Source organism: Streptomyces sp. NPDC033178 (assembly GCF_055577685.1).
In genome coordinates this window covers 1-57,671 of the sequence record NZ_JBVIPT010000012.1, presented here as the reverse complement: position 1 = coordinate 57,671, position 57,671 = coordinate 1, and the positions used below count along the sequence as shown (strand labels likewise).

Sequence of the window (57,671 nt, the reverse complement as noted above, 5' to 3'; positions counted from 1 at the left end):
AGCGCGCCCGACGGCTCCGGCCTGCTCCCCTCGGTGCCGGTGACCGCGGGTCTGCGGGAGGTCGGGGCACTGGGCCTGGCCGGGCCGCGCGGCCGCCTCTCGGGGCTCGCCCGCGCGGTGGTCGCCCAGCTCGCCGCGCTGCACTCGCCCGACGCCCTGGAAATCACCCTGATCAGCACGGACCGCTCCCGTTCGGTGGAGGAGCGCACCGCCGAGTGGTCCTGGCTCGGCTGGCTCCCCCATCTCCGTCCCACCCACGGCCAGGACTGCCGCCTCCTCCTCGCCTACGACCGCGAACAGGCGACGGCGCGCACGGAGGAGCTGGTCCGCCGGCTTGAGGACCACTTGGCGGAGGCGGGCCGGGCCTCCGTCTCCACCGGCGGAGGAGGGTTGCGCCTCGGCGACGGTTCACCGGACGACAGCGGGGCCTTCTCGGCCGTACGACGGTCAGGTGGCGACGAGCGACGGGAGCCCGGCGGCGAGCGGGGCCATGGAGGCCACGACGGTGGCGCGAGCGGCCGTCCCGGATCCACCTTTCCCTCTGCCTCTTCCTCCACCTCTTCCTCCTCCGACGGTCCGGCCCGGTCGAGGCACCCGTCCGACGACGATCCGGCCCGCGCCGGTGAGCGCACCGGTTCCGCCGGCCCGGCGTCGCCCCGCGCCCACCCCACCGCACGCGACAGCAACATCACCCACCTCGGACTCCCCCGCAGCGGTACGCAGACCAGTGACGCGGCCTCGCGAGGGCGGGCCAGGCGGCCCTCCTGGGCGCGGTCCGACGATCCGGCGGAGACCGAGTGGCCGGGCCCCCACACCGTCGTCGTGGTGGACGGGGACCCCGGGTCGGCCGGTGTGCGGGAGGCCGTGTCACGGCTCGCGGCCGAGGGGCCCCAGGCCGGGATCCATGTCATCTGTCTCGTAGAGACGCCGGCCGCGTCGCCCGCCTCACCGGTGACGGACACGTACGAGGCGGCCTGTGCGGCCTCGCCCGCCTTCCGGGAGTGCGGTGCCGTCGCGCTGCTCAGCGGGGACGTGGCGACGGCGCTGCGACTGCTGCGCGTGGCGCACGGCAAGCAGGCGGGCGGTTCCGCATCCCCCGCGCGGGGCGGGCCCGTTGGCCACGGCACGGTCGCCGCCGTGGACGCCGTGTCCATGGCCTGGGCCGAGCGGTTCGCCCGGGCGCTGGCGCCGCTCCGCGCGGACGGCGTGGCGGGCGAGCGGCACACCCGTGTGTCCGCGCCGCTGCCCCAAGCCGCCCGGCTGCTCGACGAGTTGGGCCTGGCGAGGGCCACTCCCGCGTCGCTGATGGCGCGCTGGGCGGACGCGGCCGACGACCCGGAGGCGCTCGGCGGCCGGGCCACGGCCGTGCTGGGCGCCGGTCCCCGCGGGCCCGTCTGCGCGGACCTCGCGGTCGAGGGACCGCATCTGCTGGTCGAGGGGCCTTCAGGCAGCGGGCGTACGGAACTGCTGCGTTCGGTGGCCGCCTCGCTCGCCGCCGCGGAGCGGCCCGACCGGCTCGGCATCGTGCTCATCGACGGCCGGGACGGCACGGGCAGCGGTGGCGCGGCCGCGCGCGGGGACGGGCTCCAGGTGTGTACGGACCTGCCTCACGTCACGACGCATCTGGGTGCCCACGATCCCGTACGGATGCGGGAGTTCGCCCAGTCCCTGGCCGCCGAGCTGAAGCGGCGGGCCGAGCTGCTCGGCCGGCTCGACTTCGCCGAGTGGCACGCCCTGCAGGACCGACAGGACAGGCAGGCCCGACAGGATCGGCAGGACCGGCAGGGGGCGTCGGGCCGTGTCGTCGCCCAGCGGTCCGCAGGTTCGACGGGTTCGGCTGGCTCGGCTGGCTCGGCTGGTTCGGGGGCGGTCAGGCAGGCGGGCGGTACGGCGGGCGGGTCTGCCGGTGCCGGGGACCTCGATACTCCCTCCAGTTCCACGCTCCGGCTGCGTCCCGTCGCGAGCCGGCCCCGTTCGGACACGGGGCCTCCACTCCCCCGGCTCGTCGTGGTCGTCGACGACCTCGACGCCCTGCTCTCCCCCGCGCTGGGCTCCCCCGGGCGCCCGGCCGCCGGTTCGGTCGTGCGGGCGCTGGAAGCCGTGGCGCGGGACGGGGAGCGGCTCGGGGTGCATCTCGTGGCGGCGACCGGGGGCGGGGAGCGGACGGACGAGACGGAGCTGGCTCGGCGGGCGACGCTTCGGGTTGTGCTCGAAGCGGCGGTGGCCGGGCCGGAGGAGCCGGCGCCCGGGCGGGGGCGGCTCGGCGGACCGGCCGGTCGGTCAACGCCGTTCCAGGGGGGCCGGGTCACGGGTCGTATTCCTCGTACGGCGACTCTGCGTCCCACGGTCGTGCCCCTGGAGTGGGCTCGCATGGGCGATCCTCCCGCGCGCCGGCCCGTCCGTGAGCTGGGCAACGGGCCCACGGACCTGGCCCTCCTGGCCAGCGCCCTGGAGCGGGCGGCCCGCTCGGTCTCGGCGACGGAGGTGCCGTCGCTTCTTTAGCGCCGGGTTCGTCCGGCGTTTTCCTCGCCCCCGCCGCCCCTACCCATTCCCGTCCCTTTCGGGGGCCAGCCCCCGAACCCCCGCTCCTCAAACGCCGGAGGGGCTGATTTTCAGCCCGTCCGGCGTTTGAGGAGCGCGGCAGCGCGATGCGGGGGTCTGGGGGCGGAGCCCCCAGGGATGGGACGGGTAGGGGCGGCGGGGGCGAAAAAAGCCCGACGCTCCCAGGGCACGCCCCCAAGTCCCCACGTCACGACGCGGTTACGATCACGGCCTTGACAGCGCAGGCGCTCTTGCCGCCCCCAAGCGCACGGGCGTAGACCAAGAGCGCACGGGACAGCGCTCGGACGTTCGACGAAGAACGGGGCAAGTCATGCGCAGCAACACTCTCCGTACACACAGGTCGCACAACAAGTCGCACAAGATGAGCAGGACCGCGCGAACCGCGGCCGCCGTCGTCGCGGGGGCGATGGCGCTCACGCTCACGGCGTGCGGCGGTGACGACGACAAGAGCGACGAAGGGGGCGGGGGAAGCGAGACCGGCAGCGCCGCAAGCGTCGAGCTCCCCAAGCTCGACGGCCAGAAGCTGGAGGTCGCGGCCGTCTGGACCGGCCCTGAGCAGGACAACTTCACCAAGGTCCTGGACGAGTTCGAGAAGCGGACGGGCGCGGAGGTCAGCTTCGTACCGACCGGCAACAACACCTCCACCTTCCTGGGCACGAAGATCCAGGGCGGCAAGCCGCCGAACGTGGCGTTCCTGCCGCAGGTCGGTGTGCTGCACCAGTTCGCCGACAAGGGCTGGGTCAAGCCCCTCGGCGCCGAGGCACAGGCGCAGATCGACAAGAACTTCTCGGCCGGCTGGAAGGACCTGGGCGCCTACGAGGGCAAGCAGTACGGCGTCTACGCGAAGGCCGCCAACAAGTCCCTGGTCTGGTACAACACGGCCGCGTTCGAGGCGGCCGGGATCACCGCGGAACCGAAGACCTGGGACGAGTTCGTCCAGACCGCGCAGACGCTGTCGGACGCCGGTTCGCCCGCGGTCTCCATCGGCGGCCAGGACGGCTGGACCCTCACCGACTGGTTCGAGAACATCTATCTCTCGCAGGCGGGCCCGGAGAAGTACGACCAGCTGGCGAAGCACGAGATCAAGTGGACGGACCCCTCCGTCAAGGAGGCCCTGACCACGCTGGCCCAGCTGTGGGGCAAGGACGACCTGATCGCGGGTGGCAGGGCCGGCGCGCTGCGCACCGAGTTCCCCAAGTCGGTGACGAACACCTTCTCGGGCGACACCCCGGCCGCCATGGTCTACGAGGGCGACTTCGTCGCGGCGAACATCAACGCCGACACGAAGGCCAAAATCGGCACGGACGCCAAGGTCTTCCCGTTCCCGGCGGTCGGCGACGAGTCGCCGGTGGTCAGCGGTGGTGACGTGGCCGTGATCCTGAAGGACGACAAGGCCTCGCAGGCCCTGATCACCTTCCTCGCGTCGACCGACGCGGCCGAGATCTGGGCGGCGCAGGGCGGCTTCATCTCCCCCAACAAGGAGATGGACCTGAAGAGTTACAAGGACGCCGTGGCCGGAGACATCGCCAAGGCGCTGCTCGACGCGGGCGACGACTTCCGCTTCGACATGTCCGACCAGGCCCCGGCCGCCTTCGGTGGCACCCAGGGCGCGGGCGAGTGGAAGGCGCTGCAGGACTTCCTGAAGACCCCCACGGACGTCGAGGGCACCCAGCAGGCGCTCGAAACGGCCGCCGCCAAGGCGTACAAGGGCTGACGGCAGCCCATGTCGTCGCAGGTGGCGACGGCGGGGGGCCCGGCAGGTCCGGTGCCCCCCGCCGGAAAACGCAAGAGCGTGATCGGCACCCGGCCGTGGGTGGCAGGACTGTTCCTGCTGCCCGCGATCGTGCTGCTCGGCGCGCTCGTGGTCTACCCGATCGGGTACTCGGTCTGGCGCAGTCTCTACGACGCCGACGGCTCCGGCTTCGTGGGCCTCGGCAACTACGGCGACCTGTTCAGCGACGACGCCACCTTCACCGCGGTCAAGAACACCGCGATCTGGGTGGCGGTCGCCCCGGCACTGGTCACCGGGCTGGGCCTGATCTTCGCCGTGCTGACCGAACGGGTGCGCTGGTCAACGGCGTTCAAGCTGGTCATCTTCATGCCGATGGCCATCTCCATGCTCGCCGCGGGCATCATCTTCCGGCTCGTGTACGAGGCGGACCCGGATCAGGGCGTGGCCAACGCCGTGGTGGTGGGGGTGCACGACACCTTCGCCGAGTCGTCGGTCTATCCGAAGGCACGCCCGTCGACCGAGAGCGACCTCAAGGCGTCCGGCGGAGGTTCCTTCACGTCCACGGGCACGGTGAGCGCGGGCTCCCCGGCCCTGATCCCGCTGGTCGGCATCGCCCCGAACAAGGTGCCCGGCAGCCCCGGGGACGCCAAGCCCGCCGAGGCCTCGGGCGACGGGGTGTCCGGCACGGTCTGGCTGGACTTCAAACTGGGCGGCGGCGGCGAGAAGGGCGCCATCGACACGGGTGAGAAGGCCCTGCCCGGCATCAAGGTCGAGGCGGTCAAGGACGGCAAGGTCGTGGCCTCCGCGAAGGCGGGCGCCGACGGTACGTTCACACTGCCGGCGGCGGCCGACGGTGCCCAACTCCGGCTGCCGGCCTCGAACTTCGCGGCGCCCTACAACGGCGTCGACTGGCTCGGCCCGTCCCTGGTCACCCCGGCCATCATCGGTGCGTACGCATGGATGTGGGCCGGTTTCGCGATGGTGCTCATCGCGGCGGGGCTCGCCGGGGTGGACCGCAACCTCCTGGAGGCGGCCCGGGTCGACGGGGCCAACGAGTGGCAGGTGTTCCGCCGGGTCACGGTTCCCCTGCTCGCACCGGTCCTCGTCGTCGTGCTGATCACTCTGATGATCAACGTGATGAAGATCTTCGACCTGGTCTTCATCATCGCTCCGCAGCCCACCCAGGACGAGGCCAACGTCCTCGCCCTGCAACTGGTCAACGCTTCCTTCGGCGGCGGCAACAACCAGGGGCTCGGCAGCGCGATCGGCATCGTCCTGCTGCTGCTGGTGATGCCCGTGATGATCGTCAACATCCGCCGACTGCGAAGGGAGCGCCGACGGTGACCGCACCCTCCGTACCCCTGAAGGAACCACTGGTGGCCGTCGACGCGGTCGGTCCGCCCCCGCGTTCGCTGGCCTCCAGGCTCGCGAGCGGCGCGGCGGGCGGCGTGATGCGCGTGTTCCTCATCCTGGTCGCGCTGCTCTGGGTGACACCGACGGTCGGGCTGCTCGCCTCGTCGTTCCGCGACCCGACCGACATCGCCGCCTCCGGCTGGTGGGACGTCTTCAGCAAGCCGTCCCAGCTCACCACCGAGAGCTACTCGACCCTGCTCGGCAAGGAGCAGATCACCGACGCCCTGCTCAACACGGTGTGGATCACCGTGCCGGCCACCGCCCTGGTCGTCGTCATCGGCGCGATGGCCGGATACGCCTTCGCCTGGATGGATTTCAAGGGCCGCGACTGGTGGTTCGTGGCCGTGGTGGCCCTGCTGGTGGTGCCCATCCAGATCGCCCTGATCCCGCTGGCCGACCTCTTCGGCGACCTCGGGATCTTCGGCAGCATCATCGGTGTCGTCCTGTTCCACGTGGGCTTCGGCCTGCCGTTCGCGATCTTCCTGCTGCGCAACTTCTTCGCGGAGATCCCCCGTGAACTCCTGGAAGCGGCACGGCTCGACGGCGCGGGCGAGATCCGGCTGTTCACCACCGTGGTCCTGCCGCTCGGCGGGCCCGCGATCGCGTCGCTCGGCATCTTCCAGTTCCTGTGGGTGTGGAACGACATGCTGGTGGCGCTGATCTTCTCGGACTCCGGCTCGCGGCCGCTGACCGTCGCGCTGACCGAGCAGACCCGTCAGTTCTCCGGCAACATCGAGACGTTGGCGCCCGGCGCGTTCATCTCGATGGTGATCCCGCTGGCCGTGTTCTTCGCGTTCCAGCGGCAGTTCGTGTCCGGTGTGATGGCGGGCGCGGTGAAGTAGCGTCCGGGACATCCGGGTCGGGCACCCGGAGTACACATCGCGAGGGGCGGGCCGTCATCGGTCCGCCCCTTCGCGTTCACCCGGGGTCCCCCACATGCCGCATCCGGCGTAACCCGGTAACCCCTTCGGCCGTTTCTGGGCAGTATGCCCGCGCCGACACAAGGATGTCCCTTGCCCCGGTTCAGTGTCATTGTCCCCGCGTACCAGGTGCAGGCATATCTGCACGAGTGCATGGCATCCGTCCTCGAACAGTCCTTCACCGACCTCGAGTTGATCGCGGTGGACGACTGCTCACCCGATGCCTGCGGCGCGATCATCGACGAGTTCGCGGCCGCCGACCCCCGTGTGCGGGCCGTCCACCTCAAGGAGAACGTGGGCCTCGGCCGGGCCCGCAACGCCGGTATGCGGTACGCGACCGGCGACTACCTGATCTTCCTGGACGGCGACGACACCCTCACCCCGGACGCCCTGCGGGCCATCGCCGACCGCGTCAAGGAGACCGGCGACCCGGACGTCCTGGTCTACGACTACGCGCGCACCTTCTGGTCGGGCGAGACGGTCCGCAACGTACAGGCGCGCCAGCTCACCGAGGACGCCCCTGCGCCGTTCACGCTCGACGACCGTCCGGGGCTGCTGAAGGTCCTCATGGTCGTGTGGAACAAGGCGTACCGCCGGGAGTTCATCGCGGGGGAGGGTTTCGCCTTCCCGCCCGGCTACTACGAGGACACCCCCTGGACGTCCCCGGTCCTGATGGCCGCCGAGACGATCGCGACGCTCGACCGCGTCTGCGTCCACTACCGCCAGCGCCGCCGGGGCAACATCCTCGGCACGGTCAGCAGCAAGCACTTCGACATCTTCGACCAGTACGACCGGGTCTTCGCGCATCTCGACGCGCACCCCGAACTGGCGCACTGGCGGCCGGTCCTGTTCCGCCGCATGGTCGACCATCTGTCGGCCGTGTTCCTCAAGCGCGACCGGGTACCGCACGGCTCCCGCGCCCTGTTCCTGCGCAAGGCCCGTGCCCACTACGTCCGTTACCGCGTACGGGCCGCCGACGTCCCGTCCGAGAACCTGCTGCGGCGCGCGCTGGTGCGCCTGGGCAGTCACCGCACCTACCGCGCGCTGTGGGCGGCGGTGCGGCTCCAGCGAGGCGTCACACGACTCGCCGGGGCACTGGCCCGGACCCTCCGCACGGCCGCGCTCCGGCTGCACTACAAGGTCCAGCTCCGGCTTCCCGTCCGGGCCGACCAAGCCGTGTTCACCAGCCACGGCGGACGCGGTCACGGCTGCAACCCGGGGGCGCTGGAGTCCGCGTTCCGGACGTACGCGCCGGACGTGCGCACCGCATGGATCGCGCGCCCCGAGTTCCACCACACGATCCCGACGGCGACCCGCAGGCTGACGCCGGGCACCGCCGCGTACTGGACGGCCCTCGCCCGCTCCAAGTACCTCGTGAACAACGCCGACTTCGACCGTCGGCTGGTCAAGCGCCCCGGCCAGATCCTCGTCCAGACCCAGCACGGCACACCGCTCAAGCACATGGGCCTGGACCTCCAGGAACGCCCGGCGGCGGCCCGCGGCACGGACTTCACCGACCTGCTGCGCGATGCCGACCAGTGGGACTACTGCCTGTCCGCCAACCGCCACTCCACCCTCGTCTGGGAGCGCGTCTTCCCGTCCGGCTACACGACTCTGGAGTACGGCCAGCCGCGCAACGACGTGTTCCAGCAGGCCAGTTCGGCCGACGTGGCCCGGCTGCGCGAGAACCTCGGCATCCCCGAGGGCGCGGTCGCCGTCCTGTACGCGCCCACGCACCGCGACTACCGGCGCACCCAGCGCACCGCGCTCGACCTGGAGCGGGTGCTGCGCCAACTCGGCCCGCGCTTCGTCCTGCTGGCCCGCGCGCACCACGCGTACGGGGCCCCGCTCGTGCGGAGCGCCGGCCGGCTCATCGACGTGTCGGACCACCCGAGCGTCGAGTCCCTGTGCCTCGCGTCGGACGCGCTGATCACCGACTACTCCTCCCTGATGTTCGACTACGCGGGCCTCGACCGGCCGATCGTGATCCACGCGGACGACTGGGAGGCGTACGAGGCGGCCCGCGGCACGTACTTCGACCTGCGCGCGTTCCCGCCGGGTGCGGTGGCGCGCAGCGAAGACGAGCTGATTGACATCTTCGCGACCGGGCACTGGCGCGGCTCCCGCTCCACGCAGCTCCGGTCGGCGTTCCGGGACCGCTTCTGCCCGTACGACGACGGTCACGCGGCCGAGCGGGTCGTTCGCCACGTCGTGCTGGGCGAGACGTCGGGGTTGCCGGCGGTGGTGCCGCTCGCGGCGCGCAATCCCGCCCGGTCGGCGGCGGACCAGTCCGTCACGACGCCACTGGCCACCGTCCCCACACCGGCGGGCCAGGCCCCTTGTCTTTAGGGCGCGGGCCCGGTTGTCGAGTGCGGGCCGGTGGGGGCTGGTCGCGCAGTTCCCACCCGCACCCGACACACCACCCGAACCCCACCCACCCCCCGTCACAGAAAGAGCCCCGCACCACATGCCCCGCTTCAGCGTCATCGTCACCGCACAAGGCCTCGCGGGGCGCCTCCCCACCGCCCTCGACTCGGTCGTGACCCAGTCCTTCACGGACTTCGAGCTGATCACGGCCTGCGACACCCCCGACTCCCCGGCGGGGGCAGTGGCAGACGAGTACGCCGCCAGAGACTCCCGCATCGTCGGAACCCCCGGTTCGCGCGACGCAGGCATGCACGCGGCCACAGGCGCGTACCTCCTGTTCCTCACCGCGACCGACGTGCTGACGCCGGGAGCCCTCGCAGCGATGGACGCCCGGCTCCGGGAAACCGGCGAGGTCGACGTCCTGTACGTCGCCCACGAGCGCGTGCCGTGGTGGGTGGGCGAACCGGTGGCGGAGGGGGGCGACGACGGCGACCCCACGGACGTACGGCACCCGGTCTGGGCCACGGCCTACCGAAGGGCGTTCCTGGCTGATCACCAACTCACCTTCCCCGAGGGTCACTTCGCGGACATCGGCTGGTCCGGTCTGGTGACCCTCGCGGCCGGGAAGTCCGCCGCGCTGGACAGGGTCTGCGTACGACGTCATGAGCGGCGCCCCAGCAGCGGCGGCGGCGCGACGCCCGACGCGCAGCGTCAACTCCTCGACCAGGTGGAGCTGGTACTGAGGCGGGCAGCCGAACAGGACCTGGCCCAGGACACCTCGCACGCCCTCTTCGAGCACCTCTTCGCCGAGGTCCTCGACACGGCGGCCACGTCCTGCCGCAGGGCCTTCTTCCGCCGCGCGGGCAGGCTCCACCGCCGCCACCGCCCGGCGGGCCACCGCACCAAGGGGCTGCGCAACCGGCTGCTCGCCCGCGGCGCGTACACCACGTTCCGCGCACTCCTCGGTGCCGAGCGACGGACGGAGCAGGCCCGCGCGTTCGCGACCCGCGCCGCCCGCAGATGGCGCCGCGGCCGCCCCCGCGGCCCGTACCGGAGGTACCTGCGCAGGCCCCTCGACGAGAACCTCGCCGTCTACGCCGCCTACTGGGGCCGCGGCTACGCCTGCAACCCGGCCGCCATCCACCGCAAGGCACGCGAACTCGCCCCGCACATCAGGTCGGTGTTCCTGGTGCGGGAGCAGGACGCGGCGAACATGCCCGAGGACGTGGAGAGCGTGGTGATCGGGAGCAGGCGGTACTGGGAGGTGATGGCGCGGGCCAAGTACACCTTCAACAACGTCAACTTCGAGACGGCCGTGGTCAAACGCCCCGGGTCCGTGCACGTCCAGACGCACCACGGGACGCCGCTGAAGCGGATGGGCGTCGACCAGATCGAGTACCGGGCCGTCGCGGCGGCCACCGGCAGCTACGGCCGGCTGATGGAGCGCGCGGACCGCTGGGACTACTCCCTCTCCTCCAACGCGCACTCCACGGAGGTCTGGTCGGGCGCCTACCCCAGCGCCTTCACACATCTGGAGTACGGCTATCCGCGCAACGACCGCTTCTACACGGCGGACCCGGCCGAGGTCACCGCGATCCGCGAGCGGCTCGGCATCCCGAAGGACCGGGTGGCGCTGCTGTACGCGCCGACGTACCGCGACTATCCGCGCGATGTGTCGGCCCAGTTCGACCTGGCCCGTTTCTGTGCGGAGCTGGGACCGGAGTTCGTGGTGCTGCTGCGGGCGCACTACTTCCTCGAAGGCGACGCGGACCTCCAACAGGCGGTGTCCTCCGGGAAGTTGATCGACGTCACGGCCTCGCGGAACACCGAGGACATCTGTCTGGCCTCAGACGCCCTGATCACGGACTACTCGTCGATCATGTTCGACTACGCCAACCTGGACCGGCCGATCGTCACCTATGCCGACGACTGGGACGTCTACCGGGACACACGGGGCGTCTACTTCGACCTGCTGGCCGAGCCGCCCGGCCATGTCGCCCGTACGCAGGACGAGTTGATCCAGGTCTTCACGACGGGCGAGTGGGCGGACGAGCGGTCCGCCGGGCTGCGGTACCGGTTCCGGGAGCGCTTCTGCCGGTACGACGACGGTCGCGCCGCCGAACGGGTCGTACGGCGGGTGCTGCTGGGGCAGCCCGAGGAGGAGCTGCCGCCGGTGGTGCCGCTGCACGAGCGCCTGCCCGTTCCCGCGGCGGCGAGACCGGCGGTCGTCGTCGGCCCACGGACCCACGCACCGGCCCGCTGATGCCGCCGTCACGTCCCCCGAAATCCCCGCCGGTTCCCGGACCTGGAGGTGCCATGCCCCGCTTCAGCATCGTCGTGCCCGTCCACAACGTGCAGGGCTATCTGCGCGTATGCCTGGAGTCGGTCCTCGACCAGTCGTATGGCGACTTCGAGCTGATCGTCGTCAACGACTGCTCCCCGGACGGGAGTTCGGCGATCATCGACGAGTTCGCGGCCCGCGACGAGCGGGTCGTGCCGGTGCATCTGCCGGTCAACGGCGGGATCGGCCCGGCCCGCAACCACGGCGCGAAGCTGGCGCAGGGCGAGTACCTGCTGTTCCTCGACAGCGACGACAGCTACACGCCGGGCACCCTGCGGGCGATCGCCGAGCGCATCGACGCGACCTCGCGGCCCGACATCGTCCTGTTCGACTACGCGCGCACGCACTGGCACGGCGCGGTGAAGCGCAACCGGGACGCGGCGGTGTTCGAGGCGCCGGGTCCCGAGGTGTTCACGGTCGCCGAACGCCCCGATCTGCTCGACCTGTTCACGGTCGTCTGGAACAAGGCGTACCGCCTCGACTTCTTCCGCGAGGGCGGTTTCACCTTTCCCACCGGCTTCTACGAGGACGCGGTGGTCGTCTACCAGACGCTGTGGACGGCCCGCACGATCACGCTCGTGGACCGGATCTGCGTGTACTACCGGCAGCGCCGCCAGGGCAACGCGATGCGCACGCCGAGCCGGGAGCACTTCGAGGTGTTCGCGCAGTACGAGCGGCTGTTCCGATTCATCGCGGAGCGGCCCGGGTTGGAGCGGTGGCGCGGCTTCCTCTACGACCACATGGCGGACCACTACCTCTTCATCCTCCGCCAGCAGGACCGCGTACCGCCGTCGGCCCGACCCGAGTTCCACCGGCGGGCGGCGCGGGACCTGCGGGCGTACCGGCCGAGCGGGCACCGGCTCGGTGAGCAGATCCCGCGGGTGTCCTTCACACTGCTCGCCCGGACCCCGTACGCCCTCTACGGACTGCACCGCGCGGCCGCCGTGCTGCGCGCAGGCCTGCGCAGGCGCCACCGGGTCTGGCGACGGCGGCTGCGCCGGGTGCTGCTCGCGACGCACCGCCGACTGGTCCTGCGGCGGGCCCTCGACCCCAACCTGGCCGTGTACTCCGCCTTCTCGCACCGGGGCGTCCTCGGCGATCCGGCCGCGATCCACCGCAAGGCGCGGGAGATCGCCCCGCACATCCGGGGCGTGTGGGTGGTCGGGAAGGAGTACGTGGACACGCTGCCGCCGGACATCGAGCACGTCCTGCCGGGCAGCCGCGCTTACCGGAAGGTGACGGCGAGGGCCAAGTACCTGGTCAACAACGTCAATTGGGCCAACGACCTGGTGAAGCGCGAGGGTGCCGTGCACATCCACACCCACCAGGGAACCCCGCTGAAGTCGATGGGCGCCGACCTGCTGAAGTACCCGGGCGCGCGACGCGGTTTCAGTGTCCCGAAGATGCTGCGGCGGGCCGACCGCTGGGACTACAGCCTGGTCGCGAACGCGCACTCGGAGCTGGTCTGGGACCGCGCGTACCCCTGCGACTTCGTGTCCCTGCGCTCGGGCAGCCCGCGCAACGACTGCCTGGTCCGCCCGGAGCCGGGCCGCCGTGAGTCCGTACGGCGACGGCTGGACATCGACAACGACAGGACCCTGATCCTGTACGCGCCGACCAACCGCGACCACCGTCAGGGCGGTTACGCGCCCACCTGCGACCTGGAACGCCTGGTGGCGGGGCTGCCGGGCAACCACGTGCTGGCGGTCCGCCTCCACCCGTCACTGGCCCAGCGCCACGAACGCGGCCTGGAGCTGAGGGACCTGGCGCGGCGGGGTGTGCTCCTGGACGTCACCGACGAGCCGAGCGTCGAGGACCTGATGCTCGCCTCGGACGCGCTGGTCACCGACTACTCGTCCCTGATGTTCGACTACGCCCACCTCGACCGGCCGATCGTCCTGCACGCCTACGACCGGGACACCTACCTCGCCGGACGCGGCACGTACTTCGACGTGACCGAACGTCCGCCGGGCCATGTGACGTACGACGAAGGCGAGTTGGCGCGGCTGTTCGCGTCGGGCGCGTGGCGGGACGAGGAGTCGGCGCGACTGCGGGAGGCCTTCCGGGAGCGGTTCGGCGGTTACGACGACGGGCGGGCGTCGGAGCGGGTCGTACGGCTGGTGATGCTGGGCCAGGACCTGGCCGCCGTGTCGCCCACGGTCCCCGCACCCGGCGTCCCGAGCGGGCAGTTGGCCCGCTCGTGAGCGCTCGCCCCGCCGCGTGGGTGCTGTTCCTCGCCGCCCTCTTCGGCTGTCTCCAACTCGCCAACGTCACCGGACGGGACACGCCCGACAGCCGCAACTACCTGTCGTACGCGCTGAGTCTGGGCGGTGCGGACAAGGAGGAGGCGGTGGGGCGCACGATCGCGTACGTGTGCGCGAGCCGGGGCGAGACCGCGTCGCGGAACCACAGTGTGGACGTACGGCGCTTCCGCGCCCCCGATCCGGGGCCGGGGATCCGGGACGAGTGCCGGGGCTACTACGACTGGAGCGTCGGCCGGCGGCTGGAGGCCGGGCAGACGTCCGGGTGGACGGCGCCGTTCATGAGCGAACGGTTCATGCGGATCTTCGAGGTGCGGCCCGGGTATCCGCTGCTGCTCGTGCCGTTCGTGACGGTCCTCGGGGTGACGTGGGGGCTGTGGGCGGCGGGGGTGGTCGTCACGGTGGTCGGGGGCGCGCTGGTGTTCCTCGTCCTGCGGACGGTGGGCGTTCCGGTGGGGTTGGCGCTGACCGGGCAGGCCCTCTACTACGTCCTGCCGACCGGTGCGACCGCGATGCGGCCCATGACCGAGGGCACGATGATGGCGCTGACGCTGGCGGTGCTGTGGGGGTGTGCGCTGGTGCTGCGGGGGCGGGCGGGGGCCGTCGGTCTGGTCGGCGTCTCGTTGGCGCTGCTGTTCACCGTGAAGCACTCGCAGGCGCTGTTCCTGTCGGTGTGTCTGGCCGGGGGGCTCGGGGTGATCGGCCTGTACCGGAGGCGGGCGGGGCGACCGGTGGGTGACGCCGTGAAGACGCTGCTGAAGGTGACGCTGGGGGCGGCCGTGGGCGTCATGCTCCTGACCCGGCTGCTCCCGTACCCCTCGGAGTCCGACAGCCTCCAGGACCTCCTCACCGACCACTTCAACCGGCCGGACCGGGAGCGGGCGTGGTGGGAGTTCTTCCACCTGGAGCTCAACTTCTGGACGGAGTGGCTGCGGCGGCAGCTGGTCGATCCGCTGTTCCTGGCGCTGGTGGTCGCCGGCGGGTGGGGGGCGCTTCGGCGGTGGCCCGCCTTCGGGGTGCTCCTCGCCGCCGCGGCCGGCACCGGCGTGCTGAGCATCGCCGCCCATCCCGACATTCGCATCGACCGGTTGATGGTGATGGTGTGGCTGGTGCCGGTGGTGGGGGTGCCGTTGCTGCTGGCGGAGCTTTATCGCCCCCGCCGCCCCTTCCCGTCCCTACTCGGGGGCCAGCCCCCGAACCCCCGCTCCTCAAACGCCGGAGGGGCTAAAGAATTCGCGGCCCGGGCTGAAGACTTCAAGGGCCGGGCCGAACCTCTCTAGCCCAGTCCAGGCACACTCAGCCTGTCCGGCGTTTGAGGACGAGCGCGGCAGCGCGATGCGGGGGTCTGGGGGCGGCAGCCCCCAGGGACGGGACGGGTAGGGGCGGCGGGGGCGAGGAAAGCTGCTACTCGACGACGAGCTCGACCGGGATGTTGCCCCGGGTCGCGTTGGAGTACGGGCACACCTGGTGGGCCTGCTCGATCAGCTTGCGGCCGGTCTCGGCGTCCACGGACTCCGGCAGCTCCACACGCAGCGTGACAGCAAGGGCGAAACCCTCCCCCTGCTTGCCGATCCCGACCTCGGCAGTCACCGCCGCGTCACTGACATCGACCTTCGCCGCCCGCCCGACCAGCCCGAGCGCACTGGCGAAACAGGCCGAGTAACCGGCCGCGAACAGCTGCTCCGGGTTCGTGCCCTGACCGTTGCCGCCCATCTCCACCGGTATACCGAGCTCCAGGTCGAGCTTGCCGTCGGAGCTGTAGGCCCGGCCGTCACGGCCGTGGGTGGCGGTGGCGACAGCGGTGTAGAGCGCGTCCATGAAAACCATCCCTCTCAGGGTCAACGTCGTATCGGCGGGCCTTGGCCGGCCCCCCTCACGGCCACAAGTAGAGCACACAATTAAGTTGTGCACAACTAAATGACGCACTTGGAGGTATCCTGGAACCATGACCACGACGCCCGCACCCGACCCCTCCGTACAGCACCCCGCACGGGACGAGGACTTCCTCCGCCTCGACCAGCAGATCTGCTTCTCCCTGAACGCGGCCTCCCGTGCCTTCGGCGGCGTGTACCGGGTCGTACTGAAGGACCTGGGGCTCACCTACCCCCAGTACCTGGTCATGCTCGTCCTGTGGGAGCACGGCGAGCTGCCCGTGAAGAAGGTCGGCGAGCACCTGCGGCTCGACTCCGGCACGCTGTCGCCGCTGCTGAAGCGGCTGGAGGCGGCCGGCCTCGTACGACGTGAGCGCAGTGCGCGCGACGAGCGGTCCGTGGTGGTCGGGCTGACGGACGAGGGCACGGCCATGCGCGAGCAGGCACTGCGCGTACCGCGCCGGATCGCCGCCGCGACGACCTTCGAACTGGACGAGATCCTCGAACTGCGCGCACGTCTGGACAAGCTCACGAACGCACTGGACGCGGCGGCCCTGGAGGAGACCCCGGGCTGCGGCGCGTAACCACCGCCCACGCGCCACCCGCCACCGGGCACCGGGCACCGGGCACACATCACCAGCCGCGCCCCCGCCCCTCACATCGTCGGAGCCCTCCGCACGTACAGCCGCAGAATCGACCCCTTCCGTACGAACTCCGCCCGCGGCACGAACTCCTCGCCCACGACGGTGAGTTTGACCCGCTCGGTCGGATCGCTCGGATACCAGGCCGACTTCAGCGCGTACGGCTCGGCGACCACCCATACGCGGTCCAGGCCGGCGAGTCTGCGGCGCAGTTCGTCCGGGCCGGTCTCGCGCCCGTAGAGCGTGCCGGAGACGGGTGCGGGCTCCTCAAGCGCGATGTCCCGCGTGCCCTGGAACCCCTTCGGGTACGCCAGCGCGGAGCGCCTGCCGAGCGACGGCAGGAAGAGCACGGAGTCGCCGGGGCTCATCCGCTGGGCGGCCGCGGCCGAGACGACGGCGAGGTTGTCGGGGCGGCGGGCGGGGTCCCGGTCCTCCCGGAGCACGGGGAGCTGCGAGACGAAGGCGAGGCCGATGGCCAGCACGCCGGCCAACGTGGCGGCGTACGGCACGCGAAAGCCTCGTACGAGACCGGGATCGGAGTCGGAATCGGCAGCGGAATCGGCACCGGGAGCGACACCGGGACCGCCCCCCAAGCCTCGCATCAGGCCGTCGCCCTCGCGCCGCGCAAGCCCCGCCCTGCGTGCCGCCAGGACCAGCCGTTCCGCCCCCGCCGCCGCCAGCAACGGCGCCCCGGCCAGCGCGTACAGCACATAGCGGTCGTCGTAGAGCGGCCAGTGGCGGGAGACCGCGATGAGGGCCGCGGGCGGGAGGAGCAGCAGCGGCAGGGCGACCGTGGGGAGGGAGAGTTCGCCGCGGCGGGCGGGCGGGGTGAGCGGGATGCGCAGGGCGAGGGCGATCAGCAGCAGATACGGGCCGAGGACCAGTTGGGTCGGGCCCGTGAAGGAGCGCAGCAGGCGCTCGACGGTGCCGCCGCCCGGGGGCCGGAGCCAGGCGACCTGGTCCGCCTGGCCGCTGGAGATCAGGGCGAGCGGAAGCAGGACGAGGAGTACGGCACCCGCGGCGCAGGCCCAGTCGCGCCACACACGGCGGGACATGCGGGCGAGGGCCAGGGTGGCGGCGTGCGCGAGCAGGATCAGTACGGCGAACTCGTGCAGCAGGACGGTGACGGCGACGACCCCTCCGTACGCGCACCAGCCGACCACGCGCGCGTGCCGGGCGAGACGGCCCACGGGCGCGTCCTCCTGATCCCCGCTCCCGTCTCCGCCCCCGCTCCCGGTCCCGTCCGCGTCGGCCGTCGCCGCCCGTGCCAGCAGCAGCGTCGACGCCGCCACCCCGGCGGCGACCAGTGCGTACGAACGGCCCTCCTGGGCGAAGTGCCCTGCCATCGGGGTCACGGCGTACAGCAGGCCCGCCCACAGGCCCACCCTCGGGCGGGCGAGGCGGGCGCCCAGGGCCGCGACCAGGCCCGCGGTCGCGGCGGCCGCGCAGAGCGAGGGGAGGCGCAGGGCGACCTCTCCGGGGTGGAGGGCGAGGACGGGGTGCATGAGGAGGTAGTAGAGGCCGTGCACCGCGTCCACGGAGTGCAGCAGCTGCCAGATCTGCGGGAGCGAGCGCCGGGCCACCTGGAAGGTGACCGCCTCGTCCCGCCACATCCCGCCACGATCGATCCCCCAGAGACCGATCCCGAACATGACGAGTACGGGTACGAGCACGGCGACGGCAACCTGCGGACGCTTGACGACCATGCACCAGATTTTGTGCTATTAGTCAGCCTTCCTGCGTGATTGACCCGTCATCAGACGTTATATGCCTTCTTGCGGCTTACGATCCGTCGGGTGAAGCCCTGGATGAAGCCCCGTCTCCTCCTCGTCGCCGTCGGCTGGCTCACCACCCGCGCCCTGATGCTCTGGCTGCTCGCCCGGGACGGGCACGCCCCGCTGGGCATCGGCGGTGTCGCGCGCGAGGTGCACGAGCTGTACGCCCGCTGGTACGGCGTGCTCGCCCACGGCACGTTCCCCTCGGGCGACCGGCTGTGGCAGTACCCGCCGGGCGCGGGCCCGGTCCTGTTGTCCCCCGGGCTGCTGCCGGGGCTGACGTACTTCCAGGCGTTCGTGCTCCTGGCGCTCGCCGCCGACGCCCTGGTCGCCGTCGCCCTCACGCGCGCGGGCACCCGGACGGGCCGCAGCCTGCGCGGCGCGGCCCTGTGGATCGGGGGTCTCCCCCTCCTCCTGCACCTCCCGCTCGCCCGCTACGACGTGCAGGTCACCGCCCTTGCCGTCATCGCCCTGTTGACGTTTTCGCGCTCCACGCGCGCGTGCGGCGCGTTCGCGGCACTGGGCGCTCTCGTGAAGGTGTGGCCCGCACTGATCCTGATCGGCACTCCCAGGGGGCGTACGACGAGGGAGGTGTGGACCTCGGCGGCCGTCACCGCGGGCGTACTGCTCCTCGCGCTCGCCGCGCTCTTCCGCGACCCCTTCGACTTCCTGCGGCAGCAGGGCGGCCGGGGCGTACAGATCGAGTCGCTCGGCGGAACGGCCCTCTCCTTCGCCCGGCACGCCGGCTGGCCGGGACAGGTGCGCTACCGGTACGGGGCGATGGAGTTCACGGGGCCGTACGTCTCCACGATCGCCGCGGCGTCGCTGGCACTCACCGTCGTCGCCTTCGGGGCCCTGCTGCTGTGGCGCCTGCGGGCCCGGCACTGGACGCCGGCGACCCCGTACGACGCCGCGCTCTGTGCCGTGCTCCTGTTCACCGTGACGAGCCGGGTGATCAGCCCCCAGTACCTGGTGTGGCTGCTCGGCCTGGCCGCGGTGTGTCTGACCTCGCGGCACACCTCACAGCGTCCGGTGGCCGTGCTGATCACGCTGGCCGCGGCGGCCAGCGCCCTCGCGTACCCGGTTCTGTACCGGGACGTCATGGACTGCACGTGGACCGGCACCCTGCTGATGTTCGTCCGCAACGGACTGCTCGTCGGGGCCGCGGCGCTCTCCTTCCGCCGTCTGTGGACCGCCGGAACGCGGCCGGCCGGAGTCAGGTCCGCGGGAATTCGATCAGCCGAGACGGAACCCTCACACAATTCCCGTCATCTTCCCCACGAGACAGTAAGTACCTCTTAACGGAAAATTACCTACACCAGTCACCATTTCGCCCTGTGGAAGCCATGCGACCCATCCAAGCCATACCTCCCCACCGGTCACAGGTGTGCGTCGTGGTCATCGGGTACGACGACGCCGCCCATGTGACGGACGCGGTGCGCTCGGCCCTCGCACAGGGGCCCGCCGTCCGCGAGGTGATCGCCGTGGACGACTGCTCGGCCGACGGCAGCGCGGACCTCCTGGACCGCCTCGCCCTCGACGAACCGCGCCTGAAGGTGCTCCGCCGCGAGGTCAACAGCGGCGGTTGCGGCAGCCCCCGCAACGACGGCGTCGACGCCGCCACGGCCCCGTACGTGATGTTCCTGGACAGCGACGACGTCCTGCCGCCCGGCGCGGTGGACGCGCTCCTCGACGCGGCGGCCGGGCGCGGGGCGGAGGTCGCCGCCGGTCTGTGTGTGCGCCGCGAGCTGCCGTCCGGCCGCGAGGTCCCCTGGCAGCCCGAGCTGTACGCGAAGGGCGCCCTGGTGAAGCACCCGTCCCGCCGCACGCACCTGGTCCACGACACCCTCTGCGTCAACAAGCTCTACCGCACCGACTTCCTGCGCGAGCACGGCATCCGCTTCCCCGAAGGACGCTTCCCCTACGAGGACTTCGTCTTCACCGCGCGCGTGCTCGCCGCCGGTCCGCGCATCGCGCTGATCCCGGACACGGTGTACGTCTGGCACGTGCGCCGCGGCGCCGAGCGGCTGTCGATCTCGCTCGACCGGGCGGGCGTCGGCAACTGGCGGTCCAGGATCACCGCCCACGCCCTCTCGTACGACATCCTCCTCGCCGCCGGTGAGAAGCGGCTGGCGCGGGCGACGCGCGCCCGGTTCCTCGACCACTCGCTGCGGATGTACGCGCGCGAACTCGACCAGCGCGGTCCCGGGTACCGGAGCGAGTGGTGGGCCCTCACGCGGGCGTACCTCGCGACGTTCGACGCGGCCGACCTCGCGCTCGCACCGGCGCCCGGCCGGGTCGTCGCGCAGGTCGTGACGGCCTCCGAGGAGCCCCGCGACCTGACCCGGGTCAAGGAGGTCGCGGCGCGCCCGGCCCGGCTGCGGCCGCCGTACGCACGGCTCGCGGACGGCACGCCGGTCTGGTCCGCCGACCTGACCCAAGTGACCCTGGAACACCTCCTGTTCCGGCCCGTACGCCTCCTCCCCGTGGCCGTCGACGCGGAACTGCGGCCACGCGCGCGCGGCACCCGACTGCGGCTGCGCCTGCACGAGCTGTACGGGCGGATGGCGGACGCGTCGCCGGCGACCGTGGACGCCGAGTTCGTGAACCGGCACGACGGGGCGGTCGGGCTCACGATGACGGCCCGGTTCCTGCCGGACGACCCCGATCCCGTCGACGACGGCCCGGGCAACGACGGGGGCACCGACTCCTGGACGGCCGAGGCGGCCGTCGACCTCGCGGCGCTCGGCTCCGGCACCTGGGACCTGCGCCTTCACCTGCGCTTCCACGACGGCACGAGCCGCGAGACGACCGCGCACGCCGTCGCGGGTCCGGGCCTGCTGCGCCGGTCCGTCGTGCCCAACGGCCGGCACGGGCTGCTGCTCGTCCAGCCGTACGCGACCCACGCGGGCTCGCTCGCGCTGCGACTGGCGCCCGGTTGGCGTGGAATGACCACCGTGGTGCGCCGCAGAATGAGGCGTTTGCTTCACTGACAGTCGGCTCGACCGACCGACAGACCAACCGACACACGAGGGGACGGCCGATACATGACCTGGCTGATCACCGGCGGCGCCGGCTACATCGGGGCGCACGTCGTCCGTGCGATGACCGAGGCGGGCGAACGGGCCGTGGTGTACGACGACCTGTCCACCGGGATCGCCGAGCGCCTGCCCGACGGGGTGCCGCTGGTCGTCGGCTCGACCCTGGACGGGGAGCGGGTGGCCCGCGCGCTCAAGGACCACGGCGTCACGGGTGTCGTCCATCTGGCGGCGAAGAAGCAGGTCGGCGAGTCCGTGGACCTGCCGCTGCACTACTACCGCGAGAACGTCGAGGGGCTGCGGGTGCTGCTGCAGGCGGTCACGGCCGCCGCGGTGCCGTCCTTCGTGTTCTCGTCCTCCGCAGCGGTGTACGGCATGCCGGACGTCAACCTCGTGACCGAGGAGACACCCTGTGTGCCGATGAGCCCGTACGGCGAGACGAAGCTGGCGGGCGAGTGGCTGGTCCGCGCCACCGGCCGCGCCCACGGTCTGTCGACGGCTTCCCTGCGCTACTTCAACGTGGCGGGCGCCGCGGCGCCGGAGCTGGCCGACACGGGCGTCTTCAACCTGATCCCCATGGTCTTCGAGAAGCTCACGGAGGGCGTGCCCCCGCGTGTCTTCGGCGACGACTACCCGACCCCCGACGGCACGTGCGTCCGCGACTACATCCACGTCGCCGACCTCGCGGAGGCCCATGTGGCGGCCGCCCGCCGGCTGGCCGCCGCGCCCGGCACGGACCTGACCCTCAACATCGGCCGCGGTGAGGGCGTCTCTGTCCGCGAGATGATCGACCGGATCAACGAGGTCACCGGCCACACGCTCGCCCCGACTGTCACCCCGCGCCGCCCCGGCGACCCGCCCCGCGTCGTCGCCTCCGCCGACCGCATCGCCGCGGAACTGGCCTGGAAGGCCAAGTACGACGTCCACGACATGATCACGTCGGCCTGGGAGGGGTGGGTGCGGCTCCATCCCGAGGCCCGGCGGGGTTAGGCGCCAGGGGCCTGGGAACCGGGGCCGCCCCGGTTCGGAAGACCGGTTCAGAAAGTCCAGAAACGTGCTCGCCGCGGGCCGGACATCGTCCGGGGCCGCGGCGAGTGCCTGACGGGTGTACTGACGGGATCCGTCAGAGCTTGTCCATGCGGGTGTAGGGGCTGACGATACGGGCCTGGCGGGAGCCGAAGTCGACGAGCATCGCGATGCCCTCCTCGACGCCGACGATCCTGCCCAGGCCGAACTGGTCGTGCGTAACACGGTCACCCAGGGCGAAGTGCTTGGCGACCGGGACAACCGGAGCTTTGAAGGGACTGGTGGACAGGTGGCGCCGGGGCGCGGATGGCTTCGTCATCGTCAGTCCAGTATGCGCCCCCGAGGGCCTCGAAAGTGAGGCCCGGATGACAACGATCCGGACGCTACGGGGTTGACGCCCCTTGCCGGGGCACCCCACAAGGCGGGCCGAGCTGCGACGATACACGGCTCCCTGGCATGAACGGGACCAGTCTCGGCCGACTTCCACTACCCGCACGTGAACCCGGACTTCGTGACCCGGCGGCGCCTTTTCGACACCCTTCGACGCCTTACAGCTGCCTTTACACCGTCCTTACAACGCCTTGAGCGCCACCGCCGTGGCCCGGGCCAGGCTCTCCAGGTACCCCTTGGGCAGCTTGGGGCTGCGGATCACCACCGAGCGCCAGTACAGCGGTCCGGAGATCAGGTCGAGGGCCAGCTCGTCGTCGATGCCCGTACGGACCTCGCCGCGCCGCTCCGCCGCGGCGACGATGCCGCTGGCGACGCCCTCCTGCCCCTCCCGCAGGGCCTTCTGCATGGCCTCGGCGATGTCCGGGTTGCGGGCGGCCTCGGCCTGGAGGTCGGGGATGATCTGCGAGGCGACAGGGTGACGCAGGGCCCGTGACGTGACCTCGTACAGGAGGCGCAGGTCGCCCTCCAGGGAGCCCGTGTCGGGAGCGGGCAGCCCCTGCACCGCGACGGCCGACACCAGGTCGAGCACCAGGTGCAGCTTGGAACGCCACCGGCGGTACACCGCGGTCTTGCCCACGCCCGCGCGGCGCGCGATCCCCTCGATGGACATCCGCGCGTATCCGACGGCCGCGAGCTCCTCGAAGACGGCCGCCCTGATGGCCTCCGTCACGTCCTCCCGGAGCACCGCCGCCCCGGCGGGAGTCCGGCGGCGCGGCTGCTGCGGGCCCTCTGGGGCCCCGTCGGCGTTCGTCGTCATGCCGAACAGCATAGGGGCGTCACGACGAAACGGTTGCGTTCCGACGTGAGATCGGCCTACGCTCACGTGACGACGATACGGTTCCGTCCCGACGTAAAGAGGGTCCCAGGTACGGGTAAAGACGGGCCCGTAGCGACGTAAAGGAAGCGTTCGCACACCCCGTTCGCACCCTCCTCCCATGCACCTCCTCCCACGAGCCCCGCGCTCCGAGCGAAAGCAGCGGATGTGAGTCAGGTCCTCCACACACCGCCCCCGGCATCCGACCCGGTGCCGGCATCGGCCGCCCCGCCCGACGACGCCGCGGTGCTGGCCGCCCGTTACGGCCTCACGGTCAGCGGCGCCCGCCCGCCGCTGACCGCGTACGTCCGCCAGTTGTGGGCGCGCCGGCACTTCATCACGGCGTTCGCCACGGCCAAGCTCACCGCCCAGTACAGCCAGGCGAAGCTCGGCCAGGTCTGGCAGGTGGCCACGCCCCTGCTGAACGCGGCGGTCTACTACTTCATCTTCGGCGAGCTCATGGGCACGAGCCGCGGCGTCCCGGACTACATCCCGTTCCTGGTCACCGGCGTCTTCGTGTGGACGTTCACCCAGAGCTCGATCATGGCGGGCACCCGGGCGATCTCCGGCAGCCTGGGTCTGGTCCGCGCCCTGCACTTCCCGCGGGCCGCGCTTCCGGTGTCGTACGCGCTGCAACAGCTCCAGCAGCTGCTGTTCTCGATGGCCGCGCTGTTCGTGATCCTGCTCTGCGTCGGTGTGCCCGTCAGTGCGTCCTGGCTCCTGGCCGTTCCCGCCCTGGCACTGCAGTTCGTGTTCAACGCGGGCGTGGCGATGATCATGGCCCGGATGGGCGCGAAGACGCCGGACATCGCACAGCTGATGCCGTTCGTGCTGCGCACCTGGATGTACGTGTCCGGTGTCATGTGGAGCATCGACAAGGTGCTCACCGCCCACCAGGACATGCCGCACATCGTGCTGGTCGCGCTGGAGTGCAACCCGGCCGCGGTCTACATCGACCTCATGCGGTTCGCGCTCATCGACACCTTCCACGCAAGCCAGCTGCCCCACCACGTGTGGGCGCTCGCGGTCGGCTGGGCGCTGCTCGCCGGCGTCGGCGGCTTCATCTACTTCTGGAAGGCAGAGGAGACGTACGGCCGTGGCTGATCCCGACAACACACCCGCCCCCACCATCCTCGTCGCGGACCGTGTCCCCACCGTCGCGACCGAACCCGTCCCCACGGTCGTCGTCGACCGCGTCGACATCGTCTACCGCGTCAACGGCACGGGGGCGGGCCGCGGCAGCGCCACCGCCGCCCTCAACCGCATCCTGCGCCGGAAGAAGACCGAACAGGCCTCGGGTGTGCGGAAGGTGCACGCCGTGAAGGCGGTCTCCTTCACGGCGTACCGGGGGGAGGCGATCGGGCTCATCGGCACGAACGGGTCCGGAAAGTCCACGCTGCTCAAGGCCGTCGCCGGACTGCTTCCGGTGGAGCACGGGCGGATCTTCACGGACGGGCAGCCCTCACTGCTCGGTGTGAACGCCGCCCTGATGAACGACCTGACCGGCGAGCGCAACGTCCATCTCGGCGGCCTGGCGATGGGAATGTCCCGGGAACAGGTGCGCGAGCGGTACCAGGAGATCGTCGACTTCTCCGGCATCAACGAGAAGGGCGACTTCATCACGCTGCCCATGCGGACGTACTCGTCCGGGATGGCCGCACGGCTCCGTTTCTCCATCGCCGCGGCCAAGGACCATGACGTACTGATGATCGACGAGGCCCTGGCCACCGGGGACCGCTCCTTCCAGAAGCGGTCCGAGGACCGAATCCGGGAGCTGCGCAAGCACGCCGGGACGGTGTTCCTGGTGAGCCACAACAACAAGTCGATCCGGGACACCTGCGACCGGGTGCTGTGGCTCGAACGCGGCGAGCTCCGTCTGGACGGGCCGACGGAGGAAGTGCTGAAGGAGTACGAGAGGTTCACCGCTCCAGGAACGCGAACAGGTCCTCCCATCTCCTCACTATCTCGTCCGTCGTATAGCGCTGGATGTTGATCCTCGCCGCCTCGCCCATCCTGTCCCGCAGCTCCTTGTCGGACATCAACGTGTCGAGGCGGCGGGCCAGTTCACCGGTGTTGCCCAGGGTGGCGAGCAGGCCGTCCTCGCCGTCGTGGACGATCTCGTGGACGCCGGGGGCGCAGTCGAAGGCGGCGCAGGGCACGGCGGTCGCCATGGCCTCCATGAGGGCGAGCGGGAAGCCCTCGCCGCGGGAGGACTGGACGAAGACGGAACCGCCGCGCAGGGCCCCCGGCACATCGCTCGTACGGCCCATCCAGTCCACGGAGCTGTCGAGTCCGAGAGCCGTGCATTGCTTCTTCAGGATCTCCTCGTCCTCTCCCGAGCCGTAGATGCGCAGCCGCCAGTCGGGGTGGCGCGGCGCGACCTCCGCCCAGGTGTCGAGGAGCATGTCGATGCCCTTCTGGTCGTGCAGCCGGCCGATGCTGACGACCGCCTGCTCGGTGCGCGGCGAGGGCACCTCGGGCATGAAGGGCAGCGGATTCGGCAGATACGAGGCGTTGTTCATGCCCTGCCCGATCCACAGGTCGGCGTCCTCGCGGGTCAGCGCCAGCATCCGGTCGACGTCCTTGTAGTACTTCCGCACCCGCTGGAAGCGCGAGGACGCCTTCGAGTACTCGAAGGACTCGTGGCTCATGCCGATCACGGTCAGCCCGCGGGTGTCGGCCTGCGCCACCCACTCCATGGCCCACACCTGCGTGACGATCACGACAGCGCCGGGCCGCGCCGCCCGGAACAGCGCGGTCAGCCTGACGGCCTGCTCGCGCATGCTCGCCTCACGCGCCCGGCCGGGACGCGGCGGCTGTCCGGCGTACAACGTCGTCATCGGGTAGGGCACTTCGCCGAGTTCCTGCACGACGCCGGGCGGGGTGATGCCGACGACGTGGACGCGATGCCCGCGCCCGGTGAGGAGCCGGGCCATCTGGTGCGACCAACTGGTCACTCCGCCCAGCTCGTCGACACTGTTGGAGACGAAGAAGACGTCCCGCTGCGGATCGGTGCTCACGAGGGTCATCCACGCCTCCACTGCGCGAAGAACTGGTCGACGATGCTCTGGGCGGCGTTCCCCTTGTCGTACTCGCCGAATTCCGCCACGAACCCCTCCCGCGCCTCCGCGTACTTCACGGCCTGCTCGTCCAGGGAGGCGAGGGCGGTGTGCAGCTCCTCCTCGGTGCGCACGACCGGCCCCGGCGCCCGCTCCAGCAGGTCGAAGTAGGTGCCGCGCCCCTCGTGCACGTACTCCTCGTAGTCGTAGGCGAAGAAGAACATCGGCCGGCCGAGGAGCGCGTAGTCGAACATCACGGACGAGTAGTCGGTGATCAGCCCGTCGGCGAGCGCGAGCAGCGGGGTCACGTCGTGGTGTGCCGATACGTCGATGACGCGCCCGCGCACGGACGGCGGGAGCACGACGTGGTTGAGGTAGTGCGAGCGCACGAGCAGTACGTACCGGTCGCCGAACGTGTCGGCGAACCGCTCCACGTCGAAGGGCAGCTCGAACCGCCGCTGCCTGCCCCCGTGCTGACGGAAGGTGGGCGCGTAGAGCAGTACGGCCTTGTCGTCGGGAATCCCCAACTCGGCGGCGAGCGAGACCCGTTCGCGAAGGCCGACTTCCTCTTCCCTTTTCCTGGCCCGCACGAGGTCGTCGTTGCGGGGGTAGCCGACCCGCAACAGCGTCTTCTCCTTCAGCCGGAACGCCCGGGCGAGGGTGCGTACGTCGTGCTCGGAGCGGATCAGGAACCGGTCGAAGCGGTCGAGGGTGCGCTGCTGTTCGGCCTGCTCGGGCCGGGACCTGAGCTTCCACTCGGGCTCGTCGAAGCCCATCCGCTTGAGCGCCGAGCCGTGCCAGGTCTGGAGGTAGGTGGTCTCCGGCCGCTTGGTGAGCTTCAGCGGATAGCTCTGGTTGTCGACCCAGAACTCGGCCTGCGCGAGCGCCTTCAGATAGGGCAGCGACCAGCGGCGCACGAGAGTGGCGTCGGCCGGAAACCCGGAAGGAGTGCTGCCCGTGTACGACCACACGGCCTCGAAGTCGAGCCCCTGGCGCCGCATCTCCTCGTAGATCGCCTTCGGGCTGTCGCTGTACTGCTGGCCCAGGTGGCTCTCGAAGACGACGAGCCCCTTCTTCACGGGCAGCCGGCTGAACACCTCGTGGTAGAGGCGGATCTTGGTGTCACCCGAGGTGAGCTTCCTGCGCACCGCCTTCGCCTTCCGGTACCCGGACTTGGCGAACCGGCCGGGCGCGCCCCGCACACCCCGCTCGACGAGCGCGTCCACCTTCTCGCGGGTCACGATCCGGAAGGAGAGATGGCCGCGCGAGGAGATCTCGGGCGTGACGTGGTCGGCGACCAGCCGGGTGAGCCGGGGCCGGACGGGCAACCGCCCGTCGGCCAGGCCGGGTTCGGAGGCGGTGAGGCGGGTGGTGGTGCGGGCGCCGTCGACGTCGAGATGCAGCCGTACGTCCCACACCGCGTCCACGATGCCCAGCGGCCGCAGCCTGCGCGCGAGGTCGGCCGACGCCTCCCAGGCGATGGCCTCGCCCTCGTGCCGCAGGGTGGCGACGGGGAAGCGGAAGACCTGAAAGCGCACGCCTTTGCGACGGGCGGCGAACTCCAGCTCGCCGCTAAGCCGGGCGCCGGACGGAACGACGCCAAGGGGATTGGTGATGAGCCCGGCGAGCCGAACGGTACCCGCGGCCTCCTCGTACCCGGTCAGAACGTTGCGCAGGAACATCTTCTCGACGGGCTTGGCGTGATAGCCGAGTTCGGTGACGTCGAGGACGTGCCGGGCGAAGTCGCCGTCGAGTGGGTCGTCGAGGTGTTCCGCACACCAGTAGATCCGGCCGTCGCGCTCCACCATCGGCGCGGAGATCTTGTCGCGGTTGGTGAGCGTGTCCACGGCCGGCAGGAGGTTGTCCCAGTCGCTCTTCTGCAGCAGATAGGCGCAGATGGCGTGGATGGGCTCCACCTCGTCGAAGGCGGCGCGGTCGATGGACTCCAGGTAGTCGCGGGCGATCGCGGCGAACTCCTCCCGGTAGGAGGCGTCCCGGAACGGCAGGTCACGCAGATGAAGCACCAGGTCGTGCTTGAGGAACTTGACGTCCTTGTGGAACTTCAGCTCCAGCAGACCCTTGTCCGCGAGGAGTTGATCGACCCGCCGATGGATCTCCATCCGGTGCGCGAAGTTGGCGATCTCGGCACGCCGGTTGCTGATCGACTTGGTCGCGGCCTTGTCGACGACGTTCCAGTCGTAGACGCGGTTCGGGATGAGGGTGATCCGGCGGGCGGCGGCGTAGGCCTGAGCGGAGAAGAGCAGGTCTTCGTAGTGAATGCCAACGGGGAATTCGAGCCCCTGCTCAACGAGGAACTCTCTCCTGTAACACTTGTTCGTCGAGAGGGTGTCGAAGACCAGCAGGTCGGGCAGCTCGGAGATGGACTCCAGGGTGCGGGTGCGGGCGTACAGCCAGGGGTACCACTTGACCTCCTTGCCGTTGCGCGAGTCCACGTGCACCCGCACGCACATCCCGGAGACCAGGTCGGCGCCGGTCGTCTCGGCCGCCTCCAGCATGTTCCGGCAGGCGTTGCGCTCCAGTACGTCGTCACTGTCGAGGAAGAGGACGTACGTGCCGCGTGCCTGGGCGATGCCGTGGTTGCGGGGAGCCCCGCACCCTCCGCTGTTCCGGTCGAGCCGGAAGGCCCTCACCCGGCCGGGGTGCTCGGCGGCCAGTCCCCTTGCCACGTCGTACGACCCGTCCGTGCTCCGGTCGTCCACGATCACGACCTCGACGTTCCGCAGGGTCTGCTCCAGCACGGAGCGCACGGCTGTGACCAGCCGTGTCTCGTCGTTGTAGACGATCACGACCACGGACACGTCCGGCGCGCGAAGCGATTCCTCGTTCATCCTATTTATCCTAAGTGTCCCTCGCTGGACCCTGTACGGGGTGTAGGCCGCTTGGGGGCCACTTAGGTAGATGTTGATCGAGAGGCCCGGGTTGCTCCGGGGACCTTTTCGCCCCCGCCGCCCCTACCCTCCCCCACTCTCGGCTTCGCTCGAGCGGGGGGACCCCCATCGTCCCTTTTCGGGGGCCAGCCCCCGACCCCCCGCTCCTCAAACGCCGGAGGGCTGAAGATTCGGACGCCGGAGGGGCTGAATACTTCGCAGCCCGGGCCGACACATCCAGCCCGTCCGGCGTTTGAGGACGAGGCCGTTCAGGCCGATCCCCACCCACCCCGGCCAACCCACCCACCCACGTTCACCCCCGCCCACCTCTCAGCCCGTCCGGCGCTTGAGGACGAGCGCGGCAGCGCGATGCGGGGGTCTGGGGGCGGAGCCCCCAGGGATGGGAATGGGTAGGGGCGGCGGGGGCGAAAAAAGGAGGGGCGCCCCCAACCCGCAGGGCGCCCCTTCCCGGTCACGAGGAACTACGTCCGCGTGCGCAGCATCGTCCGCATCGTCCTCATCGCGACCGACAGATTCGCGAGATCGAACGCCTCGGACCCCTGGATCTCCTCCAGAGTCGTCCGCGCCCGGGAAAGAATCGCCGCGTTCTTCCCCTCCCACGCCTTGAACCGCTGCTCAGGCGTGGACCCCCCGTCACCGACGGCAAGAACATCCGCGGTCAGCGCGGCGTGCGCCGCGTACAGGTCCTCCCGGATGGACGCCCGAGCCATGGACTGCCACCGATCCGCGCGAGGCAGCTCGATGATGCGGTCCATGAGCTGAGTGACCCGCAGACGGTCGGCAAGGTCGTAGTAGACCTCCGCGACGTCCATCGGGTCCTTGCCGACCCGGTCCCCGACCGCCACGATGTCGAGCGACGGGAAGGCGGACGAGAACCCGGCCACCCGCTGGGCGAGCTCGTCGGGCACCCCGGCCCCGGACAGCTCGTCGTAGATCTGCTGGTACCACTCCAGATCCGCACCCCGCAGCAGCTTGGGCAGCTCGGCCCAGACCCGCGTGACCCCCTCCCGGAAGAAGTCGATCGTCTCGGCGAGCTCCAACGGCTGCGGCCGGTTGTTGAGCAACCACCGCGTCCCGCGCTCGACGAGCCGCCGCGAGTGCAGCCGGATCCGGGTCTGGACACCCGCGTCGACCGTGTTGTCGAGCGCCTCGACGGCGTCCCACACCTCGCTGGAGTTGAAGATCGCGCGGGCCGCGGTCTGCGCCCGGACGATCTCCTCAAGCGAGGCCCCGGTCTCCTCGCGGAGCCGGTGCAGGAAACTCGTACCGCCGGTGTTGACCGTGTCGTTGACCAGCACGGTCGTGACGATCTCGCGCGACAGCGGGTGGTTGTCGATCTGCTCGATGAACTGCTCGCGCAGCGCGGTCGGGAAGTACGCGTGCAGCAGGCCCCGCAGATACAGGTCGTCGGGCAGCGACGTGTGCAGCAGCTCGTCGGAGACCGTGATCTTCGTGTACGCGAGGAGGACGGCCGTCTCCGGCGAGGTCAGGCCCTGCCCGGTGCCGAGCCGCTCCCGGATCTGCCGGTCGGTCGGCAGGAACTCCAGCGCCCGGTCCAGATGGCCCTCGCGGACCAGGTGGCGCATGAAGCGCTGCTGGGCGTGGAGCATGTCCTTGGACTGGGCGAGCGCGTTGGCCAGGGCCGTGTTCTGCGCGTAGTTGTTGCGCAGGACGAGGTCGCCGACCTCGTCCGTCATTTCGGCGAGCAGCTTGTTGCGCTGCTTGACGGTCATGTCGCCGTCCGCGACCACCGCGTTGAGCAGGATCTTGATGTTCACCTCGTGGTCGGAGGTGTCCACGCCCGCGCTGTTGTCGATGGCGTCGGTGTTGACCTTGCCGCCGGCCTGCGCGAACTCGATGCGGCCGAGCTGGGTGAGGCCGAGGTTGCCGCCCTCGCCGACGACCTTGACCCTGAGGTCGGCGCCGTCCACGCGGATCGCGTCGTTGGCCTTGTCACCGACGTCCGCGTGCGACTCGGTCGACGCCTTCACGTACGTACCGATGCCGCCGTTCCACAACAGGTCCACCTGTGCCTTGAGGATCGCCCGCATCAGGTCGGCGGGGGTCATCTTGGCGACGTTGCCCTCGATGCCGAGGGCCTCGCGGATGTGGCTGTTGAGCTGGATGGCCTTGGCCGTACGGGGGAAGATGCCGCCGCCCTGCGACAGCAGCTCCTTGTCGTAGTCGGCCCACGAGGAGCGCGGCAGCTCGAACAGCCTGCGCCGCTCCGCGTACGACGTCTCCGCGTCCGGGTGCGGGTCGATGAAGATGTGCCGGTGGTCGAAGGCGGCGACCAGGCGGATGTGCTCGCTGAGCAGCATGCCGTTGCCGAACACGTCACCGGACATGTCACCCACGCCGACGACCGTGAAGTCCTCGGTCTGCGTGTTGACGGCCAGCTCCCGGAAGTGCCGCTTGACGGACTCCCAGGCACCGCGGGCGGTGATGCCCATCTTCTTGTGGTCGTAGCCGGCCGATCCGCCGGAGGCGAAGGCGTCCCCGAGCCAGAAGTTGTAGCTCTCCGCGACGCCGTTGGCGATGTCGGAGAACGTCGCCGTGCCCTTGTCCGCGGCGACGACGAGGTAGGTGTCGTCCTCGTCGTGCCGTACGACGTCGGCGGGCGGTACGACCTCGCCGGCCACCATGTTGTCGGTGATGTCGAGCAGCGCCGAGATGAAGGTCTTGTAGCTGCGGATGCCCTCGGCCAGCCAGGCGTCGCGGTCCACGGCCGGGTCGGGCAGCTGCTTGGCGACGAAGCCGCCCTTGGCGCCGACGGGCACGATGACGGTGTTCTTGACCATCTGCGCCTTGACCAGGCCGAGGATCTCGGTCCGGAAGTCCTCACGCCGGTCGGACCAGCGCAGCCCGCCTCGCGCGACCTTGCCGAACCTAAGGTGGACGCCCTCGACGCGCGGCGAGTACACCCAGATCTCGTACGCCGGACGCGGCGCCGGCAGGTCCGGGATGGCCTGCGGGTCGAACTTCATGGAGACGTACGTGTGCGGCTCGCCGCCGCCCGCCTCCTGGAAGAAGTTCGTACGCAGGGTCGCCTTGATGACCGTGAGGAACGAGCGGAGGATCCGGTCCTCGTCCAGGCTGGCGACCTGGTCGAGGGCGGCGTCCAGCTCCTCCAGGAGGGCGTCGGTCAGTTCGAGGCCGGCGCGCTGGCGGTCCGGCGACATCCGCGCCTCGAAGAGCGAGACGAGCAGCCGGGTGGTGTGGACGTTGTTGCGGAGGGTGTCCTCCATGTAGTCCTGGCTGAACGTCGAACCGGCCTGCCGCAGGTACTTGGCGTAGGCGCGCAGCACCATCGCCTGCCGCCAGTTCAGCCCGGCGCTCAGGACGAGGGAGTTGAAGCCGTCGTTCTCGGCCTGCCCGGTCCAGGTCGCCGAGAATGCCTCCTGGAACCGCTCGCGGCCGTCGTCACCGAGGTGGTCGCCGTTGCCGCTGCCCGTCTTGGGCAGGCGCAGGCCGAAGTCGTAGATCCACGCGGACGCACGGTCCGAGCAGCGCAGCTCGTACGGGCGCTCGTCGGTGACCTCGACGCCGAGCCGGGTGAGGACCGGCAGGACGGCGGAGAGGGAGACCGACTCGCCGGTGCGGTAGATCTTGAAACGGCGCTCGCCGGGGGCGGCGCCCACCGGCTCGTACAGGCTGAGCGCGAAGTTCTTGCCGTTGCCGAGCTGTTCCAGGTGGACCAGGTCGGCGACCGCGGTGCGCGGGTTGTGGTCGGCCTTGTAGCCCTCGGGGATGGCGTTGCCGTACCTGCGCAGCAGTTCGGCGGCGTGCTCCTCGCCGCACTCCGCGTTCAGTGCCTCGGCGAAACCGTCGGCCCAGGAGCGGGCGGCCTCGACGAGCCGCGCCTCGATGCGGTCCTTGTCGGCGTCGCTGAGCTGGGGCAGCTCGGTGCCCTGCGGGACCCGGACCACGAAGTGCAGCCGGGAGAGGATCGACTCGGTGTTCCAGGCGGTGAAGTCGACGCTGATGCCGCCGAGCTCCTCCTTCAGGATGTCGATGATCCTCAGGCGCACGCCGGTGGTGTAGCGGTCGCGCGGGAGGTAGACGAGCGCCGAGTAGTAGCGCCCGTACTCGTCCTGCCGCAGGTAGAGCCGCAGCCGCCGCCGCTCCTGGAGGTAGAGGACGGAGGTGACGATCGCCCGGAGCTCGTCGGGCGGGGTCTGGAAGAGCTCGTCGCGCGGGTACGTCTCCATGATCTGGAGGAGGTCGCGCCCGTCGTGGCTGTTGGGCAGGAATCCCGCGCCCTTGAGGACTTCCTCGACCTTGCGCCGGACGACGGGAACACGGCGTACGGACTCGGTGTACGCGGCGGAGGAGAAGAGGCCCAGGAAACGGCGCTCGCCGACGACGTTGCCGTCCCCGTCGAACTTCTTCACGCCGACGTAGTCGAGGTAGGAGGGCCGGTGCACGGTGGCGCGGCTGTTGGCCTTGGTGAGGACAAGCAGCTTGTGCTCGCGGGCCTTGGCGCGGGCGTCGGCGGGCAGCCGCTCGAAGGACGGGCTGACCGGGTGGCTCTCGTCGGTCGCGTGGTGCGGGTCCGAGCGCAGGATGCCGAGTCCGGTGCCGGGAACGGCGGCGAGCGAGTCGTCCTCGCGCAGCTCGTACTCCCGGTATCCGAGGAAGGTGAAGTGGTCGTCCGCGAGCCAGCGCAGCAGCTCACGGGCCTCCTCCACCTCCTGGTCGCGCAGGTCGTCGGCGGTCGGCTCGGTGGGCAGTTCGTCCGCGATGCGCAGCGCGGAGTCGCGCATCTTCTCCCAGTCCTCGACTGCCTCACGGGCGTCGGACAGGACGCGCACCAGGTCGGCGGTGATCTGCTTGAGATCGGCGCGGTCGGTCTCGCGGTCGATCTCGACATGGATCCAGGACTCGACGAAGGCGTCGTGGGGCAGGTCGCCGGTGGGCCGGGTCTTCAGGACCTCGATGAGCTTGCCGGTGAGATCGCGCCGCACGATGACCTGCGGGTGGATGACGACATGGATCCCGCGCCCCTGCCGGGACAGCTCGTTGGTCACGGAGTCGACGAGGAAGGGCATGTCGTCCGTGACGACCTCGACGACGGAGTGGCTGCAGGTCCAGCCGTTCTCCTCGACCGTCGGGGTGTGGACTCTTACGTTGGCGGTGCCCTGAGGTCGGTTCTCGGCCAGCCGGTAGTGCGAGAAGGCGGCTCCGAAGACGTCGTCCGGGTCTCGGTCGGTGAGGTCTTCGGGGGCGGTGTGCAGGTAGTAGCGCTGGAGGAACGCGAGCAGGGTGTCCTGGTCGGGAGCGCTCGCGCCCGTCTTCCCGGTCGGCAGGTGAAGATTCCCCCCGACCGGGCTGTTCTCAGCTACCCGGGCGGCCCGTTCGAGCAGCTCGGCCTTGGCTTCGTCCAGCTTGGTCTGCATTGTCCTCTGGCTCCTGTCGCGCGCCGTTGCGTGACGTCGTAGAACGTGAAGTGACGTAGCGCCGCGACGCGGGGTGTCCGGTCTCGTTCGACGCTATGCCGCGATGAGAGATGAGCGGGGCGTTATCGGCCATTCTTGGCCGCTCCGGAGGCTGTGACGCTGCTCTCGGTGCACCTGCGCCTGCCGCGTATGCGGCGTTTTCTGCGCTTCCTCGCCCGGGGAGACCAGCGACCGCCCGGTCACGGATGTCGTCCGTGCGTTCCGGGCGCAGGGCAGGGGCAACGAGGCCCCCGCGACGTATCGCGCTGATCACGGCACAAGGCTATCGCTCTCCACGGGGCCCCCGTCATGAGCCGTATGTGTACAAAAGAGGGTCTCCCTTTTTGACACTATGCACAGTTTCCCGCGCCCCGTCAGGGGCGCCGGGAACGGCGCGAGCAACCCAGGACACACGGCACCCACCACGCCACGCCAACCCCTCCACACCCCGGAGGCCTGGGGCCTGGGGACCTGGAGACCTCGAGCCCTGGGGGACGAAGCCTCAGGCCGCCAACCGCTCGGCCTCCGCGACGGCCTCCTCCAGGCTGTCCACGACCGGCACCCCGACCCCCTCAAGGCTGGCCCGGCTGTGCGACCCGCCGGTGTAGAGCACGGCCCGCGCCCCCACGTGCAGCGCCGCGACCGCGTCGTCCGCCGCGTCCCCGATCACCACCGTACGAGCGGGCTCCACGCCCGTCAGCGCTCCCACATGGCGGACCATGTGCTCGGCCTTGCTTCCCCCGGACGGCCCGGTCCGCCCGTCGACCCGTATGAAGTGGGGCTCGATCCCGAACCCCCGCACCAACGGGACGAGCTCGTCGTGCCCGTACATGCTCAGGATCGACTGGCTGCGACCGGCCGACGCCCACTCCGCGAGCAGTCCGGGCACCCCGTCGGTGAGGCCGCAGCCCACCCGGTGCTCGGTGTAGTACCGCTGGAAGGTCATATCCATGACCTCCCACTCCTCGTCCGTGGGCAGCCGCCCTATCAGCCGCTCGTAGAACTTCGGGACCGGTACGCAGTACAGCTCCCGGTACCTCTCCAGCGTGATCGGTTCCAGCCCCAGCTCGGCGAACGCCGCGTTCGTCGCGCCGATGATCGCCGTGTTGTCGTGGAACAGGGTTCCGTTCCAGTCCCAGACAATGTGTGCCGCTCCGTGCATCCCCATACCAAAAAAATACCCGGCCACACTGACAACACATCCTGTGCGCTTCAGCACGCCCCCCAGGAGCCGCGACCAGGAGGCCGGGTCCGTCAGTCGCCCAGCCCCACCAGGTTCGGGATCTCCTGCGTGGCGAACCACAGCAGCTCGTGGTCCTCGGCCCCGTCCACGAGGAACTGCGCGTCGTCGTCACCCCGGTCGGCCGCGCCCAGCACGTCCGCGGCCGCCGCCACGTCCGCCTCGGCCTCGTCCGAGTCGAGATGCACCGCCGCGGCCTTGGCCAGCGCCACGGCTCCACCGACCCGCACCTCGCCGAGCGCCGAGGGGTCGAGCCCCCGGTCGGGATCGGCGACGGCAGCCCCGTCCGGCACGTCCACGGCGACGACGACCCGTCGCCGCGGGGCTCCGGGGTCGAGCGCGACCAGCCGCAGGGAGGCGAGCGCGGCCCGGTTCAGCGCCGCGTACTCCAGTTCCTCGATGTCGTCGGACAGGTACCACTCCCGCAGCGCGGGCGTGACGGCGTACGCCACGAAGGGCCCCGACCCCAGCTCACCCGTCTTGTACGCCTCGGCGAGACCGGAGAGGGTCAGGGGGACGTAGACGCGCATGGCTGGCCGCTTTCGTAGTCGGATCGCATGGTCGGATTGCGTGGTCGGATCTCCCCGCCGGGTCAGCCGTCGGATTTCGCCGTCGGAGGACTCCGAGCGGGCGGCTCAGCGCCTCCCGGGAGGGCCTTCAGGATACGTGCGGGCGTCCCCTTTCGAGTCCCGGCCACCCCTCCGGAGGCGTCCACCACCGGCCTCGCACATCACCCGGTACACCCCTGCCCCGCCAAGCCTCCCACCCTCCCCCGTCACCCTGATAGGTGAACCTTCCGGCACCCCCGGCGCGCGCCCGGCGTCCTTGCGGCCGCCCGCTCCGGCCTCGTACAAGATCCCCAACGGAAAGTTACCGACCGGTATCCAGCCGGTCCGACGGAATGGGGATCCCGCCGTGAACAAGGTGATGACCAGGACGAAGCGCACCACGGGCGCCCCGGGCACCCGCCCGCCGGTACGCCACGACACGCGCCGCCCGGGCGCCGGCACACCACGTACGACACCGGGTGGCGGCACACCCCGCACAAGGCGGGCCGGCACCCCCCTGAGCACGGCACCTGACGTCGCAGCGCCGAACGGCATGACACCGGGCAGCTCGGCGCCGGGCGGCACCGCACTCGCCCCGGCGCGGCACGCGAGCGCACCCCGTACGACCCCGCACACGGCCTCGCGCAACGGCAGCCCGCCCACCACGTCGAGCACCTCGACCACGTCGCCGGTCCCGTCCGGAGCTCCGCCCCGTACGCCCCCTGCAGCCCCCACAGCCCCCGCTGAGGGCCTTCCCGGTGCACCCCGGCAGCCTCGCCCCACCGACCTGTTCGCCGACCGTCTGCTGGCCGTTCTGAGTGGTCAGCGCCCCGTCCACTGCATGCTCCGGCACACCGCGGGACGCGCGTACGACGAACTGGCCTGGCTCGCCGAACGCGGCCCGCTCCGCGCCCGCGGCACCCGCCCCGTCGTACGCGACATCGGCTACTACGTCCCTCGTCCGGGCGCCGTCGAGGCCTTTGCCCGCATCGGGGCGGGCGACCAGCTCCGTGCCATGGCATTCCGCCTGGAACAGGGCTCCGACCTCCGCTGGCGCTGCACAGCGGTGGAACTGGGCGGCGCCCGCATGCCACGCACGAACGAGGACTGACGAGGTACGGCCCCGCACCCCGTCGTGGACGCGGGGAACCGCGCGGCAAGCCCCCACCGCCCCGCAGCGGACAACACCCGACCCCCGGCGGCACCGAAGCCAGGGCAGGAGCCGGGCGATCGGCTCGGTGGCGCCCCGGGCCGAGGGCCACCCAACACGAAGGGCCGGGCACCAAAGGATGCCCGGCCCTTCAACTACCCACCCCGCAAGGCGAACCGCCCACCCCGCGGAGCGAACCGCTCACCCCCGCGGAGCGAACCGTCACTTCTTGCGGCGACGGCCGCCCTTCTGCTGCTTACGGCGCTCCGCGCGCGTGAGCCCGTCCGACTCCGACCGCACCGGCTCGTCGTCGTTGGTGAAGTCGCCCTCGACGATGCCGCCCTCGCCGTCCACGGTCGGCGCGGAGAAGTGCAGCCGGTCCGGCCGCTGCGGAGCGTCGAGCCCCTTGGCACGGATCTCCGGACGGGAGGCACCCGCCGGAACCGCGTCCCCCTTGGAGAGCGACGGCTTGGCGTCCTCGACCAGGACCTCCTCGACCTGCTGCTCGACCTGGACCTCCAGGTTGAACAGGTAGCCGACGGACTCCTCCTTGATGCCGTCCATCATGGCGGTGAACATGTCGAAGCCCTCGCGCTGGTACTCGACCAGCGGGTCCTTCTGGGCCATCGCGCGCAGGCCGATGCCCTCCTGGAGGTAGTCCATCTCGTAGAGGTGCTCGCGCCACTTGCGGTCCAGGACCGACAGCACGACCCGGCGCTCCAGCTCACGCATGATCTCGGAGCCGAGCTGCTCCTCGCGGGCCGAGTACTGCTCGTAGATGTCGTCCTTGATGGACTCGGAGATGAACTCGGCGGTCAGACCGGCACGGTCGCCGGCCGCGTCCTCCAGTTCCTCCACGGTGACCTTCACCGGGTAGAGCTGCTTGAAGGCGCCCCACAGCCGGTCCACGTCCCATTCCTCGGCGAAGCCCTCGGCGGTCTCCGCGTCGATGTACGCGTCGATCGTGTCGTTCATGAAGTGCTGGATCTGCTCCTGCAGGTCCTCGCCCTCCAGGACGCGGCGACGCTCGCCGTAGATGACCTCGCGCTGCCGGTTGAGGACCTCGTCGTACTTGAGGACGTTCTTGCGGGTCTCGAAGTTCTGCGTCTCGACCTGCGACTGGGCGGAGGCGATGGCACGGGTGACCATCTTGTTCTCGATCGGCACATCGTCCGGGACGTTCGCCATCGACATGACGCGCTCGACCATCTGGGCCTTGAAGAGGCGCATCAGGTCGTCGCCCAGGGAGAGGTAGAAGCGGGACTCGCCCGGGTCGCCCTGACGGCCGCTGCGGCCGCGCAGCTGGTTGTCGATACGGCGGGACTCATGCCGCTCGGTGCCCAGCACATAGAGCCCGCCGAGCTCCTTGACCTCTTCGAACTCGGCCTGCACGGCCTTCTCGGCCCGCTCCAGGGCGGCGGGCAGCGCGGCGGCCCACTCCTCGATGTGCTCCTCGGGGTCGAGACCGCGCTGGCGCAGCTCGGCCTCGGCGAGGTCGTCCGGGTTGCCGCCGAGCTTGATGTCCGTGCCACGGCCGGCCATGTTCGTGGCGACGGTGACGGCACCCTTGCGGCCGGCCTGGGCGATGATCGGGGCCTCGCGGTCGTGCTGCTTCGCGTTCAGCACCTCGTGCTGGATGCCTCGCTTGGAGAGCTGCTGCGAGAGGTACTCGGACTTCTCGACCGACGTCGTGCCGACGAGGATCGGCTGGCCCTTCTCGTGCTTCTCGGCGATGTCGTCGACGACGGCCTCGAACTTCGCGACCTCGGTGCGGTAGATCAGGTCGGACATGTCCTTGCGGACCATCGGCCGGTTGGTCGGGATCGGGACGACGCCGAGCTTGTAGATCTGGTGGAACTCGGCAGCCTCGGTCATCGCCGTACCAGTCATGCCGGAGAGACCGGGGACTTCCTTGCCGTTGTGGTCGTGGCGCTTGTAGAGGCGGAAGAAGTTCTGCAGGGTGATCGTGGCGAGCGTCTGGTTCTCGTCCTTGATGTCCACCCCTTCCTTCGCCTCGATCGCCTGGTGCATGCCCTCGTTGTAGCGGCGGCCGGCGAGGATACGGCCGGTGTGCTCGTCGACGATCATGACTTCGCCGTCGATGACGACGTAGTCCTTGTCCTTCTTGAAGAGCTCCTTGGCCTTGATGGCGTTGTTCAGGTAGCCCACCAGAGGCGTGTTCACCGACTCGTAGAGGTTGTCGATGCCCAGCCAGTCCTCGACCTTGGCGACGCCGGGCTCGTGGATGGCGACGGTGCGCTTCTTCTCGTCGACCTCGTAGTCGCCGGTTTCCTCGATGCCCTTGAGGGTGTTGCCCGCCTCGCCCTTCTTCAGGCGCGTGACGAGCTTGGCGAAGTCGCCGTACCACTTGGTGGCCTGGTCTGCGGGGCCGGAGATGATCAGCGGCGTACGGGCCTCGTCGACGAGGATCGAGTCGACCTCGTCGACCACCGCGAAGTTGTGGCCGCGCTGCACCAGTTCGTCCTGCGACCACGCCATGTTGTCGCGCAGGTAGTCGAAGCCGAACTCGTTGTTCGTGCCGTACGTGATGTCGCACGCGTACTGCTCGCGGCGCTGGGCCGGCGTCATGTTGGCCAGGATGCAGCCGACGCTCAGGCCCAGGAACTTGTGGACACGGCCCATCATCTCGGAGTCGCGCTCGGCCAGGTAGTCGTTGACCGTGATGAGGTGAACACCGTCTCCTGAGAGGGCGTTCAGATACGTGGGCAGCGTGCCGACCAGGGTCTTGCCCTCACCGGTCTTCATCTCGGCGACATAGCCGAGGTGGAGCGCTGCGCCGCCCATGATCTGCACGTCGTAGGGACGCTGGCCGAGGGCGCGCTTCGCGGCCTCACGGACGGTCGCGAACGCCTCGGGCAGCAGGTCGTCGAGGCTCTCGCCGTCGGCGTACCGCTGCTTGTACTCATCGGTCAGGGCTCGCAGCTCGGCGTCGGAGAGGTCAACGAAGTCCTCTTCGATGGAGTTGACCTGGTCCGCGATGCGGTGCAGCTTGCGCAGGATCTTTCCTTCGCCTGCACGCATGATCTTCGAGAGGACGGACACGGGGGTTTGTCTCCTTGCCGGTCGGGCCTGGGACGGTCGGTTTCAATGACGGTTTCAAATCACAGCTTGAGCAACGGCCATCGTAAGCGAGGACCCCACCGCGCCGGGAGGTCTGCATGTGACAGCCATTGAGACAACGGGCGGAGGATGCGGAAGGTGCCGCGCAAGCGCTACGAAAGGTAACCGTCAACTCACGCAGAGCTAAAGTTATGGCTTCCGCACCGAAGCCCGAGCAGAATCGGCCGATGGACCCCGTCACACTGACCTCCGAACGGCTCCTGCTGCGCACGGTGGGACCGCACGACACCGACGCCGTGTACGACGCCGTCCAGGATCCCGACATCCAGCGCTGGACCACGATCCCCTCGCCCTATCTGCCCGAGCACGCCACGGCCTTCACCGAGCAGATGGTGCCCGACGGATGGGTGGACTGCTCGATGTTCACCTTCGGTGTCTTCCTGCCCATCAGCGGCGAACTCGTCGGCATGCTCGCCATCACGATGCGCTCCCTGGGGGTCGGCGAGATCGGTTTCTGGGCGACGAAGGAACACCGGGGCAACGGCTACATCACCGAGGCCGCCGTCACCACCTCCCGCTGGGCGTTCACCCAGCTGGCGATCGACCGCGTCGAGTGGCGGGCCGAGGTCGGCAACACGGGCTCCCGCGCGGTCGCCGAACGCGCCGGCTTCAGCATCGAGGGCACCCTGCGCTCCGGCATCAACAACAAGGGCGTACGCCGCGACTGCTGGATCGGGTCTCTGCTCCCGTCGGACCTGGGCCTGCCGTCGACAGCGCCCTACCTGCCCGCTCCACGACAGGACTGAACTCCTGGCGCCCGCCCCGGCCCCGGCTGTCTTCCCCGGCAGATCCACCCGGCAGTTTTCGCAGCTCAGAGCCCATTGTCAGTGGCACCGCATATCGTGCGGACCATGACGAGTCTGCCGCGCCCCACCGCCGAACTCACCGCCGACGAGGCCCGCCGAATCGCCCTGCGCGCCCAGGGTTTCCTGGGCGCCCCCGACCGCAGGGGCGGCGTCCGAGGCGTACTGCGGCACCTCGGCGCGGTCCAGCTCGACACGATCTCCGTCCTGGCCCGCTCCCACGAACTCATTCCGTACGCCCGCCTCGGCGCGGTCGGCCGCAAGACGGTGGACGGCGCCTACTGGACGCCGGCGTCCGACGGCACGGCTCCGCCGCGCCCCCACGCCTTCGAGTACTGGTCGCACGCCGCCTGCATCCTCCCCGCCGAGGAGTGGCCGCACTTCGCGTTCCGCCGCCGCTCCTACCGCGCCCGTCCGCACTGGAACCACGACCTGCCGGACGGCACGTACGACCAGGTCATCAAGCAGCTGAGGACCGAAGGCCCGCTCACGGCCACCGACTTGGGCGGCGCGAAGAAGACCAGCGAGTGGTGGGACTGGTCGGGCACGAAGGTCGCCGTCGAGCGCGCGCTGATGTACGGCGAGGTGGTGTGCACCGAGCGCCGCGGCTGGAAGCGGGTGTACGACCTCGCCGAGCGCGCCATCCCGGGCGACCTGCTCCACGACGAGCTGGACGACGCGGAGTGCCTGCGCCGCCTGGTCCGGCTCGCGGGCCAGTCCCTGGGCGTCGGCACGCGCGCGGACATCGCCGACTACCACCGCCTCAAGGGCGAGCAGGTCGACGCGGTGCTCGCGGACTCCGGTCTGGTCCCGGTGACGGTGGAGGGCTGGGCCAAGCCCGCCTGGGCGGATCCCGCGGCCCTGGAGACGCCTCCGCGGGGCCGCCACCGCACCACGCTCCTGTCGCCGTTCGACTCCCTGGTCTGGGAGCGGGCCCGCACGGAGCGCATCTTCGGCTTCACCCACCGCCTGGAGGCCTACGTCCCCAAGCCGAAGCGGGTCTACGGCTACTTCGCCATGCCGGTCCTCGCCGGCGGCCACCTCGTCGGCCGCGTCGACCCGGCACGCGAGGGCGCCACACTGGTGGCCAAGCAGGTCACCCTCGACAGCCCCAAGGCAGTACCGGCAGTGGCCCAGGCCCTCCTGGAGGCAGCCACCTGGGTCGACTGCACGAACGTACGGGTGGAGCGAGCGAACACTCCGGCCCTGCGAGAAGCCCTGACAACGGAACTGGCCCGAACGCTGGGCTAGGACTGGCTGAGTTCCCCGTTGGCGGCGCCGGGGGCTTTCAGGGCGCGGGGAACTGCGCGACAAGCCCCCACCGGCCCGCAGCCGGACCCAACCGTTCACCCCACGGCGCTCAACGACCCCGCACTGCTAACGAATCTCAAGAATCTTCTCCCGCATCGCATACACCACGGCCTCCATCCTGGAGTGCAACTGCAGCTTCTCCAGAATGTTCCGCACATGGTTCTTCACGGTGTTCTCGGAGATGAACAACTCCTTGGCGATATCCCGGTTGTTCATCCCGGTCGCCACGAGCTTGAGAACCTCCAGCTCACGCTCGGTGAGCCGAGGCGCCGGCACCAGCCGCCGCTCGTCCGTGCGCTGGATCATCGACTTGAACTCGGTGAGCAGCTTCGACGCCATCGAAGGACTGATCTGCGACTGCCCGTCCGCAACAGCGCGAATGGCCGTGGCCACTTCGTCCGTGGAGATCTCCTTGAGGAGATAACCGGTGGCCCCCGCCTTGATCGCGTCGTAGAGGTCGGCCTCCTCGTCGCTGATCGTGAGCATGATGATCTTCGCGCTGGGCGCGACCTCCTTGATGGAGGTGCACGCCTCGATGCCGCCGCGCTTGGGCATCCGTACGTCCATCAGCACGATGTCCGGCAGCAGATCGGCGGCCTTGTCGACCGCCTCCGCGCCGTCACCCGCCTCGCCGACGACCTGGATGTCCTCCTCGGCGGCGAGCACGATCTCCAGGCCGCGACGGAAGAGGGCATGGTCATCCACGACAAGGACCCTGATGGGTTCCTTGCGTGGGGACCCCGCGTCCGGGCCCATGCCGACGACGCCGTCGTCGGCATCTTCGTCACGCATCGGTCCGAAGCTGTCCGCCATGGTTCCTCCCCCTGAAGGCCGTGGCCTGTGTTTCTTGTGCCATCGCCAACCCGAGGCAACGGCCCACCGGTTGGGCCGGTACGGCCATGATTCCATGCCCGGGCGACAACGGGACGACAGAGCGGGGCACGAAGGGGTCGCACACCGGTGCCCCTGGGGGCGCACGGGCACTCCAGGGGCACCGCCGAGGGTCCGTCCCCCCGGCCGAAGGCCGGGGTGAGCTCACCGGGCGAGGTCAGCCGCCCAGCGCCCCGCCTGCCGGGGCCTGCTGCGCCTTGGCGACCATCGGGTCCGTGCTGAGGTGGATGACGCCGTAGTCGTACGCGTGCCGCCGGTAGACGACACTCGGTTCCTTGGTCTCGGAGTCGACGAAAAGATAGAAGTCGTGCCCGACCAGCTCCATCTCGTAGAGCGCCTGGTCGAGCGTCATGGGGGACGCGACGTGGGTCTTCTCGCGGACGACGAGGGGGCCGTCACCCTTCACCTCGAGCGAGCCGATCTTCTTGGTCGGCACTGCCTCGGGCTCTTCCTCGTGGACCACACTGCCGTTCCCGTTCAGCGTCGCCGCGCCCGGAACGTGGTCGGCGACCTCGGCCGCCGAGATCCTGCGGGCGCCACGGCGCGTGTACCGCTTGTCGTGCTGCTTGCGCAGCCGCGCTTCCAGCTTGTCTGCCGCCAGGTCCAGCGCCGCGTACGGATCGCTTGCCGCTGCCTCCGCCCGGATCACCGGACCGCGGGAGTGAAGCGTGATCTCCACTCGGTCGGAGCGGTCGGCCTGCCGGGGGTTCAGCTCCTTGGACACCTCGACGTCGAGGCTGATCACCTTGCCGTCGAGCTTCTGGATCTTCTCCAGCTTCAGCTTCTCGGCCACGTGCTTGCGGAACCGCTCGGGCACCTCGGTCTTGCGGCCCTTGACGACGATGTCCACGCAGAACTCCGTTCCCGGATCACTCCGCATCGACGGCGGAGCATCTCCCTTTTGCACCAGGCTCCAGCGACTCGCGGAGCCTCGGACTCGGTGACTTCCACCTCCTCCTCCCCCGCGGGCAAGATCTCCACCCACTGTCGCGGGTGATTGCAGAAAACCCACGGCACGGCATTCCGATATGCGAGGGACGGCGTCCGCCATTCCCTCACAACCGAACATATCTCGCCTGGACGGATGGCGTCACCCTCTACTGCGGCGTACCTCCATTCAGGTGAATGGAACCTCTCACTACCTGCAACGACGCAACTTCTCTGTCAGTTCCGGTTTATTTCGAAAGATGCCGGAGTCGCCGCGACCACAGCCGCTGCGAGCATGCCTTCGGCGTCGTTCGTACCTCTCATTTCCCTGACCGCTTCTGGTCGGCCTACACCTGTCGCCGTCGTTTGTGACGTCCCTTCCCCTGTCACTTTGGGTGTTACTCGGCCGTAAGGACCGGTTCTCGCCACGAGAACGGCGTTCAGGGCCCTTGTCGCCTCCGCCAGGGACGCGCCCGTGGTCATGAGGTCGTCGACGAGCACGACCCGCCCGCCGCCGGCCAGCAGCCGCACTCCACCCGCGGGCACCTCCAGGGCACCGGCGAGATTGTCCAGCCGCTGCCGGGAGTTGAGCCCCGACTGGTCGGCCACGGCACGCCGCTGCCGCAGTACGGCGACCACCCGGGCCGGTGTCCCCGTACGCCGCAGCTCACCCGCGGCGGCGAGCGCGATCCGCCGTGCCGGGTCGTGCCCCCGCGCCCGGACCGCCCAGGGCGCGGACGGCACGGGAACGAGCGACACAGGCATCCCGGAGCCGCCCACTCCGACGGGCCCGCCGTGTCCACGGGGTCCACCGGGCTCGCGGGCGCCGGGCACGTGCCCCGCGGCCCCGCTCCCGCCGCCGGTCGCGAGCCCCGCCCGCACGGCCCCCGCCAGCGCCGCTCCCAGAGGACCCGCAAGCATCAGCGCACCCCGTTCCTTGTGGGCGAGGAGCACCGCGCGCACCTCGTCCTCGTACGGAGCCGCCGCGTGCACCACCGGCAGCCCCGGTGGTTCCGGCTCCGGTCGCACCCGGCTCGGTACGGCCCCCGTCAGGGCGGCACGGCACTCCGGGCAGAGCACCGCGCGAGGCCTCCCACAGCCTCCGCACTCGGCCGGCAGCACCAGGTCGGTGAGGTCCTGCCACCACCCCCGCATGCCCACCACTGTGCCAACGTCCGAGCGCCCCTGCCACCCCTGTGGACAACTCCCTGTGGACAACTCCCGGCAACCACAGGGACGTTGTCACCCACACGAGCGAGGCGCTCAGACAGCGAAGGCGAGCCGGCCCGGACGGGCCCGGGGCCAGGACTCACCCCGGATAGACCGGCGCCATCCCCTTCTTGACCACCGTCTGCCACTGGGACCCGGACGAGAGCCGCACGATCCCGTCCTCCGAGTGGGCCACCAGGGGCAGCCGTTCGTCCTCGGAGGCGGCGATCTCCTTCACGCCGGTGAGCGCGGCGGGTGCCGGACCGACCGGTGTGGAGCCGTCGACCTGGACGTACTGGATCTGCTGCACGACCCGGGCCTCGCGCCCGACCACGACCAGACGGCTGTCGCCGGCCCAGGACATGGCGGTGACCTCCTCCAGCCGCGGTGCCACGGACCGCAGTTCGTGGATGGAGACGGACGGCTTCCCGTCCGATCCGTTCTGCCGCTCGATCCGCCCCATGAGCAGGGTCGTCCTGTCGTCCTTCCGCACGATCAGCGCGATCCGCACCCCGTCGGCGGCCACCCGCACCGCCTCGATGCGCCCTTCGAGCCCGGGCGTCGTGGCCACCAGGGGCTCACCCGCGCCCTTCGCGAGCAGCAGCAGCTTGGAGCTCTTCGGGTCACGGTCGGCCACCCACAGGTTCCCGCTCGTGTCCCAACTGGGCGTCGTCAGCCCGTCGTCCTCCGACTTGGCCTTGCTGCGCAGCACGGGTTCCCCGAGCGAACCGCCCGACGCGAGCGACCCGACGTACAGCGAGCGCCCGTCGAGCGACACCCCGGCCGCCGTGTCCTCGTCCCGTGAGACCGCGGCCGCCCGCAGCGCCTTGTCACCGTTGCCGAGCGCGCCCGGCACCGGCTCGGGCGCCTGCTCGCTGCCCGCGCTCGCTATCCGGACGAGCCGCTTCTCACCGTCGATGAAGTACTCGTACTCGGCACGCTTCGCCGGGCCGTGCACGACGTAGATCTCGGCGTCGTTGGCGCCGAGCACACACGACTGCGTACCGTCCGAACGCTGCACCTCCACCCCGTCGATGCCCGTGGGCGTCAGGTCCTGGAGGGTGAACAGGAGTTGGGCCGCCATCTCCGTGCACACGGACTGGCCGATCCGGTCGGCCTTGTCGTTCAACGGCACCGTCAGCCGGTTCTGGTCGTCGAGCGTCAGCGACTTGACGCCCTTCTTCAACGCCGTACCGGTGGGGAAGCTGGACCTGACGACCGGCTTGAGCCAGCTCGTCGGCCCCTTCAGGAGCGAGCGGACCATCTGCGTCACCGGGTCCACCTGCTCACGCACATAGACGGGGTCGGCGACCGCCCCGAGCCGCTTGTCCGTCCCGCCCGACGTGTTCGACGCGAAGTAGTACTTGTTGACGGACAGGTAGTTGCGCTGGAAGTCGGACTTCCCCATCACCAGGCCCTGCGGCAGCTCGTCGATGCGCCACTGCTTGCTGCCGTCCTTCTCCTTCTGCTTCGTGAGGTGCACGAACTCGTTGTACGTGCCCGAGGCCGGCTCGTACGCGAACTGCGAGTCCACCTTGGCGACCCTGGTGCCGGTCAGCGAGTAGGCGTAGTCGCCGGTCGCCTCCCGGCTGCCGCTGTGCTCCGCCGCGGTGTTCGGCCCGTCCGCGAGCACCGTCGTCGACTGGTTCGGACGCCACTCCTTGGACGCCTCGCCCGTCAAGTACTTGCGTGCCGTCTCGAACGCTGGATCGTCGCTGGTCAGCGCCTCCAGGAAGCCCTGCACGATCTCCTCGGGCTGCGCGTTCTCCCGCGGCGGCATGGCGAAGACCCGGACCTTCGGGTCCGGCTGCTGCGAGGCCTCGACGCCGCGCAGATCCCCGCCGTCCGGCATCGAGGCGCACCCGGTCAGCAGCACGGCTCCACAGACGCCGTACGCCATCAGACGCACCGGACGCCGACGGCCGCCCCGATCGCGGTCAGCGCCCACGTGATTCCTCCCCCTGCTTCAACTGTTCCGGCTGCTCACCGGTTCCCGTCCGGTCCTCGGACGGGGCATCCTGCGCTGCCTCGGTGCTCTGGCCGCGCGTCTCCGCAGTGGGCCGCGGCACCACGCGCGCGCCGTTGCCGGGCAGCGCTGCCGGGTCCACGGCGCCCGTCACCCGGGGGGCGAGCTGCGAGCGCGCCTGCATGGGCGGCGGCCCGGTGCGCTCGCTGACGGGCTGCGCGGGCACTGTGGCCAGCTTCTGGGTACCGCCGAGGGGCAGCCCCGCGTCGTTCAGTCCGCGGTTGCGCCGCGAGTCCTTGGGCTCCAGGGGTATCGGCGAGCCCCGCAGCGGCTCGTCCGCGGTCCGCGGCAGCGTCAGCCGGAACTGCGAGCCGCCCCCCGGCTCACCCCAGGCCTGCAGCCAGCCGCCGTGCAGCCGCGCGTCCTCCAGGGCGATGGACAGGCCGAGGCCCGTACCGCCGGTCGTACGCGCGCGTGCCGGGTCCGCCCGCCAGAAGCGGCTGAACACCCGGGTCGCCTCGCCGGGCTTGAGCCCCACTCCGTAGTCGCGCACCGCGACCGCGACGGCCCCGCCCGCCGCGGCAAGTTTGACCACGACGTCCTTGCCCTCGCCGTGCTCCACGGCGTTGACGACGAGGTTGCGCAGCACCCGCTCCACGCGCCGGGCGTCCGCCTCGGCGACCACCGGCTGCTGGTCCCCGACAACCCGTATGTGCGTGCCCTTGCGGTCGGCGAGCGGCTCGGCCCCGCTGACGACCCTGCGTACCACCTCCCGCAGGTCTATCGGCTCGGCCTCCAGGGCCGCCGCGCCCGCGTCGAAGCGGCTGATCTCCAGCAGGTCCGCGAGCAGCGTCTCGAAACGGTCCAGCTGGTCGGCGAGCAGCTCGGCCGACCGCGCGGTCATCGGGTCGAAGTCCACGCGCGCGTCGTGGATGACGTCGGCCGCCATCCGGACGGTCGTCAGCGGCGTACGCAGCTCGTGCGACACGTCGGACACGAACCGCCGCTGCATCCGCGACAGGTCCTCCAGCTGCTGGATCTTCAGCTGCAGGTTCTGCGCCATCTTGTTGAAGGCCTCGCCGAGCCGCGCGATGTCGTCCTCGCCGGTGACCTTCATACGTTCCTGAAGGCGCCCGGCGGACAGCCGCTCGGCGATCCCGGCGGCCATCCGTACGGGCGTGACGACCTGGCGCACCACGAGCCAGGCGATCGCCCCGAGCAGCACCACCACGAACAGCCCGGCCGTCGCGAGCGTCCCCTTGACGAGGCTGAGCGACTTCTCCTCCTGCGTGAGCGGGAAGAGGTAGTACAGCTGGTACGGGGCGTTCTTGGGGTCGTTGAGCTGGGTGCCGATGATCAGTGCCGGCTGGGACGCCTGGCCGTTCGTGTAGAAGATGCGCGTGTAGCTCTGGGCCGCGCCCGCGCCCTCGTCGACCCGGTCCCGCAGGTCCTCGGGCACGCTGAGGCTCCAGTCGACGAAGCCCGAGGCACGCGGTCCGAGGCCCCTGCTGCCGTTGTCGGCGGAGGCGGTGCTGAGGGTCACGACGCTGAACGCGCCCTGGCCGCCGCTGGACAGCGACTCCACGAGAGCGCTCATCCACCCGCTCACGTTCTGCACGGGGTTCTCGTCCGAGCCCGGGCCGTCGTCCGCACCCGCCGCGCTGTCGGCCTCCTGCTTGGCGACCGTGAACCCGCCCGTGGCCTGGCTCTGCGAGGCCTTCACCTTGGCGTCCAGCAGGCCGTTGCGCACCTGCCCGATCACGACGAAGCCCAGCAGCAGAACGACACCCAGGGACATCAGCAGGGTCGTGACGACGACCTTGAGCTGGATGTTGCGCCGCCACAGCCGCATGACGGGCAGCAGCGGACGGCGCACCCAGCGCATGAACAGCCGAAGGACCGGGCTGCCCTGGACTCCGCCCTGCAGCAGCCCGCCCTCGGTGAACTGTCCCCAGCGGGAGCCCGTCGTCTTCCGGCCGACAGGCCGCCCCGCGCGGGTCCCCGGCTGGCCGGGCGCCGAAGCGGCACTGTCCCGGGACATGTCAGCTCGGTCCGGCCTTGTAACCGACGCCACGGACGGTCACTACGATCTCCGGCCGCTCCGGGTCCTTCTCGACCTTGGAGCGCAGCCGCTGCACATGGACGTTCACCAGGCGGGTGTCCGCCGCGTGGCGGTAGCCCCAGACCTGCTCAAGGAGCACCTCACGCGTGAACACCTGCCACGGCTTGCGGGCCAGCGCCACCAGCAGGTCGAACTCCAGCGGAGTCAGCGCGATCGATGCCCCGTCCCGCTTCACAGAGTGACCGGCCACGTCGATGACCAGATCGCCTATGGCGAGCTGCTCGGGCGCGGGCTCCTCCGACCTGCGCAGCCTGGCCCGGATCCGGGCCACCAGCTCCTTTGGCTTGAACGGCTTCACGATGTAGTCGTCCGCACCCGACTCGAGGCCGACCACGACATCGACGGTGTCGCTCTTCGCGGTGAGCATCACGATCGGCACCCCGGACTCCGCCCTGATCAGGCGGCACACCTCGATACCGTCCCGGCCGGGAAGCATCAGGTCCAGGAGCACCAGGTCGGGCTTGCTCTCACGGAAAGCGGCCAGCGCCTTGTCGCCGTCGGCTACGAAAGACGGCTCAAAACCTTCACCACGCAACACAATGCCGAGCATCTCGGCCAGTGCGGTGTCGTCATCGACGACAAGGACTCGTCCCTTCATAAACGACATCATCCCATTAACTAAATCGTTACCTGGCGTGACCTGTCACACAGCTCTTCTAGCGCCTCAGCCGTCACAGGAGACACGGCGCCCTCTTCGGTGACGATCGCAGTCACCAGCTCGGGCGGCGTCACGTCGAACGCCGGGTTGTACGCCTGGGTCCCCAGGGGTGCCACCGGTATCCCGCCTCCCGCTTCCGCTCCAGCCACCGGCACCTGGGGTGCTGTGATCTCCGTCACTTCATGTCCGGCACGCTGCTCGACCTCGATCGCTGCTCCGTTCGGAGTGTCCGGATCCACCGTCGTCACCGGCGCCACCACGATGAACGGCACATGGTGGTACCTGGCCAGCACCGCGAGCGGATAGCTCCCCACCTTGTTCGCCACCGAACCGTCGGCCGCGATCCGGTCGGCCCCGATCAGCACCGCGTCCACCTCTCCCGCCGAGAACAGTGATCCCGCCGCGTTGTCCGTGAGCAAGGTGTACGCCATTCCGCTCCGCGCCGCCTCATAGGCCGTCAGGCGAGCACCTTGCAGCAACGGCCGCGTCTCGTCCACCCAGAGCCTGCGCAGCCGCCCCGCCCGGTGCGCCGCGAGGGCCACCGCGAACGCCGTGCCCTCGCCCCCGGACACCAGCGCACCGGTGTTGCAGTGCGTCAGGATCCGGTGGTTGCCCCCGGGCAGCAGCTCGTCGAGGAGCGCCAGCCCGTGCGTCGCCATCCGGGCGCTGGCCTGGGCATCTTCCTCGTGGAGCGCCCGCGCGGCGGCCAGCGCGGCATCGGCGGCCTGCTTCTGGTCACCGCCGCCCCGCAGGACCGCGAGGTGCGCCGCCTGGGCCCTGCGCGCCCCGTACGAGAGGTTCACCGCGGTCGGCCGGGCACTCGCGAGCGAGGCCGCCGCCTCGTCCACGTCGAACCCTCGGGCGGCGGCGAGCGCGACCCCGTAAGCCCCCGCGATGCCGAGCAGCGGCGCCCCGCGAACGGCGAGCGTACGGATCGCCTCCACCAGGGCGGGCGCGTCCGTGCACACCAGCTCGACCTCCTCGGCGGGCAGCCGCGTCTGGTCGAGGAGGACCAGTACAGGGCCTTCCGGCGGCTCGTCCCACCGGATCGCCGGTATCTCGGTGGGCCGCTGGTTCTCGCGGGATTGCGCGTACTGATCAGCCATCCGCCCAGTCTGCCCCGTACCGGCCGGACAATTGAAGGTGTGCAGCCCATACGGCAGCCGGTCACTTCCCGGCCACACCGTGGCACGATGGCTGCCAACCTGCCGCCGCGACCGCGGACGGGCACCGTGAAGGAGCGACGATGAAAGACACTCCGGGCTGGGCATCGCCCGGATCTGCCCCCTCCGACGGGCAGAACGGACAGGAGCCGACGGCTTCCGGCCCTGCCGAGCCCTCGGACCGGCCCGGTCCCACGGAGCCGGCGGGCGAACCGGGCCGACCCGGCACCGACCCGTCCGGCCCCGGCCCGAAGTGGTCCAAGGAGCAGCCCCCACCGGCCCAGTGGCCGTCCCCCGGCGCTCCCCAGGACACCCCGCCCCAGGCCCCGCCACCACCTCCGCCCGGCCCCGGCTGGGGCGGCCAGCCTCCCGCGGGTCCCGGCTGGGGCGGCCAACCGCCCACCGGCCCGTACGGCGGCTACGGAGGTCCCGGCGGCCCTGGTGGCTACGGCGGCCCCGGCGGTTACGGACCCGGCGGACACCCGGGCTGGGGAGGCGGCTGGGGCGGCCCCCCGCCCGCGGCCAAGCCCGGCGTCATCCCGCTCCGCCCACTCGGCGTCGGCGAGATCCTCGACGGCGCGGTGTCGACGATGCGTACGCACTGGCGCACCGTGCTCGGTATCTCGCTGACCGTCGCGGTCTTCACGCAGATCGCCGTGATCCTGCTCCAGGGCTTCGTCCTGGACGACAGCGCCAGTACGGAGACCCTCAACGACCCCAGCGCCACCGCCGGCGAACTCTCGCGCGCCCTGGGCGACAGCCTCCTGAACTCCGGCGTCGTCCTGCTGATCACCCTGCTCGGCACGATCGTGGCGACCGCCCTGCTCACGACCGTGACCAGCCGCGCCGTGCTCGGCAAGTCGGTGACCACCGCGGAGGCCTGGAGCGACGCCCGGCCGCAGCTGCCCAAGCTCTTCGGACTGACCTTCCTGCTCCCGCTCATCGCCATCACGGTCGGCGCCCTGGGCACACTGCCCGGCATCCTCGTCGGCCTCGCCGGCGGAGGTGACGGCGCCATCGCGCTCGCCGTCTTCGGCGGCCTCGCCGCGGCCGTCGTCGCGCTCTGGCTGATGATCCGCTTCTCGCTGGCCTCGCCCGCCCTGATGCTGGAGAAGCAGAGCGTCCTCAAGTCGATGAGCCGCTCCGCGAAGCTCGTCCGCGGCTCCTGGTGGCGGGTCTTCGGCATCCAGCTGCTCGCCACGATCATCGCGAACATCGTGGCGTCGATCATCGTGATCCCCTTCGCCTTCCTCGCCTCCGCACTCAGCGGCGAGGGCGTCACCGGCTTCCTCAACACCGCCACCGGCGACCTCGGCTGGACGTTCCTCATCATCAGCGGGATCGGCTCGGTGATCGGCTCCATGCTCACCTTCCCGATCACCGCCGGCGTCTCCGTGCTCCTCTACATCGACCAGCGCATCCGCCGCGAAGCCCTCGACCTCGACCTGGCCCGCGCGGCCGGCGTCCAGGACTACGGCTCCGGCGCCCCCGGCTCCACCCCTGGGAGCTGACGGAGTGAGCCTGGCGGGGGGAGTTCTCACAGCGGTACTGACGCTGCCACGTGCCGACGGGACGGCCGTACTCGCGCTGTCGCGCGGCGAAGGCGAACCGCCGGTCACCATCCCACGCGACCCCGCGCAGGAGGCTGCCCGGCGCGAGCTGTCCAAGCGGATGTACCACGAGAACGACCCCAGCCTGCTCCAACGTGCCCTGGACGCCTTCTGGGAGTGGGTCGACAAGCTGTTCAACGCCGCCTCCTCCGCGACACCGGGCGGCGCACTCGGCCTCCTCGTCGTCGTCCTGGCGGCCCTGGCCCTCATCTGCGCCCTCTGGTGGCGCCTCGGCACCCCACACCGCGGCCCGACATCAGCGGCCCCGCTCTTCGACGACCGGCCGCGCAGCGCCGCCGAGCACCGCGCGGCCGCCGAGGCACACGCGGCCCAGGCCCACTGGAACCAGGCCGTCCAGGAGCGCATGCGCGCCGTCGTGCGCTCCCTGGAGGAACGCGCCCTGCTCGACCCCCGCCCCGGCCGCACCGCCGACGAGGCCGCCGCCGAAGCGGGCCGCACACTCCCCGCCCACACGGACCGACTCCGCGCCGCCGCCCGGGACTTCGACGACGTGACGTACGGCGGACGAACGGCCGGCTCGGACACGTACCAACGCCTTTCGCAACTCGACCGGGACCTGGAACGCACCAGGCCGGTCCTCGCGAGCAGCACCCACAGCACGGCCCACAGCGCCCACCAGGGGGCCGCCGAGTGACCACCGAGGCCCCCGCACCCGAGGCGCCCGAGGCCACGCCGCCGTCCACCTCGGCCTCTCCCACGGCCCGTCAACTGTGGACCCGCACGCGCGGCGTCCTGGTCGCGCTCGTGATCCTCCTGGCGGCCGCCGTGGCCATCGCCGCGATCCGCTCGGACGCCCAGACCGGCAGCCTCGACCCGCGCTCCGCAGAGCCCTCCGGCAGCCGCGCCGTCGCCGAACTCCTCGCCGGCCAAGGTGTCTCCACCCGTGTGGTCACCACCCTGGACAAGGCCGCGGCCGCCGTCGGCTCCGACACGACCCTGCTGGTCGCCCGCCCCGACCTGCTGACCGAACGTCAGCAGGACCGCCTCCACTCGGCGTTCGCGAACTCCGGCGGCCGTACCGTCCTCGTCGCCCCCACCGCCCCGTCCGTCGGAACCCTCGCCCCGGGAGTGGACGCCGACCCCGCGCCCAGCTTCGACACCACGCTGTCGCCCAACTGTTCCCTCCCCGCCGCCCGACGAGCGGGCAAGGCCGAAACGGGCGGCATCCGCTACACCACGAGCGCACCCGGCGCCGACTCCTGCTACCCCGGCGACGGCGTGCCCACCCTGGTGCGCATCCCGGCGGCCGAGGGGAAGGGCGACACCGTCGTGCTCGGTGCTCCCGACATCCTCCAGAACGAACGCCTCGACAAGCAGGGCAACGCCTCGCTCGCCCTCCAACTGCTCGGTTCCCGCCCCCACTTGGTCTGGTACCTCCCCTCGCTCTCCGACGACTCGGCCACCGACGCCGGCGACCGCAGCTTCTTCGACCTGATGCCCTCCGGCTGGCTCTGGGGCACGCTGCAGCTTTTCTTCGCCGCGGTCCTGGCCGCCCTCTGGCGCGCCCGCCGCCTCGGCCCGCTCGTGCCCGAGAAACTCCCCGTCGCGATCCGCGCCTCCGAGACCGTCGAAGGCCGCGCCCACCTCTACCGCAAGTCCAACGCCCGCGACCGCGCCGCCGCGGCTCTGCGCTCCACCACCCGCACCCGCCTCGCCCCCCTCGTCGGTGTGTCCCCCGCCCAGGCGCACGCGCCCGAGACCCTGCTCCCCGCCCTGTCCGCCCAGCTCCGCCGGGAAGGACAGGCCCTGCACTCACTCCTCTTCGGGCCGCCACCCCGCGACGACGCGGCCCTCATCGCTCTCGCCGACCAACTCGACGCCCTCGAAAGAGAGGTACGCCGTCCATGATGGCCCCGACCACTGACAACGCCGGGTACACCGGGGATCCGGGCACCGCCCGCGCCTCCCTGGAAGCCCTGCGCACCGAGATCGCCAAAGCCGTGGTCGGCCAGGACCCCGCAGTGACCGGCCTCGTCGTCGCCCTCCTCTGCCGCGGACACGTCCTGCTGGAAGGGGTCCCCGGAGTAGCCAAGACACTGCTCGTCCGTGCCCTGGCATCCGCACTCGAACTCGACACCAAGCGCGTCCAGTTCACCCCCGACCTGATGCCGAGCGACATCACGGGCTCCCTCGTCTACGACGCCCGCACCGCCGAGTTCTCCTTCCAGCCCGGCCCGGTCTTCACGAACCTCCTCCTCGCCGACGAGATCAACCGCACGCCGCCCAAGACCCAGTCCTCGCTCCTCGAAGCGATGGAGGAACGCCAGGTCACGGTCGACGGCACCCCCCGCCCGCTCCCCGAGCCGTTCCTGGTCGCCGCCACCCAGAACCCGGTCGAGTACGAAGGCACATACCCCCTCCCCGAAGCCCAGCTGGACCGTTTCCTCCTGAAGCTGACAATCCCTCTCCCGTCCCGCCAGGACGAGATCAACGTCCTCAGCCGCCACGCCGAGGGCTTCAACCCACGCGACCTGCGCGCCGCCGGCGTACGCCCCGTCGCCGGCCCCGCGGACCTCGAAGCAGCCCGCGCGGCCGTCGCCAAGACCGCGGTCTCCCCCGAAATCACCGGCTACGTAGTGGACATCTGCCGCGCCACCCGCGAATCCCCGTCCCTCACCCTCGGCGTCTCCCCGCGCGGCGCGACGGCGCTCCAGGCCACGGCCCGCGCCTGGGCCTGGCTGACCGGCCGCGACTACGTCATCCCCGACGACGTAAAAGCCCTCGCGCTCCCGACCCTCCGCCACCGCATCCAACTCCGCCCGGAAGCAGAGATGGAGGGCGTGACGGCCGACTCGGTCATCAACGCGATCCTCGCCCACGTCCCCGTACCCCGCTGATGGCCCTCACCGGCCGCGCCGCCCTCCTGGCGGCCCTCGGCACCCTCCCCGTCGGCATCTGGGAACCGAGCTGGACAGGCATCCTCGCCGTGAACGTCCCGCTGGCCCTCGCCTGCGCCTGCGACTTCGCCCTGGCAGCCCCCGTACGCAGCCTCGGCCTGACCCGCTCCGGCGACACCTCGGCACGCCTCGGAGAAACAGCCGACGTCACCCTCACGGTCACCAACACGTCCAACCGCCCTCTGCGCGCCCGCATCCGCGACGCCTGGCCCCCGAGCAGCTGGCAGCCCGGCACGGAGATCGCCGCGTCCCGCCACGAGCTCACGGTCCCCGCAGGCGAACGCCGCCGCGTGACAACCCGTCTGCACCCCACCCGCCGCGGCGACCGCCACGCGGACCGCGTCACCATCCGCTCGTACGGCCCTCTCGGCCTCCTCACCCGCCAGGGCAGCCACAAAGTCCCCTGGACGGTACGCGTCCTGCCCCCCTTCACCAGCCGCAAGCACCTCCCCTCGAAGCTGGCCCGCCTGCGCGAACTCGACGGCCGCACCAGCGTCCTGACCCGCGGCGAGGGCACGGAATTCGACAGCCTCCGCGAGTACGTCCCCGGCGATGACACCCGCTCGATCGACTGGCGAGCCACCGCCCGCCAGTCCACGGTCGCCGTACGCACCTGGCGCCCCGAACGCGACCGCCACATCCTCCTGATCCTCGACACGGGCCGCACATCGGCGGGCCGCGTCGGAGACATCCCCCGCCTCGACGCCTCCATGGACGCGGCCCTCCTCCTGGCAGCCCTCGCCTCCCGGGCCGGCGACCGCGTGGACCTCCTCGCATACGACCGCCGCGTACGAGCCCTCGTACAGGGCCGTTCCGCAGGCGATGTCCTTCCCTCCCTGGTCAACGCCATGGCCCGCCTCGAACCGGAGCTCCTCGAAACGGACGCCCGCGGTCTGACCTCCACCGCGATCCGCACGGCCCCCCGCCGCTCCCTGATCGTGCTCCTCACGACCCTCGACGCGGCCCCCATCGAGGAAGGCCTGCTTCCCGTACTCTCCCGCCTCACCCAGCGCCACACAGTCCTCGTCGCTTCGGTGTCCGACCCCCACATAGAGCGAATGGCAGCGGCACGAGGAAACACCGAAGCCGTGTACGAGGCCGCTGCCGCGGCGCAGGCCCAGGCAGAACGCCATCGCACCGCAGAACAACTGACCCGCCACGGAGTGACCGTCGTCGACGCCACCCCGAACGATCTCCCGCCGGCCTTGGCGGACGCATATCTGGCACTCAAGGCAGCGGGACGCCTTTGAGCACTGCAGAAATGCAGGGGCGGAAAAGGAGCCCGCCATAAAAGTGCCCCTGAACGCAAGAAAGCCCCCGCACCGAAGTGCGGGGGCTTTCTCCAATATTTGTTCGGCGGTGTCCTACTCTCCCACAGGGTCCCCCCTGCAGTACCA

Annotated in this window: 39 protein-coding genes (1 of these 39 running past the window's edge); 22 read left to right on the top strand and 17 right to left on the bottom strand. The window is 70.7% G+C overall.

Features of this window, described 5'->3' with window-relative positions; all coding sequences use genetic code 11:
• From ACZ5VQ_RS27915 to ACZ5VQ_RS27880, 8 genes are all read left to right on the top strand, one after another.
• A protein-coding gene (locus ACZ5VQ_RS27915; protein WP_469107288.1) for an FHA domain-containing protein crosses the window boundary here: on the top strand, positions 1-2,502 show its 3' portion. Its footprint begins 1,371 nt before the window's first position; only the last 2,502 of its 3,873 coding nucleotides appear in the window; its start codon lies off the left edge, out of view; it ends in the stop codon at positions 2,500-2,502.
• A 370-nt stretch (positions 2,503-2,872) separates the two neighbouring features.
• Positions 2,873-4,276 carry an ABC transporter substrate-binding protein gene (locus ACZ5VQ_RS27910; protein ID WP_469107287.1) on the top strand — a complete coding sequence of 468 codons (1,404 nt, stop codon included), beginning with the start codon at positions 2,873-2,875 and terminating at the stop codon, positions 4,274-4,276.
• A 9-nt stretch (positions 4,277-4,285) separates the two neighbouring features.
• Entirely contained in the window at positions 4,286-5,638 is a 1,353-nt protein-coding gene (locus ACZ5VQ_RS27905) for a carbohydrate ABC transporter permease (RefSeq protein ID WP_469107286.1), read from the top strand.
• A 107-nt stretch (positions 5,639-5,745) separates the two neighbouring features.
• Entirely contained in the window at positions 5,746-6,549 is an 804-nt protein-coding gene (locus tag ACZ5VQ_RS27900; RefSeq protein ID WP_362085973.1) for a carbohydrate ABC transporter permease, read from the top strand.
• Positions 6,550-6,720: 171 nt separating this feature from the next.
• Positions 6,721-8,976: a bifunctional glycosyltransferase/CDP-glycerol:glycerophosphate glycerophosphotransferase gene (locus ACZ5VQ_RS27895; protein WP_469107285.1), complete on the top strand. Its 2,256-nt coding sequence runs from the start codon at positions 6,721-6,723 to the stop codon at positions 8,974-8,976.
• A 118-nt stretch (positions 8,977-9,094) separates the two neighbouring features.
• Positions 9,095-11,257: a bifunctional glycosyltransferase/CDP-glycerol:glycerophosphate glycerophosphotransferase gene (locus ACZ5VQ_RS27890; protein ID WP_469107284.1), complete on the top strand. Its 2,163-nt coding sequence runs from the start codon at positions 9,095-9,097 to the stop codon at positions 11,255-11,257.
• Positions 11,258-11,310: 53 nt separating this feature from the next.
• Entirely contained in the window at positions 11,311-13,539 is a 2,229-nt protein-coding gene (locus ACZ5VQ_RS27885; protein WP_469107283.1) for a bifunctional glycosyltransferase/CDP-glycerol:glycerophosphate glycerophosphotransferase, read from the top strand.
• Positions 13,536-14,876: a hypothetical protein gene (locus tag ACZ5VQ_RS27880; RefSeq protein WP_469107282.1), complete on the top strand. Its 1,341-nt coding sequence runs from the start codon at positions 13,536-13,538 to the stop codon at positions 14,874-14,876. Before ACZ5VQ_RS27885 ends, ACZ5VQ_RS27880 begins: the two co-directional genes overlap by 4 nt.
• 124 nt (positions 14,877-15,000) lie before the next feature.
• Here ACZ5VQ_RS27880 and ACZ5VQ_RS27875 read toward each other — a convergent pair whose 3' ends face one another.
• Positions 15,001-15,414 (bottom strand): organic hydroperoxide resistance protein, encoded by a 414-nt coding sequence (locus ACZ5VQ_RS27875; protein ID WP_055614076.1) that lies wholly within the window; start codon positions 15,412-15,414, stop codon positions 15,001-15,003.
• Between the two features lie 127 nt (positions 15,415-15,541).
• Here ACZ5VQ_RS27875 and ACZ5VQ_RS27870 point away from each other — a divergent pair, with 127 nt between their 5' ends.
• Positions 15,542-16,051: a MarR family winged helix-turn-helix transcriptional regulator gene (locus tag ACZ5VQ_RS27870; RefSeq protein ID WP_362085894.1), complete on the top strand. Its 510-nt coding sequence runs from the start codon at positions 15,542-15,544 to the stop codon at positions 16,049-16,051.
• Positions 16,052-16,122: 71 nt separating this feature from the next.
• Here ACZ5VQ_RS27870 and ACZ5VQ_RS27865 read toward each other — a convergent pair whose 3' ends face one another.
• Complete coding sequence (locus ACZ5VQ_RS27865; protein WP_469107281.1) at positions 16,123-17,814, bottom strand: glycosyltransferase family 39 protein; 1,692 nt, start codon at positions 17,812-17,814, stop codon at positions 16,123-16,125.
• Positions 17,815-17,916: 102 nt separating this feature from the next.
• Here ACZ5VQ_RS27865 and ACZ5VQ_RS27860 point away from each other — a divergent pair, with 102 nt between their 5' ends.
• Genes ACZ5VQ_RS27860 through galE form a run of 3 tightly spaced genes read left to right on the top strand, consistent with a single transcriptional unit; the run spans position 17,917 to position 21,911 of the window.
• On the top strand, positions 17,917-19,185 hold the full coding sequence (locus ACZ5VQ_RS27860) for a glycosyltransferase 87 family protein (RefSeq protein WP_469107488.1): 1,269 nt from the start codon (positions 17,917-17,919) through the stop codon (positions 19,183-19,185).
• 44 nt (positions 19,186-19,229) lie between these two features.
• The gene (locus tag ACZ5VQ_RS27855) at positions 19,230-20,876 is read left to right on the top strand and encodes a glycosyltransferase family 2 protein (protein WP_469107280.1); all 1,647 of its coding nucleotides are present in this window, start codon (positions 19,230-19,232) and stop codon (positions 20,874-20,876) included.
• 54 nt (positions 20,877-20,930) lie between these two features.
• Positions 20,931-21,911, top strand: a complete 981-nt coding sequence (galE, locus tag ACZ5VQ_RS27850) for a UDP-glucose 4-epimerase GalE (RefSeq protein WP_469107279.1) — start codon at positions 20,931-20,933, stop codon at positions 21,909-21,911.
• Between the two features lie 133 nt (positions 21,912-22,044).
• On the opposite strand, the gene ACZ5VQ_RS27845 is transcribed toward galE, so the two are convergent.
• Positions 22,045-22,266 carry a hypothetical protein gene (locus ACZ5VQ_RS27845; RefSeq protein ID WP_055517933.1) on the bottom strand — a complete coding sequence of 74 codons (222 nt, stop codon included), beginning with the start codon at positions 22,264-22,266 and terminating at the stop codon, positions 22,045-22,047.
• A gap of 252 nt (positions 22,267-22,518) precedes the next feature.
• Entirely contained in the window at positions 22,519-23,154 is a 636-nt protein-coding gene (locus tag ACZ5VQ_RS27840) for a TetR/AcrR family transcriptional regulator (RefSeq protein WP_143632749.1), read from the bottom strand.
• A gap of 225 nt (positions 23,155-23,379) precedes the next feature.
• Here ACZ5VQ_RS27840 and ACZ5VQ_RS27835 point away from each other — a divergent pair, with 225 nt between their 5' ends.
• Together ACZ5VQ_RS27835 and ACZ5VQ_RS27830 are read left to right on the top strand one after the other, a co-directional pair.
• On the top strand, positions 23,380-24,315 hold the full coding sequence (locus tag ACZ5VQ_RS27835) for an ABC transporter permease (RefSeq protein WP_469107278.1): 936 nt from the start codon (positions 23,380-23,382) through the stop codon (positions 24,313-24,315).
• A 25-nt stretch (positions 24,316-24,340) separates the two neighbouring features.
• A complete protein-coding gene (locus ACZ5VQ_RS27830) occupies positions 24,341-25,204 on the top strand; it encodes an ABC transporter ATP-binding protein (protein WP_469107487.1) in 864 nt (287 codons plus the stop codon).
• Here the strand turns inward: ACZ5VQ_RS27830 and ACZ5VQ_RS27825 are convergent.
• The 5 genes from ACZ5VQ_RS27825 to ACZ5VQ_RS27805 form a co-directional block, all read right to left on the bottom strand.
• The gene (locus ACZ5VQ_RS27825; RefSeq protein ID WP_469107277.1) at positions 25,131-26,240 is read right to left on the bottom strand and encodes a glycosyltransferase; all 1,110 of its coding nucleotides are present in this window, start codon (positions 26,238-26,240) and stop codon (positions 25,131-25,133) included. The genes ACZ5VQ_RS27830 and ACZ5VQ_RS27825 overlap by 74 nt on opposite strands.
• The gene (locus ACZ5VQ_RS27820) at positions 26,237-29,119 is read right to left on the bottom strand and encodes a bifunctional glycosyltransferase/CDP-glycerol:glycerophosphate glycerophosphotransferase (RefSeq protein WP_469107276.1); all 2,883 of its coding nucleotides are present in this window, start codon (positions 29,117-29,119) and stop codon (positions 26,237-26,239) included. Before ACZ5VQ_RS27820 ends, ACZ5VQ_RS27825 begins: the two co-directional genes overlap by 4 nt.
• A gap of 521 nt (positions 29,120-29,640) precedes the next feature.
• A complete protein-coding gene (locus ACZ5VQ_RS27815) occupies positions 29,641-34,578 on the bottom strand; it encodes an NAD-glutamate dehydrogenase (RefSeq protein ID WP_469107275.1) in 4,938 nt (1,645 codons plus the stop codon).
• 541 nt (positions 34,579-35,119) lie between these two features.
• Complete coding sequence (locus tag ACZ5VQ_RS27810) at positions 35,120-35,785, bottom strand: HAD family hydrolase (RefSeq protein ID WP_469107274.1); 666 nt, start codon at positions 35,783-35,785, stop codon at positions 35,120-35,122.
• A gap of 86 nt (positions 35,786-35,871) precedes the next feature.
• Positions 35,872-36,387: a DUF6912 family protein gene (locus ACZ5VQ_RS27805; protein ID WP_469107273.1), complete on the bottom strand. Its 516-nt coding sequence runs from the start codon at positions 36,385-36,387 to the stop codon at positions 35,872-35,874.
• A 385-nt stretch (positions 36,388-36,772) separates the two neighbouring features.
• On the opposite strand from ACZ5VQ_RS27805, the gene ACZ5VQ_RS27800 reads away from it, so the two are divergent.
• Complete coding sequence (locus ACZ5VQ_RS27800) at positions 36,773-37,516, top strand: Rv3235 family protein (protein ID WP_469107272.1); 744 nt, start codon at positions 36,773-36,775, stop codon at positions 37,514-37,516.
• A 261-nt stretch (positions 37,517-37,777) separates the two neighbouring features.
• Here the strand turns inward: ACZ5VQ_RS27800 and secA are convergent, their stop codons facing one another.
• Positions 37,778-40,618: a preprotein translocase subunit SecA gene (gene secA, locus ACZ5VQ_RS27795; RefSeq protein WP_469107271.1), complete on the bottom strand. Its 2,841-nt coding sequence runs from the start codon at positions 40,616-40,618 to the stop codon at positions 37,778-37,780.
• A 245-nt stretch (positions 40,619-40,863) separates the two neighbouring features.
• On the opposite strand from secA, the gene ACZ5VQ_RS27790 reads away from it, so the two are divergent.
• Together ACZ5VQ_RS27790 and ACZ5VQ_RS27785 are read left to right on the top strand one after the other, a co-directional pair.
• Positions 40,864-41,442 carry a GNAT family N-acetyltransferase gene (locus ACZ5VQ_RS27790; RefSeq protein WP_469107270.1) on the top strand — a complete coding sequence of 193 codons (579 nt, stop codon included), beginning with the start codon at positions 40,864-40,866 and terminating at the stop codon, positions 41,440-41,442.
• A 105-nt stretch (positions 41,443-41,547) separates the two neighbouring features.
• Positions 41,548-42,750 (top strand): winged helix-turn-helix domain-containing protein, encoded by a 1,203-nt coding sequence (locus ACZ5VQ_RS27785; protein WP_469107269.1) that lies wholly within the window; start codon positions 41,548-41,550, stop codon positions 42,748-42,750.
• 126 nt (positions 42,751-42,876) lie between these two features.
• Here the strand turns inward: ACZ5VQ_RS27785 and ACZ5VQ_RS27780 are convergent, their stop codons facing one another.
• From ACZ5VQ_RS27780 to mtnA, 7 genes are all read right to left on the bottom strand, one after another.
• Complete coding sequence (locus ACZ5VQ_RS27780) at positions 42,877-43,623, bottom strand: response regulator (RefSeq protein ID WP_055617175.1); 747 nt, start codon at positions 43,621-43,623, stop codon at positions 42,877-42,879.
• Positions 43,624-43,858: 235 nt separating this feature from the next.
• On the bottom strand, positions 43,859-44,551 hold the full coding sequence (hpf, locus tag ACZ5VQ_RS27775; protein WP_450556276.1) for a ribosome hibernation-promoting factor, HPF/YfiA family: 693 nt from the start codon (positions 44,549-44,551) through the stop codon (positions 43,859-43,861).
• Positions 44,552-44,865: 314 nt separating this feature from the next.
• Positions 44,866-45,783, bottom strand: coding sequence for a ComF family protein (locus tag ACZ5VQ_RS27770; protein ID WP_469107268.1), 918 nt, complete (start codon positions 45,781-45,783; stop codon positions 44,866-44,868).
• Between the two features lie 154 nt (positions 45,784-45,937).
• Complete coding sequence (locus ACZ5VQ_RS27765) at positions 45,938-47,785, bottom strand: LpqB family beta-propeller domain-containing protein (RefSeq protein ID WP_469107267.1); 1,848 nt, start codon at positions 47,783-47,785, stop codon at positions 45,938-45,940.
• Positions 47,775-49,844, bottom strand: coding sequence for an MtrAB system histidine kinase MtrB (gene mtrB, locus ACZ5VQ_RS27760; RefSeq protein WP_469107266.1), 2,070 nt, complete (start codon positions 49,842-49,844; stop codon positions 47,775-47,777). The genes ACZ5VQ_RS27765 and mtrB overlap by 11 nt, the downstream gene beginning before the upstream one ends.
• Position 49,845: 1 nt before the next feature.
• Positions 49,846-50,535 (bottom strand): two-component system response regulator MtrA, encoded by a 690-nt coding sequence (gene mtrA, locus ACZ5VQ_RS27755; protein ID WP_188114266.1) that lies wholly within the window; start codon positions 50,533-50,535, stop codon positions 49,846-49,848.
• A gap of 8 nt (positions 50,536-50,543) precedes the next feature.
• Entirely contained in the window at positions 50,544-51,689 is a 1,146-nt protein-coding gene (gene mtnA, locus ACZ5VQ_RS27750) for an S-methyl-5-thioribose-1-phosphate isomerase (RefSeq protein WP_055616054.1), read from the bottom strand.
• Positions 51,690-51,829: 140 nt separating this feature from the next.
• Between mtnA and ACZ5VQ_RS27745 the strand changes: the two genes are divergently transcribed.
• The 5 genes from ACZ5VQ_RS27745 to ACZ5VQ_RS27725 are packed head-to-tail and all read left to right on the top strand — an operon-like array spanning position 51,830 to position 57,524.
• Positions 51,830-53,257, top strand: coding sequence for a DUF7847 domain-containing protein (locus ACZ5VQ_RS27745; RefSeq protein WP_469107265.1), 1,428 nt, complete (start codon positions 51,830-51,832; stop codon positions 53,255-53,257).
• Positions 53,258-53,261: 4 nt separating this feature from the next.
• Positions 53,262-54,011 carry a DUF4129 domain-containing protein gene (locus tag ACZ5VQ_RS27740; protein WP_469107264.1) on the top strand — a complete coding sequence of 250 codons (750 nt, stop codon included), beginning with the start codon at positions 53,262-53,264 and terminating at the stop codon, positions 54,009-54,011.
• Positions 54,008-55,225: a DUF4350 domain-containing protein gene (locus tag ACZ5VQ_RS27735; protein ID WP_469107263.1), complete on the top strand. Its 1,218-nt coding sequence runs from the start codon at positions 54,008-54,010 to the stop codon at positions 55,223-55,225. Before ACZ5VQ_RS27740 ends, ACZ5VQ_RS27735 begins: the two co-directional genes overlap by 4 nt.
• Positions 55,222-56,214 (top strand): AAA family ATPase, encoded by a 993-nt coding sequence (locus ACZ5VQ_RS27730; RefSeq protein ID WP_469107262.1) that lies wholly within the window; start codon positions 55,222-55,224, stop codon positions 56,212-56,214. The genes ACZ5VQ_RS27735 and ACZ5VQ_RS27730 overlap by 4 nt, the downstream gene beginning before the upstream one ends.
• Positions 56,214-57,524 (top strand): DUF58 domain-containing protein, encoded by a 1,311-nt coding sequence (locus tag ACZ5VQ_RS27725; RefSeq protein WP_469107261.1) that lies wholly within the window; start codon positions 56,214-56,216, stop codon positions 57,522-57,524. Before ACZ5VQ_RS27730 ends, ACZ5VQ_RS27725 begins: the two co-directional genes overlap by 1 nt.
• The last annotated feature ends 147 nt before the right edge of the window (positions 57,525-57,671 follow it).

What these genes read in the sequence shown, in the direction of transcription:
- ACZ5VQ_RS27910 (WP_469107287.1), top strand. Translation starts at nt 2,873, where the DNA reads ATGCGCAGCAACACTCTCCGTACACACAGGTCGCACAACAAGTCGCAC.
- ACZ5VQ_RS27905 (WP_469107286.1), top strand. Translation starts at nt 4,286, where the DNA reads ATGTCGTCGCAGGTGGCGACGGCGGGGGGCCCGGCAGGTCCGGTGCCC.
- ACZ5VQ_RS27900 (WP_362085973.1), top strand. Translation starts at nt 5,746, where the DNA reads ATGCGCGTGTTCCTCATCCTGGTCGCGCTGCTCTGGGTGACACCGACG.
- ACZ5VQ_RS27890 (WP_469107284.1), top strand. Translation starts at nt 9,095, where the DNA reads ATGCCCCGCTTCAGCGTCATCGTCACCGCACAAGGCCTCGCGGGGCGC.
- ACZ5VQ_RS27885 (WP_469107283.1), top strand. Translation starts at nt 11,311, where the DNA reads ATGCCCCGCTTCAGCATCGTCGTGCCCGTCCACAACGTGCAGGGCTAT.
- ACZ5VQ_RS27875 (WP_055614076.1), bottom strand. Translation starts at nt 15,414, where the DNA reads ATGGACGCGCTCTACACCGCTGTCGCCACCGCCACCCACGGCCGTGAC.
- ACZ5VQ_RS27870 (WP_362085894.1), top strand. Translation starts at nt 15,542, where the DNA reads ATGACCACGACGCCCGCACCCGACCCCTCCGTACAGCACCCCGCACGG.
- ACZ5VQ_RS27865 (WP_469107281.1), bottom strand. Translation starts at nt 17,814, where the DNA reads ATGGTCGTCAAGCGTCCGCAGGTTGCCGTCGCCGTGCTCGTACCCGTA.
- ACZ5VQ_RS27860 (WP_469107488.1), top strand. Translation starts at nt 17,917, where the DNA reads ATGAAGCCCCGTCTCCTCCTCGTCGCCGTCGGCTGGCTCACCACCCGC.
- ACZ5VQ_RS27855 (WP_469107280.1), top strand. Translation starts at nt 19,230, where the DNA reads ATGCGACCCATCCAAGCCATACCTCCCCACCGGTCACAGGTGTGCGTC.
- galE (WP_469107279.1), top strand. Translation starts at nt 20,931, where the DNA reads ATGACCTGGCTGATCACCGGCGGCGCCGGCTACATCGGGGCGCACGTC.
- ACZ5VQ_RS27845 (WP_055517933.1), bottom strand. Translation starts at nt 22,266, where the DNA reads ATGACGAAGCCATCCGCGCCCCGGCGCCACCTGTCCACCAGTCCCTTC.
- ACZ5VQ_RS27840 (WP_143632749.1), bottom strand. Translation starts at nt 23,154, where the DNA reads ATGACGACGAACGCCGACGGGGCCCCAGAGGGCCCGCAGCAGCCGCGC.
- ACZ5VQ_RS27825 (WP_469107277.1), bottom strand. Translation starts at nt 26,240, where the DNA reads ATGACCCTCGTGAGCACCGATCCGCAGCGGGACGTCTTCTTCGTCTCC.
- ACZ5VQ_RS27820 (WP_469107276.1), bottom strand. Translation starts at nt 29,119, where the DNA reads ATGAACGAGGAATCGCTTCGCGCGCCGGACGTGTCCGTGGTCGTGATC.
- ACZ5VQ_RS27815 (WP_469107275.1), bottom strand. Translation starts at nt 34,578, where the DNA reads ATGCAGACCAAGCTGGACGAAGCCAAGGCCGAGCTGCTCGAACGGGCC.
- ACZ5VQ_RS27810 (WP_469107274.1), bottom strand. Translation starts at nt 35,785, where the DNA reads ATGGGGATGCACGGAGCGGCACACATTGTCTGGGACTGGAACGGAACC.
- ACZ5VQ_RS27805 (WP_469107273.1), bottom strand. Translation starts at nt 36,387, where the DNA reads ATGCGCGTCTACGTCCCCCTGACCCTCTCCGGTCTCGCCGAGGCGTAC.
- ACZ5VQ_RS27790 (WP_469107270.1), top strand. Translation starts at nt 40,864, where the DNA reads ATGGACCCCGTCACACTGACCTCCGAACGGCTCCTGCTGCGCACGGTG.
- ACZ5VQ_RS27785 (WP_469107269.1), top strand. Translation starts at nt 41,548, where the DNA reads ATGACGAGTCTGCCGCGCCCCACCGCCGAACTCACCGCCGACGAGGCC.
- ACZ5VQ_RS27780 (WP_055617175.1), bottom strand. Translation starts at nt 43,623, where the DNA reads ATGGCGGACAGCTTCGGACCGATGCGTGACGAAGATGCCGACGACGGC.
- ACZ5VQ_RS27770 (WP_469107268.1), bottom strand. Translation starts at nt 45,783, where the DNA reads ATGCGGGGGTGGTGGCAGGACCTCACCGACCTGGTGCTGCCGGCCGAG.
- mtrB (WP_469107266.1), bottom strand. Translation starts at nt 49,844, where the DNA reads ATGTCCCGGGACAGTGCCGCTTCGGCGCCCGGCCAGCCGGGGACCCGC.
- mtrA (WP_188114266.1), bottom strand. Translation starts at nt 50,535, where the DNA reads ATGATGTCGTTTATGAAGGGACGAGTCCTTGTCGTCGATGACGACACC.
- mtnA (WP_055616054.1), bottom strand. Translation starts at nt 51,689, where the DNA reads ATGGCTGATCAGTACGCGCAATCCCGCGAGAACCAGCGGCCCACCGAG.
- ACZ5VQ_RS27745 (WP_469107265.1), top strand. Translation starts at nt 51,830, where the DNA reads ATGAAAGACACTCCGGGCTGGGCATCGCCCGGATCTGCCCCCTCCGAC.
- ACZ5VQ_RS27730 (WP_469107262.1), top strand. Translation starts at nt 55,222, where the DNA reads ATGATGGCCCCGACCACTGACAACGCCGGGTACACCGGGGATCCGGGC.
- ACZ5VQ_RS27725 (WP_469107261.1), top strand. Translation starts at nt 56,214, where the DNA reads ATGGCCCTCACCGGCCGCGCCGCCCTCCTGGCGGCCCTCGGCACCCTC.